The following is a 55,463-nucleotide window of genomic DNA, read 5'->3' as shown; positions in this document are numbered from 1 at the left end:
CTGGTTGCCGCCGCTGAGACGGCCCACCCGGGCTTCCGGGTCGGCGGGGCGGATGTCCAGCGCCTTGATGTACTTGGCGACGAGTTCGTCGCGCTGGGAGGCCGGGATGGGCCGGGTCCAGCCGCGGGCCGCCTGGAGGGCGAGGATGATGTTCTCGCGCACCGTCAGATCGGGGACCAGCCCCTCGGCCTTGCGGTTCTCCGAGCAGAACGCCACCCCGGCGCCGATGGCGTCGTTCGGGGCGCTCATCGAGACCTGCTTGCCGCCGACGGTCACCTTGCCGCTGTCGGGCTGGTCGGCTCCGAACAGCAGCCGGGCGAGCTCGGTGCGGCCCGATCCCAGCAGGCCGGCGAGTCCGAGCACCTCCCCCTTCTTGATCTCCAGGTCGAAGGGGGCGATCCCCCCGGTGCGGCCGAGCCCCTCGGCCTTGACCAGCGTCTCGCCGACGTCGGAGTGCATCTGGTGCTCGTGCAGCTCCTCGAGCTGGTCCAGGGCCTTGCCGATCATCAACTCGATCAGTCCGACCTGGTCGAGGTCTCGGACCAGGTGCTCGCCGACCAGGGTGCCGTTGCGCAGGACGGTCATCCGGTCGCAGACCTCGTAGATCTGGTCGAGGAAGTGCGACACGAACAGGATCGCGACGCCCTCGTCCCTCAACTGCCGCATCAGACGGAAGAGTTCGAGGACCTCGTCGCGGTCGAGGCTGGAGGTCGGCTCGTCGAGGACCAGCACCTTGGTGCCGGATCCCGCGGCGTCACGGTCCCCGGTGCCCACCGACCGTACGATCGCGACCAGTTGCTGCACGGCCAGCGGGTACGAGGACAGCGGCGCGGCGACGTCGATGTCGAGTCCGAGCCGGTCGACCAGCTCCTCCGCCTCCTTGCGCATCCGCTTCCACTGGATGCGGCCGGCGCGGGTGGGTTCGCGTCCGATGAAGATGTTCTCCGCCACCGACAGGTTGGGGCAGAGGTTGACCTCCTGGTAGACCGTGCTGATGCCGGCCTGCTGCGCCTGCAACGGGCTGCCGAACCGTACGGACTCGCCGTCGAGGGTGATCGTGCCGCCGTCCAGGGAGTAGACCCCCGTCAGCACCTTGATCAGCGTGGACTTTCCGGCCCCGTTCTCGCCCATCAGGGCGTGGATCTCGCCCGGGAAGAGGCGGAAGTCGACGCCCGACAGAGCCTTTACCCCCGGGAACTCCTTGACTACGCCCGTCATCTCCAGGACGGGCCGCGGCTCTGCCATGGCAGCGCTCCTCATGAATGGGTCCAGGTCCGCAGGGAGCCTCCCGGCCGGGGAATGCCGGTCGGCCGGAGGCTCCCTGCCGGTGGGGACGGTCGGTCAGTACTTGCGGGTGGGGAGCGCGTCCTTGGCCTGGTCCTGCATGAAGTCGCTCTCCTTGGTCTTGATCCAGCGTTCGACCGTCTCGCCGTCCTTGACCTTCTTCACGACCTCCATCAGCTGAGGGCCGAGCAGCGGGTTGCACTCGACGATGGCGTTGATCTTGCCCTCGGACATGGCGACGAAGCCGTCCTTCACGCCGTCGATGGAGACGATGAGGATGTCCTTGCCGGGCTTCTTGCCGGCCGCCTCGATGGACTGGATGGCGCCGATGGCCATGTCGTCGTTGTGCGCGAAGAGCACGTTGATGTCCGGGTTGGACTGGAGGAAGGCCGCCATGACCTGCTTGCCTCCGGCACGGGTGAAGTCACCGGTCTGGCTGACGACGACCTTCCAGTCGTCCGCGTGGTCCGCGTCCATGACCTCCTTGAAGCCCTTGGCGCGCTCGATCGCGGGGGCGGCGCCGGTGGTGCCCTCCAGCTGGGCGATCTTCACGGCCCCCTTGTGACCGGCCTTCTCCAGGACCTTCTCCAGGATCTTTGCGGCGCGCCGGCCCTCGTCCGTGAAGTCGGAGCCCACCAGGGTCGCGTACAGGGAGTCGTCGGAGGTCTCGACGGAGCGGTCGGTGAGGACCACCGGGATCTTCGCGGCCTTGGCCTCCTTGAGCACCGCGTCCCAACCGGTGACGACCACCGGCGAGAAGGCGATGACGTCGACCTTCTGCGCGATGTAGTTGCGGATCGCGGAGATCTGGTTCTCCTGCTTCTGCTGGGCGTCGGAGAACTTGAGGGTGTAACCCGCCTCCTTCGCGGCCGACTTCACCGAGTCGCTGTTGGCGGTGCGCCAGCCGCTCTCCGAGCCGACCTGGGAGAAGCCGAGGGTGATCGCCTTGCTGCCGCTGCCGGCGGAGGCGGAAGAGCTGCCGTCCTCCTTGGCGCAGGCCGCGAGTCCGGTCGCAGCCGCCACACCGACCGCCGCGGTGAGGAAGTTCCTTCTGCTGAACATGCTTGATCTCCTTCGTTGAGCCGGCCCGGGGATTGGACTCGGGTTGCTGCGACTTCTGACGTTCCGTCGGAAACCGTGGAAGTGATGACGTCCTGAGGACCGACCAACGTTCGAAATATTGAACATGTGTGGCGCGTGCCGTCAGAGGTAGTCAGGGCGGGGTGAGGCCGGGAACGGCCGGATGCAGGGGGTGGGGAGCCGGCGATGTGCGCGGCGCCGGAGGAGCGGGATCAGGGAGGGGCGGCGAAGTGGTCGTGACGCCGGCGTCGCCCGGCCGACGCGGGCGATGAGTCCGGGCTCGGTGACGACCGGAGGTGTTCCGGCCGGGCCGCGCCCTCGTTCCACTCCTCGACGAACGCGGCGGCGTCGCAGGGAGTACGGGCGCTCACCTCGCCCGGCTTTCGAAACAAGAAGTGCCTGACTAACCGTTGGCCGCAACCTGCCAGGGAGGTGCTGCTGTGTGCCGGATGTGCCACGGGCGTACCTCCCTCAAGTGGTCAGTGATGCGGAGGTCATATGAGCGCCCACCGTCCCACCTGGTCAAGAGGTTGCGCGAGAAGCAGGCCATCACGTTTGGATAACGCGGGGCAGCGGGCGAGGCTGACGGCCTGCCGGTCGCCCGGCGCGAAAGCGCCTTCTTCGGCAGAGGTTGACGCTTGGCAGGCATGGCCATACCTTTCGATCGATGAACGAAGTATCGAACTCCGTGCGCCATCCCGGACGGCCGGTCCGCTAACGATCCTTCCTTGCACGCTGGTCCGGGTCGGAGCCGCGAAATGAGGGCACCGTTATGACGCCGACAGGTCCGGCAGCACCGCGGTCCGTGCGGCCCGTCCCTCCCTGCTGCCGCCCACGGGGGATCCCGAACGCCGGGCGCCTCACGCCCGGACCACGGCACGGCATGGCTCGGCACGGGGCGGCGCCCCTCATCGCACGGTGCGCACCCCAAAGGAGCTGGGCATCGTGCGCAGGCTGGGCCGCACACCCGGATTCAGCTCCGGACGCTGTCTCGCCAGCCGGGACCAGCGCATTCCTGGTGATCCGCCGCGCGAGCGGGCGCGGACGGACACGTCGACAGTCTCTGACGCCGGCTGCCCTCGCGAAACGGATTCAGCACACATGAGGCCGGGAAGCCCCATGAACACGTGGGAACCACGGAGCTGTGCTTCACCGGCATCGACGGGCTGCGGCTGACTTGCTTCGCCACCAACACGAAGCGTGGCCAGCTCGCCGATCTCGAACTGCGTCACCGCAGGCGGGCCCGCTGCGGTGACCGCAGCCGCGGCGCCCGCGGAAAGTGGAACCCGGCGCCCACCCGACGCGACAACCGGGCCGTCAACCTGCCCCAACCCCGAAAAGAACCTCGCAGACACAGAGTCCCCGTCAGCACAGCAACGAGGACTCATGAACGTTCTGCGTTTGACGATGGCCCCCCACGGGGCTGCACTGGATTCATGGATGCTGCGGCGACTCCGTCCTAAGGAGAGCAGCGATGACAACCATGGAAACGTTCAGCCTTCTGCAGCCGTACAAGATCGCCGAGGAGACGTTCGTCGTCCCGTGGGCCCTTGAGGCCCCGCCGGTCGGTCACTTTCCGATGAACTCGATGGTGATCCGGGGAGCCGAACCGGTCCTCGTGGATACCGGGGCGCCCGCAGTGCGCTCCCAGTGGCTGGAGGCAGCCTGGTCCGTCGTAGATCCCCTGGACGTACGGTGGATATTCCTCACCCACGACGACCGCGACCACGCCGGCAACCTCCTGGCGGTCCTCGCCGAATGCCCGAACGCGACCCTGCTGACGACATGGTTCTCCATCGGCCGTATGGCCGAGGAGTGGGAGACCCCCATCAACCGGTGCCGCTTCATGACCGACGGCGACACGATCGACGCGGGCGACCGCACCCTGGTCGCCAAACGACCGCCCCTGTACGACAACCCCACAACCCGCGCCCTCTTCGACCCGAAGACCAACGTCCTGTGGGCCGTCGACACCTTCGCCACGAACGTACCCACCCCGATGCCGGACGTAGCGGCGTTGTCCGCGGACGAGTTCCGCGACGGCCAATTCTTCGGTGGACGGCTGGTCTCTCCCTGGGTCGCGTTGCTGGACACCCAGAAGTTCCGGACGGTCGTGGACGACTTCCAACGCCTGAACGCCGAGGTCATCGCCGGCTGCCATTCCCCGGTCCTCCGCGGCCCCAAGATCTCCGAGGCCTACGACCTCCTCCGCCAGCTCCCCGAGATCCCCCCGTGGGCAGAGTTCACCCAGGCCGACCTGGACCAGTGGATGGCGGTCGCCGAGAGCTCGGTACCACCGGAACAACCGCGACCGTCGGGGACGTGACTGTGCCCGTGGTCCCAGGCCGTTTCCTTACACCGCCGCAAGTGAAAGGCGGAGGCTGGACACCGCCAGCGCATTGAGTCTGATGTCGAACTCCGTCAGTCCGTGCCGAGGCCGTCGAGTAGGCGGTTGAGGAAGCGGCTGAACGTCGCTTCGGGGGTCAGGGGGCGTGCGGGGGCGACGAGGGCCTCGGCGAGTTCTGGGTGGTGGCCGGCCGCGGCGACGTCCTGACCTTCACCGGCCCGCCGCTGGCCGAACCCGTGGACATCCTCGGTCCGGTCTCCGCGCGGCTGAGCGTCTCCACGGACACCGGGTACGCCGACGTCTTCAGCCGCCTGTGCGACGTGGACGCGCAGGGCCGTTCCACCAACGTCTGTGACGGGCTGGCTCGGCTGGAGACGGTGGGGCAGGCGCCCTCGGAGGTCACCGTGCGGATGAGCTCCACCGCCTACCGCTTCCCGGCCGGGCACCGGATGCGCTGGCAGATCAGTGCCGGTGCCCATCCGCGCTACGCCCGCAATCCAGGTACCGGCAAGTCCCCGGCGGACGCCGTCGACTTCACTCCGATACGCATCACGCTGCACACCGGCTCCGTGCTGATGCTTCCCCACGGGAACGTCTAACGGCGGCGGGTCCGCTGCGCGATCCATCCCGCCATCGCCCGCACCCCGATGCCGATGGACCGCTCGTCCGGGGCGAAGTCGGGGAAGTGGGGGTAGCTGGTGGTGACGGGGGCGCCGGGGGCGCGGACGCCGAGGAAGGTGTAGGTGCCGGGGATGCGGTCCAGGTAGAGGGCGTAGTCCTCGCCGCTGAAAGGCGGGAACGCGGAGTGGAGCGTGGCGACCGAGTCACGGCCCAGTCTGCGGCGCAGGTGGTGGGCGAGCGCGCGGGCGTCGGGTTCCGGGCAGACCAGGGCGGGGAACGGCTCGGCGGGGAAGCTCACCGCGGCTCCCCTGTATGACCTGGCCAGTCGGCGGATCTCCTCGCGTATCTCCGTGTACCGCTCCTGCGGCCAACAGCGGTAGGACACGCCCACCTTGGTCTCCTGGGCCGAGGCCCGGAGGGCGACGAAGCGGGCGAACGGACCGTCGGGCGTCTGGGCGTCGCTGACCATCCGCTCGATGTCCGCGGGCGTCTGCGGGGGCGTCACCGTGGCGAGCGCGCCGATCTCGGCGGCCAGTCGCCGTGCGGCGTCGGGTGCGGCGTCCGGGCCCTGGAGCGTCACCTCCGCCTTGTCCTGGCCCGGCATCCCGTACCCCCCGGTCACAGCGAACCGGCCGACGGGGAAAGGCCCGCAGTGCAGCGCGTGGATCTCCTCGACGCGGGCGCGCTCCAGCACGCCCGCCTCGATCATCGCGCGGGCTCCGGAGAGGCTTTCCTCGGCAGGCTGGAAGAGGAACACGACCGTGCCGCTCAGGTGCTGCCGCGGCCGCGCCAGGACCTTGGCGACGCCGAGGGCCACCGTCGTGTGGATGTCGTGCCCGCAGAAGTGGGCCGCGGCCTGGCCGCCTCCGACGATGTCCTTGGGCGGCACCGCGTCCATGTCCGCCCGGTACGCGACCGTCCGGCCCGGCCGCCCGCCGTGCAGGACGCCGACCACGCCGTGACCGCCGACCCCGGTGGTGACGGTCAGCCCGGCCGCTCGCAGCTCTCGGGCCACCACGCCCGCGGTACGGCGCTCCTCCCCGGCAGCTCGGGGTGCCGGTGGATGTCCCGCCTCAGCTCGACCAACCCGCCATCCAGGCGGGCCACTTCGGCGTCCACCGCCCCGATCCCCACGGGTCCCCCCCCTCGCGCATGCCGCCGCCTGCGGGTGGGGGCACCCCTCGCCTCCTCGTGCGGCTCCGGGTTCCTTATGATCCGGAAACCGTCCGAAAGATTCGAGTAGCGGAATCCTCAACTCCGGCCCAGACATCACCACTCCCCTCCCGACCTTCGGTCCACCCCAGCTCCAACACGCCGCCAACCCGCAGAAATACATCCCCACTCAGACATCCGGGCCAACGAATCTTTCGCAACAACTACCGAAACCATTGACAGTTGACAGGGCCAGGCCAACACTCCCGGGGACAGCACACCTCCGTCACGACCCCACACGGACAAGGAGGCAGCACCCCCATGACCCACTCATCAAGCCGCCTGCGGCTGCTCATCAGCGCCGCCTGCACGATGCTCCTGGTCGCGGTCGCCGGCATGGCCCTGCCGGGGACCGCCCACGCCGACACGGTCGTCAACAGGAACCAGACCGGGACGCACGACGGCTACTACTACTCGTTCTGGACCGACGCACCGGGCACGGTCTCCATGACCCTGTCCGCGGGCGGCAGTTACAGCACCTCATGGCGGAACACCGGCAACTTCGTCGCCGGCAAGGGCTGGAGCACCGGCGCCCGCCGCACCGTGAACTACTCCGGCACGTTCAACCCGTCCGGCAACGCCTACCTGACCCTCTACGGCTGGACGGCGAACCCGCTCGTCGAGTACTACATCGTCGACAACTGGGGCACGTACCGGCCCACGGGCACGTACAAGGGGACCGTCACCAGCGACGGCGGCACGTACGACATCTACAAGACGACGCGCTACAACGCCCCGTCCGTCGAGGGCATACGGACCTTCGACCAGTACTGGAGCGTCCGGCAGTCCAAGAGGACGGGCGGCACCATCACGGCCGGCAACCACTTCGACGCCTGGGCTCGGGCCGGCATGCCCATGGGCAGCTTCAAGTACTACATGATCATGGCGACCGAGGGCTACCAGAGCAGCGGCAGCTCCAGGATCACGGTGCGCTGACGATGGCAACCACACCACGGCCCTCGCTGCGCACCCTGCTCACGAGGGCCTTGGTGACGGCCTCAGCCGCCACCCTCACAGCCACCACCACGACAGCCGCCACCGCCACCCCGGCCCAGGCCGCCGCCTGCAACGGATACGTCGGACTCACCTTCGACGACGGCCCGTCCGGCAACACGACGGCACTGCTCAACACCCTCCGCCAGAACGGGCTACGGGCCACGATGTTCAACCAGGGCCAGCACGCCGCCGCCAACCCGTCACTGGTCCGGGCCCAGGTGACGGCCGGGATGTGGGTCGGGAACCACAGCTACACCCACCCGCACCTGACCCGGCTGAGCCAGGCACAGATCGACTCCGAGATCTCCCGGACCCAGCAGGCCATCGCCAACGCGTCAGGCGGCACACCGAAACTGTTCCGCCCGCCGTACGGCGAGACCAACGCGACGGTCAAGTCGGTCGCGGCCCGGCACGGCCTCACCGAGATCATCTGGCACGTCGACTCACAGGACTGGAACGGCGCGAGCACCGAAGCGATCGTCCAGGCCGCCGGCCGCCTCACCAACAGCCAGGTCATCCTCATGCACGACTGGTCGGCCAACGCCCGGGCAGCGATCCCCCGCATCGCCCAGGGGCTGTCGGCCCGGGGCCTGTGCGCGGGGATGATCTCCCCGCAGACGGGGCGTGCGGTGGCTCCCGGCTGACCGAACGGCGCGATGGCCGTCAGCGCCATCGCGCCCTGGGCACGGGTACTTGAGTACACGTGCTCATGACGGCCCCGTCCCACCCTCGCGACCATGGCCCTATGAAGAATCGGGGAATGCTTTCGGCCGGGGCCGCGCTCGTGCTCGGGGTGCCCGTCGCCGCTTGGGGGCTGATGGGGCAGCAGAACTACGACGGGCTGCCGGCGAGTGAGCTCGACTACGCCTATCGGCCGTGGGACATCGGGGACGGTGTGGCCGCCGGTGTCGGTGGGCTCGCGCTGGTGGTGGCGGGGGTCGGTGCCGCGGTGCTCGTGCGGGGTGCGCGGCGTGGCGGGATGGACCGGCGCTGGTGGGGGGTGCTCGGGCCACTGGTGGTCGTCGGGCTCATGGCCGGTGTGGGGTGGCGGATCCTGACCGCGGGGGTCGTCGGGGCCAACATCGGTGCCGGGCTGCTGATCATCTTCGGTACGCCGGTCGCGGCCGGGCTGGTTCTGTGGGCCCTGGGGCGGGGCGTGTGGCTGGCGACGCGGCGGCACGGGAGCGGCGGCGGGAGCGACGGCCGGCGCCTGGGCGGTTTCGCCTCCGGCGGGGTGTGACGGGCGGCGGCTGGCTTCAGCGTGGCCGAAACCCCACGGTGGCCCGGTGACGGGGTGGGGCGACATCCGTATCCGAGCAGGGAGTTCACCTAGGTTGGTGGACCGGTCCCCCTTCCCCGCCCTCAGGAGGCCCTGCCGTGCTCGACGACAGCCTGCGTGCCCGTATCGACACGTCCAAGCCGCACTCGGCCCGCTTCTGGAACTACTTCGTCGGCGGCAAGGACAACTACGAGGTCGACCGCGAGATCGGCGACCAGATCAAGTCGATCTTCCCGGGCCTGGTCGACGTGGCGGTCACGAGCCGTCGGTTCCTGGGACGGGCCGTGCGGTATCTGGCCGTCGAGCAGGGTGTGCGGCAGTTCCTGGACATCGGCACCGGGCTGCCGACCGCCGACAACACGCACGAGGTCGCCCAGCGCGTGGCACCGGACTCCCGGATCGTGTACGTCGACAACGACCCCATCGTGCTGGCCCATGCGAGCGCCCTGCTCACCAGCACGCCCGGGGGCAGGACCGCCTATCTGGACGCCGACCTGTACGACCCGGAGGCGGTCCTGGAGGCCGCCGCGGGCACGCTCGACCTGTCCCGGCCGGTCGGCCTGATGATCCTCAACACGCTGGGGCACGTCGCCGACTACGAGCAGGCGCGTGAGCTGGTGCGGCGCCTGATGGCGGGGTTGCCGGCCGGCAGCCACCTGGTGATCAGCGACAGCACCGCGACGAGTGAGGGCATGATCGCCGCGTCGGAGGCATACAACGCGAGTGGGGCCGTGCCGTATCACGTCCGTGAGGTTGCCGAGATCGCCGGGTTCTTCGACGGGCTGGAGTTGGTGGAGCCGGGAGTCGTGCGGGTGCCCGAGTGGCGGCCGGAGCCTTCCGAGGGGCCGGCCGGTGAGGATGCCGCTGGTGTGGACGCGTACTGCGGCGTGGGCCGCAAGCCGAGGGAAGTCCCCGCGCGATAATCAGGACATGTCCGCACCGCCCCCCGTCCCCGAGCCGGTCCGGCGGCTCATCGGTGATCTGCTCGCGGTGGGTGAGCCCTACTCCCTCGTCCTCGCCGGCGGGTACGCGGTGCTGGCGCACGGGCTGGTGCAGCGGGACGGGCGGGACGTGGACGTCGCCACCGAGCACCCGGCCGGTATGGACGGCATCGCCGACACCGTACGGACGGGGCTGGTGGCGCGCGGCTGGCTCGTGCAGACGCTCGAGAGCGATCCGCTGTCCGCCCAGTTCCTCGTCACCGACGCGGCGACCGGTGCGGAGTACGAGACCGGCATCCGCAAGGAGGTGCTGTGGCGCCCGCCCGTGGCGACCGGGCTCGGGCCGGCCCTCTCCCTCGACGACCTCGTCGGCACCCGCGTGCGGGACCTGGCCGACCGGGGACTGGCCCGCGACCTGGTCGACGTACACGCCGCCTCGGCCCGCTGGAGCCACCCCGAACTGGAGGAACTCGGCCGCCGTCACGCCCCCGAACCCTTCGATCTCACCGACCTCCAGGCCCGGCTGACCGGCACGGACTGGCTCGACGACAGCGCGTTCACCGCCCACGGCCTCGACGCCGTCGCTGTCGCCGGACTCCGCCGCTGGGCCCAGGAGTGGGCCGACGACATCGCGGAACGGCTCATCGAGGGCGAGGCCCCGGACGAGAGTGTCCCGGACGAGGAGTGACCCGCACGGGGACTGACCGGTCGGTACCTGACCGGAGGGGAAAGGGGAGACCTTCCCTCGGAAGCTCACCGTCCCGGCACCGGTGCCGTCGCCCGCCGCTCCCGCCTCCCCGCCGCCATCAGCGCCAGCGTCACCCCGGCCGACACCGTCGCCATCGCCGTCATCGCCCCGGCCGGGGAGGTCAGTTGGGCCACCGAACCCGCGAGCGCCGCCGCCACCCCCTGCATCGTGAGCATCCCCGCCGAGTGCAGTCCCAGGGCGTGCCCCGTGAGGGCGTCGGGCGTCAGGGCCACCAGGCGCTCCTGCTGGACTAGGCTCGCGCCGAAGCCGACCGAGGCCAGCGTGACCGCGGCCGCCGCGAGCGGCAGCGGCGGGTGGAGCAGGAAGGGCACGTACGGGGCGGCCAGGAGCAGCAGGAGCGGGAAGCCCAGGCGGGGGCGCAGCCGCGGTGGGACCAGGCGGCCCACCAGCACGTCCCCGGCCAGCATGCCCAGCGCGGCGCAGGCGAACAGGGTGCCGGCCCGGTCGGGGGCGTAGGAGACGTAGAGGGACTCGCAGCCCACGACCAGGCCGTTGGGGATCCAGAGGGCCAGATAGACCTGGCGGCGGGGTGCGGACGACCAGAGCAGGGCGTTGGCGCGCCACGTCGCCGACACCGAGGGGCGGCCGGTCGTACGGGGTGGACGGCCGGTCAGGCCGAGGCGGACGACCGCGGCCGACAGCAGGTAGAGGGCGGCGGCCACCAGCAGGCAGACCCGTGGGGACAGCAGGGCCACGAGGGCGCCGCCGGTCGCGTATCCGGCGACCTGCATGAGGCCGCTCATCATGTTGAAGACCGAGCGGCCCAGCAGATAGCCGTCCCTGGAGAGGATCTCGTTCAGCAGGCCCCAGCGCACTCCCCCGCCCACCGACTCCACCAGCCCCTTGGCCAGGACGATCACGAAGAGCGCCCAGATCGGCAGGCCGGGCAGGGCCAGGGCCGCCGTGGCCGCCGCGAAGAGCAGGGGCAGGGCCGTCAGGGCCGCGCGCGGGGGCAGCCGGTCGGCCGCCGAGAGCAGGAACACCGCGCCCACCACCTGCACCAGCGACGAACCGAACATGCTCACCGCGGACAGCAGCGGCGACTCGGTCGCCCGGTACACCAGGGTGCCCAGCGCCAGTTCGCCCATCGTCTGAGCGACCGTCTGCGCCGACGCGGCCAGGAAGAACGGGGTGAACTCGGGCGTGCGGAACAGTTCGCGGTAACTGCGCATGCGGGGAGTCTCCGGCCGGCCCGTAGGGCGTGGTTATTGTTTCGCGCGGACGCGAAACGTCGTGACCGGGGGGCGGTTCATGGGCTGGTGGCAGGTCAACGCCGACACCCTCGCGGGGAGCCGGTTCGTCCTCTCCCCGCTCGCCGAGACCTTCGCGAGTCTGCGGCTGCTGCACACCGGTGTGGCCGCGCACCCCGGCGAACGGCGCTGGCTCGACAGCCACCTTCCCGCCTACCGGCGGCGGCTGGCGGACGATCCGGTCACCGCGCTGCTCGTCCGCTCCGGGCTCGGGCAGGAGTGGATCGCCGACTTCCTCACGCCCACCCCGCGTGCCGGGGAGACCTTCGCGGACGAGGTCGCACGGGTCCGGGAGGCCTCCCCCGAGGCCGCCCGCGCCCATCTCACCCTCTCCCTGCCCGGTCCGCTCCCGCCCCGCCTGGATCGCGACGACCTGCCCGAGCGCGCCGCCGGCCTCCTGACGCACGTCTGGGAGGAGGCCGTACGCCCGTACTGGCCCCGTCGCCGGCGCGTGCTCGAAGCCGATGTCGCCGCCCGGACCGCGCAGGTGGGCCGGGGCGGCTGGGCGGCCGCGCTGGACTCGCTGCGGCCGGGCACGCGGTGGCTGGGCGAGAACCGGTTGCAGGTCAACGCGCACGAGTATCCGCCGCGGGAGATCTCCGGCGCGGAGCTGGTGTTCGTGCCGGTCACCCCGCAGCGCGTCGGCTGGGTGTCGTGGGAGGGCACCGACCGGTACGCGCTCGTCTACCCGTGCGCGGGCGTTCTCGCCGACACCGGCGGCAGGCCGGTACCCGCGAGCCTCGCCGCCCTGCTCGGCACCACCCGGGCCCGTGTCCTCGTCCTGCTGGACAGTCCTCTGAGCACGAGTCAGCTGGTCGCCGTGACCGGCCAGGGCCTCGGCTCGGTCGGGCGGCATCTGCGGGTCCTGCTGGACGCGGGCCTGGTGGAACGGGGGCGGGCGGGCCGGTCGGTGCTGTACGCGCGGACGGCCGCGGGGCAGGTGCTCGTGGAGGCCGGAACCGGCCCGACACCCGCCGGAGCTAGCATCCGCCCATGACGACTAGCAACGCTTCTTCTCCCCTCGACGTCGAGATCGGTGCCCTCCAGGGCGGTTCCGCCGACCTGGCCCAGTACGCGGGCAAGGCGGTCCTCGTGGTGAACGTGGCCTCCAAGTGCGGCCTGACCCCGCAGTACAACGGGCTGGAGAAGCTCCACGAGCGATACGCCGAGCGCGGCTTCACCGTCCTCGGCGTGCCCTGCAACCAGTTCCTCGGGCAGGAGCCCGGCAGCGCCGAGGAGATCGCCGAGTTCTGCTCGGCGACCTACGGCGTGACCTTCCCGATGACCGAGAAGGTCGAGGTCAACGGCGAGCACCGGCACCCGCTGTACGACCGCCTGACCGGCTTCGCCGACGCCGAGGGGCACAGCGGGGACATCCGCTGGAACTTCGAGAAGTTCCTCATCGGCCGGGACGGCCGGGTCGTCGCCCGCTTCTCCCCGCAGACCGAGCCCGAGTCGGCGGAGGTCGTGGCGGCGATCGAGGGTCAGCTGGCTGCTTGACCTTGCCCTTGGGGCAGGGCCGAGCGTCCTCGTCACCGGGCGGAAGAGGCCGCCCGGTGACGGAGGATGACGGCATGGACGACGACCTGCTCACCATCGGGACGTTCGCCGCCCGGGCCCGGCTGTCGGCCAAGGCCCTACGGCTGTACGACCGTCTCGGCCTACTCGCCCCGGCGCACGTCGACGAGTCCAGCGGCTACCGCTACTACCGCGCCGGCCAGGTCGAACGGGCCCGGCTGGTGGCCATGCTGCGGCAGCTGGACATGCCGCTCGCCCGGGTCGCCGAGGTGGTCGCCGCGGACGGGCCGGAGGCCGCCGACCGGCTCGCCGCCTACTGGGCGGACGTCGAGGCACGCGTGGCCGGGCAGCGCACGCTCGTCGAGTACCTCCGTGGACGACTGTCGGGGAGGAGCTCCGAGATGTACGGAAAGTTCGTGGTCGAGACGGTGGAGGTGCCCGAGCAGGTGGTGATCAGCGAGATGCGGCACGTACTGGCGGGCGAGTTGCCCGTGTGGATCGGGGCGTCGCTGGGCCGGCTGGAGTCGGCGGCGCGGGAGTGCGGCGGTATCACGGCGGCGCCGTTCGTCGTCTACCACTCCGAGGTGTCGATGGAGAGCGACGGGCCGGCCGAGTCCTGCGTGCCCGTGGCCGACGCGGCGGCGGCCCGGGCGTGGGTCGACAAGCACGGCCGGACAGAGGGGACGAAGGTACGGGTGGAACCCGTCCGGCGGTTGGCCTACACCCGGATCACCAAGGCCCAGGTGGCCCATCCGCAGATCATGGCGGCCTTCGAGGCGGTGGAGGAGTGGATCGCCCGGGAGGGCCTGGAGCAGGCGGGCCCGTGCCGGGAGGTGTACTTCGCGGACTGGGACGCGGCGGGGGCCGAGGATCCGGTGTGTGACGTGGCGTTCCCGGTGAGCTGATCTCCCCTTCGGGTCCCGCGGGGCACAAGCGGAGCCCTCTCGGCAAGGACGGCGAGGCTGGTCGAGAGGGCTCTGTAGGTGGTGCTTGTGCTGTTGTCGAGCGGTGGCTCAGGCCTTGACCGAGGCCACGAAGGCGCTCCACGCGTCGGCGGGAAACGCCAGCTTGGGGCCCTCGGGGACCTTGGTGTCCCCGAGTTCCAGGGCCTCTTCGAGGGTCGACCTGACCATCACACAGGCGCCGTTGTTGTTGGTGTAGGAGGACGTCGTCCACGTTTCCGTGGCGCCCAGACGAATTGCCATGTTCGCTCCGTAGCCAGTTGCGTTTACGCCAACCCGTGCTGGTGGTTGGCGTGATCGACGCTACTCGCCAACATCCTCGTTCGGAGCAGCCATTCACTCGACTGGATGGCATATTCCAGGGGAGTCTTCAGTCAGGCGTGTCAGGGGTGTAGCATCCCGCGCTTTGCCGGACGGAAGGTCTCACGCCACGGAAGGGCGACGGACGGTCAGCGCGCGTAATCCTTCGCCAGGCGCTCGATGAGCTGCCGCGACTGATCCACGTTCAGCGACTGCGCGCGCAGGTGCTCGTACATCACCGTGTACTTCTGCACGTCGAGCGGCTTCTCCAGGTACAGGTCGCTGGTCACGCCCTCGATGTACACCACGCTGGAGTCGGCCGCGTCGGCGAACTCCAGGATCGAGTACTGGCCGTTGATGCCGGCGTGCGCGCCCACCTCGAACGGCAGCACCTGCACGGTGATGTGGGGCAGCTGCGACATCTCGATCAGATGCTCCAGCTGCTCGCGCATCACTTCCTTGCTCCCCACGACCCGGTGCAGGGACGCCTCGTCCAGGACCACCCACAGCCGCAGCGGGTCCGTCTCGGCGGCGATACGGCCCTGCCGGCGCAGCCGGACCTCGACGCGCTTGTCGTTGTCCGCCTCCGAGGCCTCGGGCGAGCCGCCCCGGATGATGGCCTCGGCGTACGCACGCGTCTGCAACAGGCCGGTGATGATCTGGGGTTCGTAGACCCTGAGCGACTCGGCGTCCGTCTCCAGGCCGATGTAGACGCTGTACGGGATGTCCCCGAAGGCGTGCCACCAGCCCTGCTGCCGGGAGTCCTTGGCCATCTGCATGAGCGAGTCGACGATCCGCTGGTCCTCGACCTCGTAGACCCCGCACAGGTCGCGTACGTCGCGCTGGCTGATGCTGCGCCGGCCGTTCTCCAGCCGGCTGATCTTCGACTGGGACACCAGCAGCCGCTCGGCGACCTCTTCGGCCGTCATGCCCTTGAGCTCACGGAGCCGGCGCAGCTCCTGGCCCAGCCGGCGCCGCCTGACGGTGGGATTGACATTGGACGCCACGGGACGTGCACCTCCGGCTGCGTGCCTCTACTTTGCGTATCTGCTGTTGAGCAGACTGCCACCAAGGTGCTTCCTACCGCTGGGAAACGGTGGATATGCGACGGGTACACGCCCGTTCGGACAGGCACGCCGAGCGGGGCGGGGAGAGTGTGTGCTCTCCCCGCCCCGCTCGGGCAGCGGCTCCCGTGACCGGGTTCGTGGGCGCGGCGTCGTGCTCGTGCCGCCGCGCGACTCAGTGGGCCACGGCGCGCGCCATGGTTCCGTGGCGCGGTTGCATCGGAACACCGCGGGCGGGTTCCGGTGCGGGCCTGGCTCCGCCCGCGGCCTGACGGCCGGACGGGGCCGGGCTGCGGCGCGGCTGGGCCGCCACGCCGTTCTGGACGTCCATCACGGCGTGCGCGACGAGACCGCCCATGGGGTCGTGCCTGATCAGGTCCCGCAGCCGGGAGCGAGAGGAACGCCCCTCGTTGCCCGGATACAGGTGCTTGCCGAGGCCGACCGCGTGTGCCAGGGCGGCGAGCGCGGCGGTCCGCGGGTCCGGCGGTACGCCGGTGCGGATCGCCGAGTCCAGCCGGGCCCTGATCTCCCGGCTGATGTCGTTGTCCGTCGCCTGGTAGCGAGTCGTCGGCAGCACTCCGCACATCTGGCCCGCCACGGCATGCACCATGCCGCACCGCTCCAGATGGCTGAGGTAGGTCTGGCGGAGCCCCAATCGTGGCCCGCCGATCCAGTGAACCGCCCGTACGGGAGCGCCGCGCCTTCGCAGCAACTCCAACGCGCAGTCCAGAGTCGGATCTCCAGTCGGCCGTGGTACAACCACGGCGATACGATCCCCGTCTGGGGCTATCCGTCCGGCCAGTGCCAGCTCCACTAGCTGTGCACCGGCCAGACCGAGGTCGAGCGACTGCGGCTGTGCAGTGGTACCCGTGGTCGGGTCCAGTGCCAGCAGCAGAAGCTCCTCCGGAAGTGTTCTGCGGCTCCTGCCCATCCATGCCTCCCCGCGTGGATGAATGACAGGGTGACCCCTCTCACATTGGTCTGTCGAGGGTGCGTGACCGGTTCGTAGTGGAACCAGTAGGTATGTCGTTCTCGTCTACCGGATGGGTTTAGTCCGCACACAGGACACTGGTACATGGTTCGGACAGCGCCGGGGAGCGGTGTCACGGGCGGCGGTTCACGGTTCGGTACGCGCACGCGGGGAGTGCGGCGCGAGGAGGAGGCATCGGTGGCGGGCGAGTCCCCCGACAGGTCGAAGCAGCGCGAGTCGTCGGCAGAACCGACGTCGGGGAGCGCGAGTCCGGTTCCCGAGGCCAGGAGCGAGGCCTCACCCAAGCGTGACCCGCGCCTCGCGGTGGCTCGGGACACGGAGAAGTCCGCGAAGCGGGGCGGCGCCGACACGGCAACCCGTGTGTTGCCCGCCCGGACGACGGAGAAGCCGGGCGAGGCGGCTGACGCCGAGCGGGGCGACAGCGCCGCGGGTACGGCTGACGCCGAGCCGGGTGCCGACGACTCGGACGAGGCGGGCACGGCGACTGACGCCGAGCAGGACGACAGCGCCGCGGGCGCCACGGGTACGGCTGACGCCCAGCGAGACGCGGGCGAGGCCGACTCGGCGGCTGACGCCGAGCCGGGTGCCGACGACTCGGACGAGGCGGGCACGGCGACTGACGCCGAGCAGGACGACAGCGCCGCGGGCGCCACGGGTACGGCTGACGCCCAGCGAGACGCGGGCGAGGCCGACTCGGCGACTGACGCCGAGCCGGGTGCCGACGACTCGGACGAGGCGGGCACGGCGACTGACGCCGAGCAGGACGACAGCGCCGCGGGCGCCACGGGTACGGCTGACGCCCAGCGAGACGCGGGCGAGGCCGACTCGGCGACTGACGCCGAGCCGGGTGCCGACGACTCGGACGAGGCGGGCACGGCGACTGACGCCGAGCAGGACGACAGCGGTGCGGGCGCCGCGGGTACGGCGGCCGGCGCCGAGCCGGGTGGCGGTGCCGCGAGGGCGGTTACCGACGCCGAGCAGGACGAGAGTGACGCCGACGACGCCCAGCGGCCTGCGGAGGAGTCCGTGAAGGGCTCCGGCGGGTCTTCGAAGTCGACCGGGGTTTCGGAAGCCGCTGAGTCCTCCGATCCCGGCGAGTCCACCGGCCCCGACAAGGCTTCCGGCCCCGACAAGGCTTCCGGCTCCGGCAGGGCTTCCGGCTCCGGTGAGCGCGGGGACGGCGCCGCCGGCAGTGACGGGCGGCTGCGGGACGCCGTGGCCGCGTGGGTCGCTTCAGCCGACCAGGACGAGGAGCCTGCGGCAGTCGAGGGCCAGCGTGAGCGGGCAGAAGGCGCCGACAAGGGCTCCAGGGACGGCCAGGAGGCCGCTAAGAGCGCGGAAGAGGCCACGGAGGCCGACACGGACGGCCAGAAGGCCGAGAAGGCTGCTGAGGCCGACGTGGACGCCCGGGACGGCCGAGAGGCCGAGGGCACGGACGAGGCCGCGGACGCTGATACGAACGTCCAGGACCGCCCGAAGGCCGACGGCGAGGACGACGCTGCCGACGCCGCCACCGGCGGCCGGGACCGGTCAGAGGCCGACGGCACGGACGAGGCCGCGGAGGCCGGTGCCGACGCCCAGGGCGGGCAGGAGGAGGCCGACGAGGCTGAGGCGGACCGTTCCGCCACCGGCGACGGCGCGGGCGATTCCACTGCCGCCTCCGAGGCCGCCGCGGCGGACACCACCGCCGCCGGCGACACCGACGACACCCCGGCGCCCGAGACGGCCAAGGCCGACTCCCCCAAGCCCGACGCCGAAGACACGTCCGCCGAGCCCGAAGCCGAAGACACCCCCGACAGCGGTAAGGCGTCCGGCACCGACGGCGTGGACAAGGCCCCCAAGTCGGACGACACCGACACCACCGGCACGGACACCGACACCGACACCGACACCGACAAGGGCGACGACGACGGCGACGCCGAGCCCCCCGTCGACCAGCCCACCGCCGTCTTCAAAGCCGTGCGGCCCCCGGTCGATCAGCCGACCACCATGCTGAAGCTCGGCGGTGCCGCCAAGGACGCCAAGGACGACGCGCCCGAGAAGGACGCCGAGCGGACCAGCAAGTTCGTCGCGCTCAAGCCGCTCGACGACCCGGCGACCCGTAAGCCGGCGCCCGCCCCAGCCCCCGCCGACGCCACCGCCCCCGTGCCCACCGTCGGCCCCGAGCGGACCACTCAGCAGCCCCTGCCGCCGCGGCCGCCGCTGGATCTGCTGGCCGAGCTGACGAACACCCCGCCGCCGCCGGACACTCCGCTGCGGACGGCCGTGCGGCGGGTGAAGATCTGGACGCCGCTGGTGCTGCTGCTGGTGATCGTCTTCGGCGTCGTACAGAGCGTGCGCCCGCTGCCGACGCCCATCCTGGAGCTCACCGCCGAGGACAGCTACACCTTCGAGGGCGGCAAGGTCGACATCCCCTGGCCGGCCAAGGGCCAGGCCGCGCTGGACGTGCAGGGCATCGGTACGTTCGGGTCGTCCGGCGAGCAGAAGCCCGTGCCGATCGCGAGTGTCGCCAAGGTCATGACCGCCTATGTGATCCTCCGCGATCACCCGATCAAAAGCGGTGAGGACGGGCCGAAGATCGAGATCGACCAGGCCGCCGAGGACCAGTCCGACGCCGGCCAGGAGTCCACCGTCGACGTCACCAAGGGCGACAAGATCAGCCAGAGGGAGGCTCTGGAGAGCATCCTGATCGCTTCCGCGAACAACGTGGCGCGGCTGCTCGCCCGCTGGGACGCGGGTTCCGAGAAGGCGTTCGTGCAGAAGATGAACGACGCCGCCAAGGACCTCGGCATGAAGAACACGACGTACACCGACCCGTCGGGCCTGAACAACACCACCGTGTCCACGGCCGTGGACCAGGTGAAGCTCGGCAAGGCGGCCATGGAGCAGCCCGCGTTCCGCGAGGTCGCGGCGATGATGTCGTACGTCGACTACAAGGGCGTCAAGCACGACAACTGGAACCGCCTGGTCGGCTACAACGACGTCACCGGCATCAAGACCGGCACCACCACCTCGGCGCTCGGCAACCTCGTCTTCTCGGCGAGGAAGGACGTCAATGGCGAGACCCGCCGGATCGTCGGCGCCGTCGTGCGCCAGCCCGCCGGCGGCCCGGACAACACCATCCTGGGCGCCGCGCTCCACGAGGGCGACAAGCTGATCAAGGCCGCGCAGGGGGCGCTGGAGTCGGCGACGATCCTGAAGAAGGGCACCGTCGTCGGGTACGCCGACGACGGGATCGGCGGCCGTACGCCGGTGGCCGTCACGGAGGACGTCACGGCCGTCGGCTGGGCGGGCCTGTCCGTCAAGCTGACGTTCGCCGCGGACGAGCTGCCCCACCAGGCGAAGGCCGGCGCGAAGGTGGGCACGCTCACTGTCGGTGACGGCAGCACCAACGCGGTCAAGGTCCCGGTCGCCCTCCAGGAGGACCTCGTGGAGCCGGGCTTCGCGGACAAGCTCACGCGCCTCGGCTGAGCCGGCCCCGCCGGCCGCACGACCGCACACGACCGCACCCCGCCGGTAACGGCCCGTCCGGGCGCCGCCCGGCGGGGTGCGTGCTAGCGTCGCGAACCGGGCAGGGTCGCCGTCCGCGGCGGCGCGGCCGTGAATCGCTGACCAACGGGGCACGGCCGGGAAGAGAAGACGAGAACAGAAGACGGGACACGGGGAGTGCCTTCGAGTGGCCACTGCGGAGCCGACACGCACCGACGACGCCGATCCGGGCCCGGTATCGGGTCCGCGAATACGCCTGCCCGCAGCCGGGGAAGGCAGCGGCCGGGACGGTCGTGACGGCGATTCCCCCGCGCCCCCCGACTCCCCTGACTCCCGGCTGCGGACCGCCGTACTGACGCTGCGTGAGCGCATGCTGCGCCACCCGGTGCTGTCCGTCACGGGCCTGGCCGGAGTGCTCCACGTCGTCTGGTTCTTCACGTTCGCGAACAGCGGCGGCGATCTGGCCGCGCAGGACGCCTGGGCCGAGTTCGTCGGCCGGCACCCGGACTCGGCGTACAACCTCGCCTGGTACGGCGGGATGCACCCGGTGTCGTACAGCGTGGTGTCGCCGTATCTGATGTCGGTGCTCGGCGTGCGGACGACGATGATGATCGCGGGGACGGTCTCGGCGGGGCTGCTGACCCTGCTCCTCCTGCGCAGCCGGTCGGTCCGCAACCCCCTGTGGGCGTCACTGGCGGGCGTGTTCGGGCTGTTCTGCAACGCGGTGTCCGGGCGGGTGACGTTCGGTCTGGGCATGATGTTCGCGCTCGGCGCGGTCGCCGTCGTGTTCTGCTGGCCGTACCGGTGGCGTTACAAGCGCTGGGCGAAGGCCCTGTCCGCGGCGCCGCTGGCCGCGCTGGCCACCATGTCGTCGCCGGTCGCGGGTCTGTTCGTGGGCCTGGTCGCGGTGGCGCTGTTCCTGCAGAAGCGGCGGCCGGGCGCGTGGGCGCTGGGGCTGGCGCCGACCGCGGTGGTGGCGGTGTCGGCGTGGCTGTTCCCGTTCTCGGGGACGCAGCCGATGACGTACGCCTCGGTGATCCTGCCGCTCACGTACTCGGTTCTCGCCTTCGTCCTCGTGCCGAAGGACTGGAAGACGGTCCGGCTGACGGCCGCGGTGTACGGGCTGAGCGTCGTGCTGGTGTGGCTGATCAGCTCCCAGATCGGTTCGAACATCACGCGGCTGGCGATGCTGTTCGCCGGGGTGGTGCTGGTCGTCGCGCTGCCGTTCGCGGTGCCGCGCAGCCGCGAGTGGTACGCGATCGTCGTCGCGCTCGCCGGTTTCGCCGGGTGGATCGGCTTCAAGACGGTCGACGACATCGTGCACACGGCCCCGGCGGCGTCCTGGTCGCGCGAGCTGGCGCCGCTGGTGAACGAGTTGCAGGAGGTCGGCGCCGAGAAGGGCCGCGTGGAGGTCGTCCCCGCCCGCTCCCACCGCGAGGCCTCCGCCCTCGCCCCGTACGTCAACCTGGCCCGCGGCTGGAACCGGCAGGCCGACATGGAGCGCAACCCCCTCTTCTACGACGACACGCTCAACTCGGCGAACTACCACGAGTGGCTGAAGCGCTGGGCGGTGCACTACGTGGTGCTGCCGAAGGACGAGCCGGACGGCGACGGGGGGCAGCGGGAGCGGGCGCTGGTGCAGCGCGGGCTGCCGTATCTGACCCAGGTCTGGGGCGACGCCAACTGGCAGCTGTTCAAGGTGACCGACCCCACCCCGCTGGCCGAGCCGAACGCGGTCGTCGACCGGGCCGAGCAGGGCGAGATGATCCTCCAGGTGAAGAAGGCGGGCCGGGTCCTGGTCCGGATCCCGTACTCGCCGTGGCTGAGCATCGTCGACGCCGAGGGCAAGAGCCTGAAGCCGCCGCGGGAGACGGAGGCGTCCAAGGACCGTCCCGAGGGCGAGCCGAGGACGTACGTCAACGTCAACGGCTGCCTGGCTCAGACGGAGGAGGACGAGCACGGCGACAGGTGGACGGTGCTGGTCGCGCCGAAGCCGGGCACCTACCACCTTGCGGCGCCCTACCAGTTGCCCCGGGGCACGCCGTGCCCGGAGGAGCTGCGCTGACCTGCCGGCTCTCAGCCCTCAGCGGAGGCGGTCGACGTACCGGTCCGTTCCCGGCACCGTCGGGACGAAGGGCGCGACCAGCTCCACCCGCCCGAGTCCGGATTCGCCGACCGCCGTGTCCAGGCCGGTGAAGAAGGCCTCCCAGCACTCGCGCGGGTCCGCCTGGAGGAACCACAACAGGGTCAGCCGGGTGTCGACGCCCTCGACCTGCTTGACGTAGGTCATGCGGTCGCCGGGGAGCGGGGTCGGGCGGAAGACGGTCACCAGCGCCGCCGGGGAGCCCGCGAGCCGCTTGGGCAGATGGCGGGAGCGCAGCCACTCCAGCAGCTGTGGGCGCTGCTCGGGGGTGCCGGCCTCGACGACCTGGAGGACCAGGCCGGCGTAGGGGTGGTCGAGGGCGTGCATGTCGCGCGGTCCCGCCGCCCCGTCCCGGTAGACCGTCGCCTCGTGGTCCTGGAACGCCGTGAGGACGTGGGTGCGGTCGTGGTAGACGCGGCCGTCGCGGTTGAGGCGCTTGTTGATGGCGACCGTCCAGCGCATGTGGTCGTCGTAGCGGCCGGCGGTGATCCAGTACGTGGAGAGGTAGCAGCCCGTGGTGACGGGCTGGGCGACCGCCGACTTCTCGGGGTAGCGCAGGAGTTGCAGGTCCCGGGTGGCCACCCAGCGGCGGCCGGCGTACATCCAGGGCATGGCCATCGCGCCGGCGTAGTAGTGGTCGTCCTCGTACCAGCGGTTGTAGGCGTACTCGTGGCCCGGGTGCGGTTCGACCATGGTGATCAGGGCGTGGCCGGGGTGGGTGCCGTAGGGGCCGACGGCGGCCAGTTCGGCGTACAGCTCGCTGCGGGTGTCGTCGCTCATGCCCTTCCCCTTCCTAGGCGGCAGGCCCATACTCTGACGCTCCGTCAGATAAAGCGCCAGGGTCCGGCGTACGGTTCCGGCTTCCGGGAGGTCCTGCCATGTCACTGCTCGCGGGGAAGACGGTCGTCGTGTCGGGGGTCGGGGCGGGGCTGGGGCGGCAGGTGGCGGCGGCCGTCGTACGGGACGGGGGCCGGGCCGTGCTCGGGGCCCGTACGGAGGCGAACCTGGCGAAGACGGCCGCCGAGCTCGATCCGGACGCCTCGCGCACGGCGTACCGGGCGACCGACATCGCCGACGAGGGACAGTGCGAGGCGCTGGCGGGGCTGGCGCGGGAGCGGTTCGGGCGGATCGACGCGGTGGTGCACGTGGCCGCGCTGGACGGCTACTTCGGCGGCCTGGAGGACGCGGACTTCGAGGCCTGGCGTGCGGTGCTGGACGTGAACCTGCTGGGCACGCTGCGGATGACCCGGGCGTGCCTGCCTGCCCTGAAGGAGGGCGGCGGTTCGGTGGTGTTCGTCGGGACGCAGTCGGCGGTGGCGGCTCCGTCGCGGGTGCGGCAGGCGGCGTACGCGGCGTCGAAGGGGGCGCTGATGAGCGCGATGTACTCGCTGGCGCGGGAACTGGGGCCGTACCGGATACGGGTCAACGCCGTGCTGCCGGGCTGGATGTGGGGCCCGCCGGTGCAGGCGTACGTACGGTTCACCGCCTCCAAGGAGGGCGTGTCGGAGGCGGAGGTGCTGGGCAGGCTGACGGGTCGTACGGCACTGCCGGAGCTGGCGACGGATGCGGACGTGGCGGACGCGGCGGTGTTCCTGGCGTCGGACCGGGCTCGGGCGATCACGGGCCAGTCGCTGCTGGTGAACGCGGGTGAGCTGATGCGCTGAGGGCACCTTTCGGCCACGTCCGCTTGTTCATGTACATAAACTGAGGTCACCTCAGCGAACTTTTTTACGGTCTCTTGACCTTCCTCTTCCTTGCCGTGCGCACGTCACCGAAACCAGAGTTCACATGCCTGACCCTGGCGGCGCTCCCGTGGAAGGGGACTCATGAACGGTCTCGACTGGGCCGTGCTCATCGGCTACTTCGCCGTGATGGTCGCGATCGGCGTCTGGTCGCACAAACGCGTGGACAACGTCAGCGACTTCTTCACCGCCGGCGGCAAGATGCCGTGGTGGCTCTCCGGCATCTCCCACCACATGTCGGGCTACAGCGCGGTGATGTTCACCGGGTACGCGGGCATCGCCTACACCTACGGCGTCACGTCCTTCGTCACCTGGTCCTTCCCGATCGCCCTCGGCATCGCCATCGGGTCGAAGCTGTTCGCGCCGCGCATCAACCGGCTGCGCTCGCGCCTGCACGTGGCCTCCCCGCTGGAGTACCTGAAGAGCCGTTACGACCTGAAGACCCAGCAGGCACTGGCCTGGTCCGGCATGCTGCTGAAGATCGTGGACGTGGGCGCGAAGTGGGCGGCGATCGCGACGCTGCTGTCCGTCTTCACGGGGATCTCCCTCAACCAGGGCATCCTCATCACCGGCGGCATCACGGCGATCTACTGCACCATCGGCGGCCTGTGGGCGGACGCGCTGACCGAACTCGGCCAGTTCATCATCCAGTTGCTGGCCGGCATCGCCATGTTCGTGGCGGTGTTCGTACGGCTCGACGACCACGGCGGCTTCTTCGGCGTCTGGGACTCCCCCGAGCTCCAGGGCCATGAGAAACCGCTGGTCGGCCCGTACGGCACGGTCTTCCTGCTGGCGTTCCTCTTCATCAAGCTCTTCGAGTACAACGGCGGCATGCTCAACCAGGCCCAGCGCTACATGGCGACACCCAACGCCAAGGAGGCCGAGCGGTCGGCCCGGCTGTCGGCGATTCTCTGGCTGGTCTGGCCGCTGGTGCTGTTCTTCCCCATGTGGATGTCCCCGCTGCTGGTCGAGTCGCAGAAGGCCGACGGCTCCGACTCCTACGCCCTGATGACCGAACAGCTCCTGCCGCACGGCCTGTTGGGCCTGGTCATCGTCGGCTTCTTCTCGCACACCATGGCCATGTGCTCCTCGGACGCCAACGCCATCGCGGCCGTGTTCACCCGGGACTGCGCGCCGGTCATCTGGGCACGGGCACGGGCCTGGAACCAGAGCCAGGGCCTGCGGGTCGCCCGGATCGCGACGGTCGTCTTCCTCGGCCTGTCCATGGCGGCGGCGACGCAGGTCAACTCCCCCACGTTCAAGGACATCATCACGGTCGTCATCAAGTGGGTGGCCGGACTGATGGGCCCGATGGCCATCCCGATGATGCTGGGCCTGCTGCGGGCGTTCCGCCGCTCCGGCCCGACGGCGGCCCTCGCCAGCTGGTCGATGGGCCTGCTCGCCTTCTGGCTGGTGAACTACCCCATCAACTGGAACGTCGAGGGCGGCGTGCCGCTCCAGTACCAGGTGTCGATCCCGCTGGCGGTGTCGCTGGTCCTGTACATCCTCATCGGCTACATCAAGCCGGAGGACACCCCGGAGCGGCTGGCGCTCATCGAGAAGATCAACACGGACGGGGACGGGGCGGCGGCGGCCGCGGTTCCGGCACCGGCCGGACCGGCGGACGACGTGGTGCGGACGACGGTCAAGGACTGAGGCGCGAGGACTGGGGGCTCAGGCCCTCGGATAGCGGGCGAGCCAACCCGGCGACGCCCCCCCGGGCCCGTGCAGGGCGGGCCCCTGGGTCATCTCCATGGCGAAGTCGTCGGCCAGTTCCAGCATCGTGGGACGGCCCTCCAGCTCGGCCAGCCAGGCCGGGGGGAGGGCCGTCTCGCCGTGCAGGGCGCCGAGCAGGCCGCCGGTCAGCGCGCCGGTGGCGGCGGAAGGGCCGTCGTGGTTGACGGCGAGCGTCAGTCCGTGCCGGACGTCGGCGGCGACGAGGGCGCAGTAGACGGCGGCACCGACGAGGCTCTGTGCCGTACCGGCCCCGCACAGCTCCGCCACCCGCTCCGGCCCGGGCAGCCCCTGGCGTACGGCACCCAGCGCGTGCTGGAGCGCGTCCGACACGGGCTGGTGCCCGGGCCGGGCGGCCAGCAACGCGAAGGCCCGCTGCACGGCACCGTCGAGGCTCTCCCCGAGGGCGAGGGCGTGCACGATCACGGCGTACGCACCCGCCGCGAGAGACGCCGTGGGATGACCGTGGGTCTGCGCCGCGCACTCCACCGCGAGCTGGACGACGAGCTGCGGCTCCCACCCCACGAGCAGCCCGAACGGGGCGGACCGGGCGGCGGCCTCGGGCCCGAGCTCACCGGGGTTCTTGGGCGCCTCGGGCGTCCCCATGGTCTCGTCACCGAGCCCGAGGAGCAGCGCGCGACTCGGATCCCTGCGCGCGTACAGCCACTCCTCCCGCGCGAGCCACCCGTCGTCCTTGCGCCGTTCGTCGGGCCCCCAGTCCCGCTGGGTGGCGGCCCAGCGCAGATAGGCCCGGTGCAGGTCGGTGGGTGGATGCCACGCCCCGGTGTCCCGCCGCACCTGGGCCCGTATCAGCCCGTCCACGGAGAACAGGGTGAGCTGGGTGAGATGGGTGACGGCACCGCGTCTGCCGTAGGCGGAAGCCAGATCGACCAGCCCCTCCGCCCCGTACGCCTCCCTGATCCCGTCGATCCCCACTCCGTCCACGGGCGCACCCAGCGCGTCCCCGACGGCCAAGCCGAGCAGCGTCCCCCGCACCCGGCTACGAAAGTCCTGCTGCTCCGTACGGCCCCAGACGGCGCCGGCAGTCGCACCCACCTTGACCTCCCAGGGACCGTCCACACGTACGACGCTCAGCACTGTAATCGAACGGGGACGGCGGGTTCAGAGGTCATGACGGGCCGCGTCCCGGCTCTGCGGGGCCGGGAGGTGGTCCTGTGCGTTCACTTTCAATCGATTGCAACGAACACACTCCCGATCGTTGCATTGATTTCAAGACCGTTGCAACGATTACTCGGCTTTGAGCTGCAGCTTTAGACATTTTCTGCAGTCGGTCTGTTGCCGATTCCTTGAACGCAACGTAGCTTTTCCATTGTTCGAAACAACGAGCCAAAGGAGAGCACGATGCAGCAGTTCGACACCCCCGCCCCGATCTCCGCCGTCCTCGACATCCCCGCCGGACGGATCCAGTTCATCGCTGCGGACCGCGCCGACACCACCGTCGAGGTCCTGCCCGCCGACCCCTCCAAGAGCCGCGACACCAAGGCCGCCGAGAAGACCACCGTGGCCTACGCCGACGGCGTCCTGCGGATCACGGCCTCGGCCTCCGGCAACCAGCTCTTCGGCCCCTCCGGCTCCCTGGAGGTCACCGTCCGGCTGCCCGCGGGCTCCCGCGTCGAGGTCAAGGCCGACAGTGCCGAGCTCCGCGGCGTCGGACGGCTCGGCGACGTCAACTTCGAAGGCGCGTACCGGCGCATCAAGATCGACGAAGCCGCGAGCCTCCGCCTCACCGCGATCGACGGCGACGTCGAGGTCGGCCGGCTGGGCGGCGCCGCGGAGATCAGCACCGCGAGGGGCGACATCCGGATCGCCGAGGCCATGCGCGGCAAGGTCGTGCTCCGCACCCAGTCCGGCGACATCTCGGTCGTCGCCGCCGCGGGCGTCTCGGCCGCCCTGGACGCCGGCACCGACCACGGCCGCGTCAGCAACTCCCTCAAGAACGACGGCACCGCCGAACTCGACATCCGCGCCACCACCTCCCACGGCGACATCACCGCCCGCAGCCTCTGAACGAACAGCGCCAGAACTATCCGGCCAGGCCCACCACCAGGGGGAACACATGACGAAGAACAGCACTTCATCGACCAGTTCGACGTGGACCGGCATGGTGCCGGTCGACGACACGGCCCTGGCCGTCACCGACACCGGCGGTCCCGGGATCCCGGTGGTCTACCTCAACGGCCAGTTCGCCACCCAGGGGTACTGGCGGCGGGTCGTCGCCGAACTGGGGACGGGGTGGCGGCACATCACCTACGACGAGCGGGCCCGCGGCAAGTCCAAGCGTTCGGCGGACTACTCCTTCGAGGCCGCCGTACGGGATGTCGACGCCGTGCTCGCGGCCAGGGGCGTGGACCGGGCGCTGGTGGTCGGCTGGTCCTACGGGGCGGCAGTCGGGGCGCACTGGGCCCACCGGAATCCGGAGCGTGCCGTGGGCGCGGTCCTGGTCGACGGAGCGTTCCCGTACGACTGGCTGGACGAGGCCATGGAGCAGCGGATCCGGAAGCAGTTCCGGCGGCTGGGCTGGTTCACGCCGCTGCTGCGCCCGACGGGGCTGATGCCGCGGATGACAGCCGAACAGCAGGCCGAGAGCAACATCGAGCTCGGCAGGCTCTCCCGGGAGCGCGAGCTGGGTCCCGTGCTGGACGGCATCACCGTCCCGGTGCGCTACGTGCTCGCTTCCGGGGCGTCCTTTGGCAGCCGCCATGACGAGCAGGAACGGATGCGCACCGGCCTCGACGCGGTGACCGCCAGCAACCCGAACATCCGGATCAGCGCGAAGGTCCCCAGCAACCACGGCGCGCTCCTCAAGAAGGACTTCCGGGCCATCGCCGATGCCGTACGCGAGGTCGCCGCCCTCGACCGCGGGGAGCACTGATCGTCATCGCCGTCCGGCTCGACCGCGTCCGTCCCGCACAGGGTCCGCAGTCCCTCGTGCGGGACGTTTCACGCGCCGGCGTCCTCGCTCGGATCCGCAAAGTCCCGCAGCAGGGCGTCGGCGTCCTGGGAAGAGCGCAGCCGCACTCCCCGGTCCCCCGTCACGCCCAGATCGCGGCGCATGGCTTCCCTCATGGCAGCGATCAGAGTCCAGACGCCATGCTGTGCCTCGGCGGCCGACCGCAGGGTTTCACCAGGGCGCGGGTTCCCCTGCTCCAGGCGTTTGACCTGCCCGTAGACCCTGGTCAGAGCGCCGTTCACCTCGCCGGCCGGGGTAACCACCGCGTCAGGCGCGATCATCAGCGCCTCGGACCAGCGATCTCGGTGGGCGTTCTTGGCGGCTTCCAGCGCCTGTACGTCCTCGTCGCCGGGCGTACGGTCCCGCAGCACGTACAGATGGCGGCTCAGCGCCGTGCAGAACTGTCGTGCGTCGCGGTGCAGTTCCGAATAGCAGCGGCGCCGCAGCTCGCGGTTCTCGCGGGCCTCCTGGATGGCCTGGGTCATCTCCAGCTCGCGCCGCTTGGCCCTCTCGGCACCCTGCTGGGTGAGCAACGCGCCCCCGAGCGTGCCCGCCACACCGGCCACGGCTATCAAGACCGCCCCAACGTCCATTGGATCACCCTAGACGGGAGGCATCGCGCAAGTCCCCGTGTGTCATGGGCAGTTCGGCCCACACCGTCTTGCCGTGGGCCGGTGCCTCCGCCACGCCCCAGCGGTTCGCGTACGCCTCGACGATGCGCAAGCCGCACCCTCCCTCCGCGTCCTGCTCCACCGGGGCCGGGACGCGCGGGACCCGGTCACCCCGGGGATCGGTGACCTCGATACGGAGAGTGCGATCGGCTCGCAGTGTCAGTCGCAGCCGGAAGTCCCTGCCCCGGACCCGTCCATGCAGCACGGCGTTGGACGCCAGCTCCGCTACCACCTGCGCGGCGGCCTCGTATGGCTCGCCCCACTCGTCGAGTTGGCGTTCGGTGAGCAGCCGCGCCAGTCGAGCACCCCTTCGAGTAGCGGACAGCTGCACCGCGAAGTGGCGGGTGGGGGCGGTGATTTGGGCGAGGGATTTCTGGCTCATGTCACCCAGCGTGGCCGCACCTCCCTACTCTGAACAGCAACGACCCCGGTACGGAGAGTGACTGTCCGGACGCGTGGCGGGGTCGTACGGCTCGTACGTCAGGAGGGGAAGGCGTGGAGGACGAGGAAGCGGCGGCCGTGCTCAGGACGGTCGGGCGGCAGATCAAGATGTGGCGCGAGGCCGCGGGGCTGAAGCAGACGGAACTGGGCTCGGCTATCGGGTACGGCGAGGAGATGGTTTCGTCCGTGGAGCGGGCGAGGCGAATCCCCAAGCCGGACTTCCTGGACAAGACCGACGAGGCGCTCGGGGCCGGGGGCAAGATCTCGGCGATGAAGAAGGATGTGGAGGAGGCTCGATATCCGAAGACAGTGCGGGACCTGACGAAGCTGGAGGACCAGGCGGTCGAGCTCGGGGCCTACGACAACCATCAGATCAACGGGCTTCTCCAGACGCCGGAGTACGCCCAGGCGTTGTACGCCATGCGACGGCCCGCCTTCACGGAGGACGAGATCGAGCGGCACGTCGCCGCGCGCATGGCACGGAAGGCCGTCTTCGATCGCGTGCCTCGACCGCTCATCACCTTTGTCCAGGAAGAGTCGACGCTACGGCGGCCGGTCGGGGGCAGAATGGTGCTCGGCCAACAGCTCGAACACCTGTTGGAGGCCGCCAAGTTGAGGCACGTTTCGATCCAGGTCATGCCGACGGATCGGGAGGACCGCGCGGGCATGGCAGGTCCGTTCCGGCTGCTGAAGCTCCAGGACGGCAAGGCACTGGGGCACTTCGAGGCCCAGCTGCACAATCGCGTGATCAGCGATCCCCGGGACGTCCAGATCCTGGACATGCGCTATGGAATGATCCGGGCGCAGGCCCTCTCCCCCCGAGAGTCCCTGGCCTTCATTGAGAAAGTTCTGGGAGAAGAGACGTGACCACTGAGCTCGATTGGTTCAAGAGCAGCTACAGCAGCAATGACGGCCCCGATTGCGTCGAGGTCGCCATATCCCCCACCCGCCACCCCACCATCCACATCCGCGACTCCAAGAACAAGGACGCCGCCCGCCTGGCATTTACCGACGGCGCCTGGTCCGAATTCCTGGAGTTCGCGGTGGGACGCTGAGTCTCAGTCCTGGGCGGGGGCCGTTTCAGGGTCAGGAGTCGTGTCGTTCTCCTCGGCCTCCGCTCGCTCCTTCTTCAGAGCGAGTTCCCGGGCCAGGGCCTCCGAGTACAGCCTCATTTCCGCTTCTTTGCGCTCGTCGAACACCGATGCCTCCTTTGAATGCAGGGGTGTTGAGGGTGAAAAAAGGGGGACCGGTCAGGCGGAAGCGCGCTGGAACCGGGAACGGCAGTGGTCCGGGAGTGAGTGTGCCGACTCGTAGCGGGGTTCGTCGGGAATCAGCCGCCGCACCATCGTCATCGCACACCTCCCAAAAACAACTCGACCAGACCACAAGCCTCTTGGCTCAAAGATTACCCCGCCACCACCCGGCAAGTCACGGTCGGATTACATCCGCACACAGCTAATTCGCACGCTGTTCACCCGGCGAGCGCCGACCCAAGTACCGCACGGTCGGTATCCGAAAAGCGTTCCAGTGCCCCGGAGTCCAGTTCGCGGATCCTTTCCACGTCGGCCCGTGCCTCCGTGAGCCGATCCATCGCCGCGAACAGGACGGCCCGGCGGCACAACGCCCACACGTACCCCGGCCGGAGTTCCACCGCCCGGTTCAGGTCGGCGAGTGCCTCCGCGTGGCGGCCGAGGTTGGCGAGGGATGCGCCCCGGCTCGCGTACGCCGAGGTGTAGACGGGGTCCAGGGACAGCGCACGGTCGAGGTCGGCGACAGCCTCCTCGTCGCGGCCCGCGGCGCGCAGGGCGTCGCCGCGTTCGCAGCGGGCCCAGGGCCAGTCGGGGTTCAGGGCGAGGGCGTGGTCGAGGTCGGCCAGTTGGCGTCGGGGGTCGCCCAGCGCGCGCCAGGCCCGGGCGCGGCGGGCGAGCGCCCAGGCGTAGTCCGGCTTGAGGTCCAGTGCCCGGCCCAGGTCGGAGAGGGCAGCGTCCAGGTCTCCGCGGCGTTCGTGCGTGGCTCCCCGGGAGGCCCAGGCGAACTCGTTGGCCGCATCGAGGCGGATCGCCTCGCTCAGGTCCCGGACGGCTTCGGCGTGGTGCCGGGCGAGCCGGTGGTGTTCGCCGCGCAGGGCGACGTACCAGGAGTTGTCCGGCTCCAGCGCGACGGCCCGGTCCAGGTCGGCGATCGCGGCGTCGTCGTCGCCCAGCTCCCTCCGGATTCCGGCCCGGTGACGGTAGGCGACGGCCAGCTCCGGGTCCAGGGCGACGGCCCGGTCGTACTCGGCGAGGGCCTGCGCGTACGCCGCCTGTCCGCGCAGTTCGTCAGCCCGTATGACCCGGGCCCGGGCCTGGGTCGGTGCGTCGAGCACCGTGCGGCCCAGGAGCAGCCCGAGTGCGCTGATGACGCCCTCCGCGTCGAGAGCCGCTGTCAGTTCGGTGCCCCACCCGGCCACCGCCGCCGCGTCCGCGTCCTGGCCCGCGTCCACCAGCACACGCGCCCACTGCGCGGCCACGACCGCACCGGTGTCGCAGGCGTGGACGAAGTCCCGCAGCGCCTGCGGCAGCGCGTCCCGCTCACCGGCGCAGAGCAGGTGATACACCTCGGCCAGGCGCAGGCTCCGCCACGTCTCGTCGGCCCACGGCTCGGCCCCGCCGGCCTCGGTCTCCTCCCGCCAGCCGCCGAACGTCCGCGCCAGGCGCCGCTGCCGCTCGGCCCACCCGCGGGGTGACCTGTTCCGTTCCGCGCGCAGCATCGGCGCCCGTACGACGTCGTGGTAGCGCAGTCGGCCCCCGCCGAGCTCGCCGACGAACGGCATACTCCGCAACCAGGCGTAGAGGGGATCCAGTTGCTCCTCCGGGCAGTCGGTGACCGCCCGGAACACGTCCGCGTCCAGCCATCTCGGCAGCGCGCAGACCAGTGCGGCCGCTCGGCGTGCCGGGTCCCGCTCCCACTTCAGGAAGCGTTCCACCGCCGTGGCGCTCGGGTCGCCCACGTCGTCCGGGTCGGTGGGGCGGGACTCGGCGAGGGTGGAGACCAGGACGGGGAGTCCGCCGGTAAGGCGCAGGACCTCCTCGACGACCGGTTCGGCGGTCACGCCCTTCCCGGCGAGCAGGCCGCGTGCCTCCGCCTCGGTGAAGGGGGACAGTGGGACGTCCGTGATGAAGTCCCTCAGGCCGCCCCAGCGGGCCGTGTCCAGGGGGCGTTGTCCCGCCGTGACCACGACGGTCGTGGCCGGCATGGCGCCGTAGCGGTCGGTGGTCATCGTCTCGTGCAGCCAGTGGTCCAGATACGGGGCCGTCCGCTCGTACGTGTCGAGGAAGAGGGCGATCCAGGGGGCCGAGGGGGCGGCCTCCGAGAGTTCGCGCAGGAGCACTGGTGTGAGCACCTGCTCCGGGGCGAGGACCAGCTGCACGTCCTCGTGGTCGCGCAAGCGGGCCAGCACGCTCTCCCGGACCCGGTCCACTCCGCCCGCGAGTTCGGCGGAGTCGAGCATGCCCACGAGCGGGCCGACCACCGGGACCATCCCCAGCGCGACCATCCCGGCCCGGGCCACCACCCTCCCGCCCGCCGACGGGCCCGCGTCCTCCGCCTGCGCGTCCAGTGCGGCGAGCGCGGCCAGCTCCGCCTCGTGCCGGCGCGCGTCGTGGGCGGCGAGCAGGCGGTTCAGGTCCTTCAACCGACGGCCCTGCGCGGCGAACTGGCGGCTGATCTCCCCCATCACCTCCGGCACGCTGCCGGCGCCGTCGTCCATGTACGCGGTCAGCGCGCCCTGTTCGCGGGCGATCTGTTCCAACTCCCGCAGGAGGAAGGTCTTCCCGACGCCCGCGTTGCCGTGTACGTGGAAGCGAAAGCGGTGGCGTTCGTCGTGCGGAGGAGTTTCGAAGTTGGCCCGGAACAGGGCCCGTTCAGCGGACCGGCCGACGAAACCGGCCCGGGTCCGCTGCCGTATCAGATCCTGCATCGACGGCCTCGCCTGCGCCATCCGTACGCCCCCTCGCCTTGACCGGCCGCTTCCGTCGTCATTCTGTCGCGTCGGCGACCGCCGTTCGGGAAGAATCATCGGCATGGCCACCTCCTCCACATCACGCCGCGGCGCGCTGCCTCTCGCCGCCACCCTGCTCACCGCCACCGTCGCCCTCTACATGGCGCTGGTCGCGTTCGGGAACATCACCGACTTCGGCACCAACCAGCAGTTCGTCCGGCATGTTCTGGCCATGGACACCACGTTCAAGGACGAGGACCTGATGTGGCGGGCCATCACGAGTACGGGGCTCCAGGACGCCGCCTACGTCGCGATCATCGCCTGGGAGACCGTCGCCGCGCTCGTCCTCATATACGGGACCTGGCTGTGGGCCAGACGAGACGACCTGCGCGCCCGGCGGATGTCGACCTACGGGCTGCTGATGGTGATGCTGCTGTTCGGGGCCGGGTTCATCGCGATCGGTGGTGAGTGGTTCTCGATGTGGCAGTCGAAGAGCTGGAACGGGCTGGACGCCGCGACGCGGGCGTTCCTGTTCAGCGGCGCCGTGCTGATCGTCAACCACCTGCCGTCCCCGCGGACGGAGACGACAACCACCTGACCCCGGCCGCTACTTGAGCACGGTCACCGTCGTGCCGACCGTGCCGAACGCCCACAGTGCCGTGCCGTCCGCCTTCCGCATCCTGACTCCGCCCGTCTTGGCGCCTGAGTCGGCGGGAGGCGGCGAGGCGCCGTCGACCGCGTTGGAGAAGGCGACGGAGACGCCGGACTTCGCGGCGAAGTACAGGATGTGCTCGATCTGGACGCCGTCGGAGCCGGTCGTGGCCTCGTTGCGGGACGACACCGTGTACGTGCCGGGGTCGGGGCTGACCGTGCCCGGCCACACGGCGAACGTACGGCGGGTCGCCTCGCTCGCGTCGACCAGCCACACCCGCTTCTCGCCGAGGGAGTAGACGATGCGCCGGCCGGTGCCGGAGCCGTCGGGCACCCGGGCCGGGACGGACGCGGTGGGGGTGGGCTGCGCGCCCGCCGACGCCGAGGTGCTCGGCTTGGCCGAGCCGGCGGTGGGGTGCGGGCCCCGGTCCGCCTGCACGGCCAGGACCGTCACCGCGGCTATCGCTCCCACGGTCAGCCCGGTCACCCAGGCCCACGAAGGAAGTCGGGCAGGCACGGGCACGCATCTCCTCAGTCACGGGACCCCGCGGAACGGGGGTTCCGATCATCGTACTGCGAGAGCGTTGTTCCCCAGGCGGCTCAGGGGCCGTCGACGGCCTTCCGGACCGGTACGGGGCCGGTGCCGGCTCCGTGGACGGTGTAGCGCGGAGTGCGGACGGGGGCCGGGTAGGAGAGGTGCACGAGCCGGGTCTGCTCCTGCCGCATGTGGGTGAGCGACTCGAGGATGTAGCCCACGAGCAGGACGAGCGCGGCGATGGTCATGATCGCGGCGGCGAGGATCGCCGTGGGGACGCGGGACACCGTGCCCGTGCGGACGAACTCGGCGATGACGGGGCTGCCGAGGACGACCGAGATCAGGGCCAGGACGCCGGCGATCACGGTGTGGACGAGAGAGGGGCGCTCGCGGCGCGCCAGGTCGAGGATGACGCGCAGGATGCGCCAGCCGTCCCGGTAGGTGCGCAGTTTGCTCTCGCCGCCGGCGGGCCGGACCCGGTAGTCCACGACCACCTCCGCCGTGGGGAGACGGAGGTGGAGGGCGTGGATCGTCATCTCGGTCTCGGTCTCGAACTCCCGGGCCAGCGCCGGGAAGGACTTCACGAAGCGGCGCGAGAAGACCCGGTAGCCGCTGAGCATGTCGGTCACGTCGTTGCCGAACAGGGACCGCACCGCCCCGGTGAGCAGTTTGTTGCCGACCGCGTGTCCGGCCCGGTAGGCGCCGTCGTCCGTCACCCGGCGGGCGCCGACGACCTGGTCGTACGGCCCCTCGAAGAGCAGGTCCACCAGTTCCCGGGCGCGGCCGGCGTCGTAGGTGTCGTCGCCGTCGATGATGAGCAGGGCGTCGGCGTCGATGTCGGCGAAGGCGCGGCGGATGACGTTGCCCTTGCCCTTGCGGGGCTCCTGCCGGACGATCGCGCCCGCCGCACGGGCGACCTCCACGGTGCGGTCGGTGGAGGCGTTGTCGTAGACGTAGACGACGGCCTCGGGGAGGGCCGCGCGCAGGTCGCGGACCACTTTGCCGACGGCCGCCTCCTCGTTGTGGCACGGCACGACACACGCGATCGTCGGTTCCACGACCACTCCCCACTCCTCGACTGAGCCGGTGTCGAATAGTCACATATGGGTAAATCATGCGGTATGCGCGCGTCCATGAGGCGGGGGCGCGCCGGGTGGCTACTCTCGCTCTGTGCCGGTTCTCGCCTCTGTGACACGTTCCGTCCGTGATGCCGTACGGGGTATCTGGCGCGAGGCCGCCAAGTTCTCAGTCGTCGGGGCCCTGGCCTTCGTCGTGGACAACGGCGGCTACAACCTGCTGGTCTTCGGGCTGCCCGGCGGCGCGCAGGGCGGGCCGATGGGGGCCGCTCCCGTCCAGGCGTCCGTCGTCGCGACGGGTGCCGCCGCGCTGTTCAGCTGGGCCGGGAACCGCTACTGGACCTACCGGCACCAGCACCGCGAGAAGATGGCCCACGAACTGGGCCTGTTCCTCGTCGCGAACGGTTTCGGTCTCGCCATCACGGCGGGCACGGTCTTCGTGTCCCGGCAGTTGCTCGGGCTCGACTCGGCCCTCAGCGACAACACCGCCCGCATCTTCGGCTGGGTGCTCGCGACCCTGTTCCGCTTCTACGCCTACCGGCGTTACGTCTTCGTCGCACCCTGAGCCGTTAGCATCCGGCATATGGGACAAATGCCATGGGTGCCGCGTGCGCAGCGCTGGGTCTGGGGGCTGGCCGCCGTCGCCGCGGTCTGCTGCCTGGCCACGACCCTCGTCTTCACCCCCGGCTACCTGAGTCCCGACAGTCTCGACCAGCTCCGGCAGGCCAGGGGGCAGACGCCGCTGACCGACTGGCATCCGCCCTTGCTGAGCCTGGTGTGGCGTGCGCTCATCGCGGTGACCGGCTCGATCGCGTCCATGGTCGTGCTCCAGGCCGTTCTCTTCTGGGGAGCGCTCTGGGTACTGGCCTGGTGCGTCTGGGAGCTGACCGCGAGCCGCGGCGGTTCGCTCGCCGTACTCGGCCTCGGTCTGGCTCCCTTCGTGCTGACGTTCGTCGGGGTGGTGTGGAAGGACGTCCACGTGGCGGTCGCACTGCTCGCCGCGTGCGCGGTCGCGCTCACCGGGCTGCGGCTGCGGGACCACCGGCCTCCTCGTCCCGCCGTGCGGTGGGGGCTGCTCGGGCTGGGCGTGCTGTTCCTCGCGTACGCCATGCTGGTGCGCAAGAACGCCTTCTTCGCCGCGCTCCCCGTCTTCGTCATGCTGGTCCTCGCCCTGTGGCGCGCTCCCGGACGCCGTACGTGGGTGACGTGCACGGCGGCGCTCGTGGCCGCCCTCGTCGTACCGACCGTCGCCATCTCCCTGTTCGCGCGGCCTCTCGGGACGAAACAGGCCGCACAGATCATGCTCGACGACCTGGTCCACGTACTGAAGGTGGACGCGCTCCGGACGGCGGACGTGCCACCAGGTCTCAGGGACCGGCTCGTGGCCGCCGCGCAGGAGTGCGAGCGCGTCGGGGCCCTGTCGGACGCCTACTGGGCCTGCTACGAACGGCCGGCGGACGGGCTGCGCGGGGACTCGGGGGAGATCACGTCCCTGTGGCTGCGCGAGATGAGCGGGCATGTGCCGCACTATCTCCAGTACCGGCTGCGGCTCTTCACGACTCTGCTGTTCGAGACCGACGATCCGTACAAAGCGGGGGTCAGCCGCAACGACCTGGGCATCGAGGTGGCGCATCCCCGGCTGGAGGACATGCTCGGCACGTACGTCAACGGCATGGTGACGGACGTGCGGTGGCTGTTCCGCGGGTGGTTCTGGCTCGCCGTCGCGCTGGTGCTGGCCATCCGCCCGGGCAAGGGCCGGTTTTCGATGCCGGTCCGGGCGCTGGGCATCAGCTCGGCGGCCTACATCCTCGGCTATCTGCCGATCATGCCCGCGACGGACTTCCGCTACGTCTACTGGCCGGCGATCGCCTGCACGCTCGGCCTGCTCCTGCTCTGGCTGGGCCGGGGCACGGCTCTCCCACCGCCGAAGAGCCCCGGCGCCGCGCCCGACCGTGCCGTGACGGCACAGCAGCCGGCGGACACCGGGGGCCGGTAGACCCCTCGGTCAAGAACCGGCAGCAGCGCCGGCAGATGCCCGTCCGACGCCTTAGCCGCCCTGCGGGACCCCACCCACGGGGTGTTCCGACGGCTTCGCCCGACGGGACCGCGCCATCGGCTGAACCGGGACACGGCGTCCCGCCGTCATCGGCCCCCGGGACCAGAGCCGGTCGCACGGTGACGGCGCAGCAGCCGTCGGGCGCCGGGGCGAGTAGACGGCCTCGCCCCGCCGCTCAGTCCAGCACCGGCAACAGCTCCGGCAGATGCCCGTCCGACGCCTGCGCCGCCCGCTGCCGCTCCTGCGGGACCTCCCCGTACAGGGTGTTCCGGGGTTTCGCCGGGCGGCCCGCGGCGTCGGCCACCGCGATGAGGTCCTTGACCGACTTGTAGGAGCCGTACGAGGAGCCCGCCATGCGGGAGATCGTCTCCTCCATGAGCGTCCCGCCGAGGTCGTTGGCACCCGAGCGGAGCATCTCGGCCGCGCCCTCGGTGCCCAGCTTCACCCAGCTGGTCTGGATGTTGGGGATGTACGGGTGCAGCAGGAGCCGGGCCATGGCCGTGACCGCGCGGTTGTCCCGCATGGTCGGGCCGGGGCGGGCGATGCCCGCGAGGTACACGGGCGCGTTGGTGTGCACGAACGGCAGCGTCACGAACTCGGTGAAGCCGCCGGTGCGCTGCTGGATGCCGGCGAGGGTGCGCAGGTGGCCCAGCCAGTGGCGGGGCTGGTCGACATGCCCGTACATCATCGTCGAGGACGACCGGATGCCCAGCTCGTGGGCCGTCGTCACGACCTCGATCCAGTCCGCGGCGGGCAGCTTGCCCTTGGTGAGGATCCAGCGGACCTCGTCGTCGAGGATCTCGGCGGCGGTGCCCGGGATGGTGTCCAGGCCCGCCTCCTTGGCCGCCGTCAGCCACTCGCGGATCGACATGCCGGTACGGGTCGCGCCGTTGACGACCTCCATCGGCGAGAAGGCGTGCACGTGCATGCCGGGGACGCGTTCCTTCACCGCCCGCGCGATGTCGAAGTACGCCGTGCCGGGCAGGTCCGGGTGGATGCCGCCCTGCATGCAGACCTCCACCGCGCCGACGTCCCAGGCCTGCTGGGCCCGGTCGGCGACCTGGTCCAGGGACAGGGTGTAGGCGTCAGCGTCCGTGCGGCGCTGGGCGAAGGCGCAGAAACGGCAGCCCGTGTAGCAGACGTTGGTGAAGTTGATGTTGCGGGTGACGATGTAGGTGACGTCGTCGCCGACGGCCGACCGGCGTACGTCGTCGGCGATCCGCGCGAGGGCGTCCAGGGCCGGGCCGTCCGCGTGCAGCAGGGCCAGTGCCTCGTCGTCGGTGAGCTTCGTGGGGTCGTCGGCCGCGGTGCGCAGGGCCTGCCGTACGTCGGTGTCGATGCGCTCCGGTGCCATGCCGGGGGCGGCCGCCTCGCGCAGGGCGCCCCAGTCGCCGTACACCTCGTCGAAGTCGTCGCGGCGGTCCGAGCTGCGGCCCTCGCTGTCGATCGAGGTGTGCAGGTCCGTGCGGCCGGAGGCGACGAAGACCTCCTCCGGCTCCTGCCACGGCAGGCCCTGCGGCAGGGCCTCGGGGCGGGCCAGGCCGGTCTCCGGGTCGGCCAGCGCCGCCACGTGCGGACGCAGCCGCGGGTCCAGCCAGGGCTCGCCGCGCCGCACGAACTCCGGGTACACGCAAAGACGTTCCCGCAGTACGAAACCGGCCGCGCGGGACTTCTCGGCGAGCTGGTCGATCTGCGGCCAGGGGCGCTCGGGGTTGACGTGGTCGATGGTCAGCGGGGACACCCCGCCCCAGTCGTCGATGCCGGCGCCGATCAGCCGCTCGTACTCGTCGTCGACGAGGTTGGGCGGGGCCTGGATGCAGCCCGAGGGACCCATGAGGAGCCGGGCGACGGCCACCGTGGCGACCAGTTCGTCCAGTTCCGCGTCGGGCATGCCGCGCATCGCGGTGTCCGGCTTGGCGCGGAAGTTCTGGATGATCAGCTCCTGGACGCCGTGGTAGGCCCGGGAGACCTTGCGCAGCGCGAACAGGGACTCGGCGCGCTCCTCGTAGGTCTCGCCGATGCCTATGAGGATCCCCGAGGTGAAGGGCACGGAGGAACGCCCGGCGTCCTCCAGCACCCGCAGCCGCACGGCGGGCTCCTTGTCGGGAGAACCGTGATGCGGACCGCCCGGCTCGGACCAGAGGCGGGTCGCGGTCGTCTCCAGCATCATGCCCATGCTGGGCGCGACGGGCTTCAGCCGCTGGAAGTCGGTCCAGGACATGACGCCCGGGTTCAGATGGGGAAGAAGGCCCGTCTCCTCCAGAATGCGGACGGAGATGGCGCGGACGTAGGCGAGGGTGTCGTCGTAGCCGTGCGCGTCGAGCCACTCGCGCGCCTGCGGCCAGCGGTCCTCGGGCTTGTCACCGAGGGTGATGAGGGCTTCCTTGCAGCCCAGGGCGGCGCCCTTGCGGGCGATGTCCAGCACCTCGTCGGGGGACATGAACATCCCGTGGCCCTCCCGGCGCAGCTTGCCGGGGACGGTGACGAACGTGCAGTAGTGGCACTTGTCCCGGCACAGCCGGGTCAGCGGGATGAAGACGCTCTTGGAGTACGTGATGACGCCGGGCCGGCCGGCCGCCTCCAGACCCGCGTCCCGCACCCGGGCGGCCGAGGCCGCCAGGTCCTCCAGGTGCGCGCCCCGGGCCTGGAGCAGGACGGCCGCCTCGGCGACGTCGAGGGAGACGCCGTCCCTGGCCCGTTTCAGGGCGCGACGCATGGAGTTCTCGGTGGGTCCGGTTCCGGAGGTCGCGGAAGTCGTCATCCTTCGAGCATACGATCGCGCTGATCAACTCAGCCGAGGCCCGTCAGTGGAAGGCCAGCCACCCGATGCCCAGGGCGGACACGAGGCCGCTGAGGGCGACGGCGAGGGGCCTGTGGCGGTGCAGGGTGAACCAGACCAGCGCGGCGGTCAACAGTACGGCGAGCGTGCCGATCGCTCCGCGCAACAGGCCTTGGCTGTAGCCGTATTCGGCGAAATGCCGCCCGAGCCACGCTAACCAGGCAATCCTCATGACGCTGTGCTGCTCCCCCCGTGCGCTCCGCCGAGTTGTCAGGTACCTGGAAGATAGCGCGTCAGCCCGTCCAGTGCCTTCAGCACCTCCGCCTCCCCCGCCGGCGGCAGTTGTGCCACGACCTCCTCGATGCCCAGGTCCGCGTAGTGGGCGAGCTTGCCCGGGGTCGGGTGGACGGCGTACGGGACGACGTGCAGGCCCTCGGGGTCGCGGCCCGCCTCGGTCCAGGCGGTGCGCAGCTGCGGCAGGGACTCGGAGAGGCCGCGGCCGCCGATGGGGAGCCAGCCGTCGGCGTATTCGCAGATGTGGGCGAACAGTTTCGGCCCTGCGGCGCCGCCGACGAGCGTGCGCGGGCCGACGACCGGGCCGCGCGGCTTCTGGACGGGCTTGGGGTGCGCGTGGCTGGCCCGGACGCCGCCGAACTCCCCCTCGTACGCGACCGGTTCCTGCGACCACAGCGCCCGCATCAGCGCCATCCGGTCCCGGACCAGCTCGCGCCGGGTGCGCCACCGTACGCCGTGGTCGGCGGCCTCCTCGACGTTCCAGCCGAAGCCGAGCCCGAGCGTGAACCGGCCGCCGGACAGGTGGTCCAGGGTCGCGACCTGCTTGGCCAGGTCGATCGGGTCGTGCTGGGCGACGAGCGTGATGCCCGTGCCGAGGCCGAGCCGCTCGGTGACGGCGGCGGCCTGGCCGAGCGCCACGAACGGGTCGAGGGTGCGGCCGTACTCGCGCGGCAGCTCGCCGCCCGCCGGGTACGGGGTGGTCCGCTCGACGGGGATGTGCGTGTGCTCGGGCAGATACAGCCCGGCGAAACCGCGGTCCTCCAGGTCGCGGGCGAGCCGGGTCGGGCTGATCGTCTCGTCGGTGAGGAAGATCGTTACGGCGATGCGCATGAGCTATCTCTACCCGAGGGTCACTCGACTGTCCATACCGACCGGTCGGCATACTCTGTCTGCATTCTCAGGTGACAGTCGCGAGCGCCGCATAGCCGGCGCCGGCCTCAGCGGTGGCCCACAGCAGGGCGGCGACCGCGCTGTAGGGCGCGATGCGGTGGTAGGGCAGGCGGGTGGCGCCCGCCAGGTGCGGGGTGAGCGTGCGGAGCACCGGAACGAAGCGGGCCAGGAACACGGCTTGGCCGCCGCGGCGGTCCATCCGGGTCTCGGCGTTCCGCCAGGCGGTGGCCGGGACCCGGCTGCCGAGGCGTCCCGTGCGCAGGCGGTCGCCGAGCAGGGCTCCGGTGCGGTGGCCGAGCAGGTCACCGACCACCGCGGCGCCCGCCGTGACCCCGACGACGAGCGGCAGGCTCAGATGCCCGGTGCGGGCCAGCGCCCCGGCCGCCAGCAGCAGGCCGAGGGTGGGGACGAAGGCGCCGACCAGCAGGACGGACTCGGCCAGGACCGCCGCCACCAGGACCGCGTAGGCGGTGGTGGCGGGGACGTGGCCGAGGAGGTCCGAGGGGACGGTCACCGGCGGGCTCCGGTGACGTCATGCAGCGCGTCCGGCGCGCCGCGGTGCGGGCGCCGCAGCTGCCACACCCTGGCCGGGGGCAGGTTCGCCCACACCGACCAGCGGCCGGTGGCGTACCGGCGTCGGTAGGCGGCCATCACCTCCTCGACGGCGTGGTGCCGGCGGGCCTCCGTGCGGGAGGACAGCAGGGTGCGGGCCTGCCGGGTGCCCCGGTAGGCGAAGTAGGTGAGGGTGCCGCCGGGGTGCAGGAGCTCCAGGTACCGGGCCATGATCGTTTCGGCCTGGCCGGGGGTGAAGTTGGCCAGGGGCAGGCCGGAGACGATCACGTCGTAGCGCTGTTCGCCGGGCAGGTCCTCGACGTAGGAGCGGTGGACCCGGACCCGCTCGGGCTCCCCGGCCAGGAGGGGGTGCGTGTCGACGAGGCGGCGCAGCCGGGCGGCGAAGCGGGGGTTGGCCTCGACGACGTCCAGGCGGCTGCCGGGCGGCAGCTGCGGGACGAGGGCGCGGGTGACCGCTCCAGTTCCGCCTCCCGCCTCCAGGACGGTCAGCGACCGTGGTGCGAGGGCGCGCAGCGGCTCGGTCAGCGCACGGGCCAGGGCCTTGCCGCTGGGGGTGACGGCGCCGGTGGTGCGCGGATCACGGGCCGCTTCGGTGAGGAACGTCCAGTCCATGGTTCGGGAATCCATGGTTGCGATGTTAGGAAGCAGCCTGAGCCCGGAAGTCCTTCGTTGTGGGGCGGCTGTCCCCTACGAAAGTAGGCGGTGGAGGGCGACCGAGGTCGGAGGCCGGACATGCCCGGCCCGCCTAGGATCCGGGGGGTGATGCGGAGAGTGAGCCTGCCGTGGGGCACCTACGGGCGCTGGTGCCTGGTCGCGGTGCTGACCGCCCTCGCCGTGCTGAACGGCGCCTCCACCGCCGGCGGCCGGTACGTCACGCCGGCCACGGTCACGGCGGTCCTGTGCGGACTGGCCCTGCTGGTGCGCCGGTTGCCCTGGTACGCCGCCGCCCTGCCGGCCACCGCGGCGACCGGGCTGTGGGGATGGCCGCTGCTGCCGCTGCTCCTCCTCGCACTGTTCGACCTGGCGGCGCACCGGCGTGCCCGGATCGCGGTGGGCTGCGCCGCGGCGGCGCTGGGCACCAACCTGCTCATCCCCCCGGCGATCTCGCTGTGGACCCCGCAGCAGTACGGCTCCACCCTGTTCGTGCTGCTGGCCCTGGTCGGCGGGCTGTGGGTGGGCAACCGCCGCCGGCTGCTGACGGCGCTGGGCGACCAGGTCGAGCATCTGCGGATCGAGCGGGAGTTGCGCGAGGAGGCCGCCCGCGCCGCCGAGCGGTCCCGGATCGCCGCGGAGATGCACGACGTACTGGCCCACCGCCTGAGCCTGATCGCCCTGCACACGGGCGTCCTCGCGACCCGCGACGAGCAGTTGCCGGCACCGGTCGTGGAACGCCTGGCCCTGCTGCGCACCGCCTCCACCGAGGCCCTGGCCGACCTCCGCGACGTCCTCGGAGCCCTGCGCGACCCCGGCTGTGAGCCCGCCGAGGCCGCTCCCGTCCCCGTCCTGCGCGACGTGGACGCACTGGTCGAGCAGGCACGGGCGGCGGGGCAGCAGGCCGCGCTGCGGGTGGAGGGCCGGCCCGAGCAGGCTCCCGCCGCCCACCGGCTGGCCGTCTACCGGCTCGTCCAGGAAGCGCTGACGAACGCCCGTAAGCACGCCGGGGGCGCCCCGGTGCGCATCCAGCTCTGCTACCGGCCGCCCGCCACCACCGTGGAGGTCACCAACGCCCCCGGCAGCCCGGCCGCACACGCCGTCGCCTCCGGTTTCGGGCTGGTCGGCCTGCGTGAGCGCGTCACCGCCCTCGGCGGCCACCTGCACGCCGGACCCGGTGGGGCCGGCAGCTGGCGGCTGGCCGCCCGCATCCCGCACCCCGCCGCCCTCGGACAGAACGGCACCCCCACATGATCCGCGCCCTGATCGCCGACGACGACGCCCTGGTCCGCCTGGGCCTCACCGACCTCCTCGACGGCGACCCGGGGATCGAGGTCGTCGCCCAGGCGTCCGACGGCCTGCACGCCGTCGAACAGGCCACCGCGCACCGCGTCGACGTCGCCCTCGTGGACGTCCGGATGCCCCGCATGGACGGCATCACGGCCACGGCCCGGCTGCGCGCCCTGCCCCACCCTCCGAGGGTGATCACGCTGACCACCTTCGATCTCGACGAGTACGTCTACGACGCCCTCGCGGCCGGGGCCGACGGCTTCCTGCTGAAGGACACGGACCCGGCCGAGATCCTGCGCGCCGTCCACCTCGTCGCCGCCGGCTCGGCGATGCTCCACCCCAGCGCCGCCCGCCGCCTCATCGACCGCCACCACCGCTCGGGCGGCCCGCAGGCGACCGCCGCCCGCGCCCGGCTCGACCGGCTCACGCCCCGGGAACGCGACGTGCTGACCCTGCTCGCCCAGGGCGAGACCAACGCCGACATCGCCGACCGCCTCGGCATGCGCGAGAGCACCGTCAAGGCCCACGTCAGCCGCATCCTCGCCGCGCTGGAGGTCACCAACCGGGTGCAGGCGGCCCTGCTGGCCCGCGACGCCGGGCTCACCGCCTGAACTCCCCGTCCGACCCGGCCTGTTCGGCTGCTTCCCGCCCCCGGATTCCCTTCCCTTACACGCCGGTTCACGGCTGAATACAAGGGTTGCACGCACCACCCCTGCACCACCCATGCCTTGTCACCGACGACACCTGGGGAGCAGCAGCATGTGCGAGGACAACCACGGCGGGCTCGGCCGGCGCGCTCTGTTCGTGACGGGAGCGGCCGCCGCGCTTACGTTGGGAAGCGTGAGCTTCGCTTCAGCGGCCGACGGGAACCAGGACGACGGGGACCAGGAGAGCAGAACGGTGCGCGGCACCCTGCCGCCCGGCTCCCCGGACTTCGTGTACGTGCCCGTCGAGGTCCCGGCCGGGGTCCGGGAGATCAAGGTCGCCTACACCTACGACCGCCCGTCCGTCCCGGCCGGCACGACCGGCAACGCCCTCGACATCGGCATCTTCGACGACCGCGGCACCGAGCTCGGCGGCCGGGGCTTCAGGGGCTGGTCGGGCGGGGCACGCACGGAGTTCTTCATCCGCGCGGACCAGGCCACGCCCGGCTACATCCCGGGCCCGGTGCGCGAGGGCACCTGGCACATCGCGCTCGGCCCGTACACGGTCGCCCCGCAGGGCCTGTCGTACGAGATCACGATCACGCTGACGTACGGCGAGCCGGGCGAGGCCGTAGCGCCCGTGTACCCGCCGGACCGGGCCAGGGGCCGGGGCCGTGCCTGGTACCGGGGCGACTGCCATCTGCACTCCTGGTATTCGGATGGCCGTCGCACCCCCGCCGAGATCGGGGCGCTGGCGCGGGCGGCGGGGCTGGACTTCATCAACTCCTCCGAGCACAACACGCACGCGTCGCACGCCCACTGGTCGGACGTGGCCGGGGACGACCTGCTGGTCATGCTGGGCGAGGAGGTCACCACGCGCAACGGCCACGTCGTCGCGCTCGGCACCGACCCCGGCACCTTCGTCGACTGGCGCTACCGGGCCCGCGACAACCGCTTCGGCCGTTTCGCCCGCCAGATCCGCCGCGCCGGAGGCCTGGTCGTCCCGGCCCACCCGCACGCCACCTGCGTCGGCTGCAACTGGAAGTTCGGCTTCGGCGAGGCGGACGCGGTCGAGGTGTGGAACGGCCCCTACACGCCCGACGACGAGGTGGCCCTCGCCGACTGGGACAGCATGCTGGTGGCGTCCGTGCGGGACGGGCGCGACTGGATCCCGGCGATGGGCAGCAGCGACGCCCACCGCGACCCGGACGCCGTCGGGCGCCCCCAGACGGTCGTCCTGGCCGACGACCTGACCCGCCGGGCGATCCAGGAGGGCATCCGGGCGGGACGGTCGTACATCGCCGAGTCCGCCAAGGTCGAGCTGTCGTTCCGGGCGTCCGGCGCACGCGGCGAACACGCGGGCATCGGTGAGCGGTTGCGGGTGGACCGCGACACCCCGGTCACCGTCCGCCTGGAGGTCACGGGCGCCCCGCGCTGCACGGTCCGCTTCGTCACCGACCAGGGCGTGCTGCACACCAGCGCCCCGCTGCCGGTGTCCGGCTCGGGTGTCGTCGAGTGGCGGACGACGCCGTCCTACGCGGCGTACGTACGGGCGGAGCTGCGGCACGAGGCGGCGGCGGGGCCGGTGCCGGGGGTGCTGGCGGCGTTCACGAACCCGATCTTCCTGGGGCGCGCCGCCGGGTGACTCCGGCGATAGCGATGTCAGGTCCCGTCCGGGTCCGCCCGGCCCGCCAGGTCGGCCACCACCGCCGCGTGATCCGACGGCCACACCCCGTCCACCGGGCCGTCGCACGCCCGCCGGACGTCCCGTACGCGGCCGAGTCCGCCGGGGCCGGGCGGGCCCACGTGGATGTAGTCGATGCGCACGCTCGGCTCGTGGGTCTGCGCCACGTACGGGTTGGCCGCGTCCCAGGTGGCCGAGGGCGCGGCCGGGTCGGCGTACTCCCAGGCGTCGAGCAGGACCTGGCCGGGCGCGGCCGGGGCGGTCTTGTAGCCGCCGATGAGACGGATCTCGTCGGAGTCGGGCCAGGCGTTGAGGTCGCCGGTGACCACGGGCGGGAACGGGGTGTCGCCGCGGTGCCGGGCGACGAACCCGGCGAGCGCGGCGACCTGGCCGCAGCGGACCGCGGAGGCGTCCGGGGCGGAGGCGAAGTGGGTGGTGAAGAAGGGGATTTCGTGGGTGGGGCCGGCCAGGCGGGCGTAGAGGGCCAGCCGGCCGTCGTTCACGTCGGCCGGGGCGGGCAGCGGCAGCACGTCCCGGTCCACGACCGGCCATCTGCTGAGCACGGCGTTGCCTATGTCCACCGTGGGGTCCCCGATCCGCCGCCGCCAGCGCTCCGGGGCGGGCGAGGGGGCCCAGGCGCAGTGCAGGCCCAGCTCACCGGCCAGCCACTCGGCGAGGTTCTCGCCGTCGGCGGCCCACACCTCCTGGAGGCCGACGACGTCGGGGCGCAGCTCCCTCAGGGCCGTCAGAATCGCCTTCTGCCGTGCCTGCCAGGGCCCGAAGCGCCACCAGAGGTTCCAGGTCACGATCCGCATCCGCAGCCACCCGCTCTCGTCCCGCCGCGTCAGGGATCATTGAAGCAGGAACCATTGAAGAAACCGTGAGAGCTTGGTGCGAAGGAGACCCCCGACGATGTCACGCCTCACCGACCTGAGGTTCCGCGCCGCAACGTCCTTCCAGCGCCGCATCAACCCGCTCATGCGCCGCCTCCCCCTCCAGACGGTCCTGGAGACGAAGGGCCGCGTCTCGGGCCTGCCCCGCCGCACACCGGTGGGCGGCCGTCGCGTCGGCGACTCCTTCTGGCTGGTGTCGGAGTTCGGCGAACGGTCGCAGTACGTGCGCAACATCAAGGCCGATCCTCGGGTGCGGGTGCGGATCCGGGGGCGGTGGCACACGGGGTCCGCGCACCTGCTGCCGGACGACGACCCGGTGGCGCGGCTGCGCCGGCTGCCCAGGTTCAACGGCCTGGGGGTGCGGGCGTTCGGGACGGATCTCCTGACCGTGCGGGTGGATCTCCGGAAGACAAAGGGCTCGTGACGCTCGCTGCCCGTGTGATCCCCGGTAGGTCAGCCGCCCGTGGTGGCGAGCTTTGCCGCGAACCCGAGGAAGAGGGCGCCGGCTCCGCTGGTCAGCCCCGCCGAAAGGCGTCGCCGGCGGCGGAACTGGGTCGAGAGGTAGGTGCCGCCGAGGATCAGCAGGGTCACGTAGCTGACGCTGATCACCTGGTAGATCAGCGCGAGCAGCCCGAAGGACAGCGCCGGGTGCGGATAGGACGGGTCGACGAACTGCACGAAGAAGGAGATGAAGAAGAGGATCGCCTTCGGGTTGAGCAGAGTGATCAGCAGCGACCGGCGGAACGGCCGCTCGCCGTCCTGGGCGCCCTCCGGCCCTTCGGCCGGTGCCGCCGCCTTGCGGGTGCGCCACATCTCCCATGCTCCGCGGATCATCCCGAAGGCGATCCAGGCCAGATAACCGGCCCCCGCGTACTTGATGACGGAGAAGACGAGTTCGTTGGCGCGCAGCAGCGAGGAGAGCCCCGCGGCGGTGAGCAGCATCAGCAGGGTCTCGCCGATGAACACGCCCGCCGCGGCCCTGTAGCCGGTGCGCACGCCGCGCCGTGCCGCCACGGACAGCGTGTAGAGCGAACTGGGCCCCGGAAGCAGAATGATGAGAAGTGTCCCCAGGGCGTAGGTGGAGAGGTTGGAGACTCCCAGCATCTGCTGCTCCCTTCGAGGCGGCTCACGGCTCGTGGCGGCTCACCGCTCCTGGCGGCTCACGGCTTCCCGGCGTTGAGCGTAGTCCCCGGTGGGAGAGGCGAGTGAAGTTTTTTCCCCGGCGACCTCCTACCCCGGCCAGACGATCGCCTGCACCTCGCTGTAGGCGTGCAGGGCGTACGAGCCGACGTCCCGGCCGACCCCGCTCTTCTTGAAGCCGCCGAAGGGGGCCTCCATGTTGCGGCCCACGGTGTTGATGCCGACGCCGCCGGCGCGCAGGCGGCGGGCCACCCGGAAGGCCCTGGCCACGTCGGACGACCAGACGTAGTCGATGAGGCCGTAGTCGGTGTCGTTGGCCAGGGCCACGCCCTCCTCCTCGTCGTCGAAGGGGATGACGACCACGACCGGGCCGAAGATCTCCTCGCGGGCCACGCGCATGTCGTTGGTGCAGTCGGCGAGGAGGGTGGGGGTGACGTAGAAGCCGGTCGGCAGACCGGGGCGTGCGCCGCCCGTGACGGCCACCGCGCCTTCCTTTCGGCCCAGTTCGACGTACGACTCGACCCGGTCCCGGTGTGCCGCCGAGATCACCGGCCCGACCACCGTGTCCGGCTCCCGGGGATCTCCCACCTTCAACCGGCGTGCGTACTCGGCCAGTTGCCCGACCAGGCGGTCGTGGATCCCGCGCTGCGCCAGCACCCGGGTCGGTGCCGTGCAGATCTGGCCGCTGTAGAAGGAGAAGGTGGTGCCGATCCCGGCGACCGCAGAGCCGATGTCGGCGTCGTCGAGGACGATCGCCGCGCCCTTCCCGCCCAGCTCCATCAACTGCCGCTTCATGTCGCGGCCGCACACCTCGGCGATGCGCTGCCCGACCGCCGTGGAGCCGGTGAAGCTGACCATGTCGACGTCCGGTGACGCCACGGCCGCCTCACCGACCTCGGTCCGTGCGCCGCTGACCACGTTCACCACACCCGGCGGCACACCGGCGGCCTCCAGCGCCTGGGCCATCCGGTAGACCGACAGCGGATCCTGGGGTGCCGGCTTCACCACGACCGTGTTGCCCATGGCCAGGGCGGGGGCGATCTTGCCGGCCGGGTTGGCCCAGGGGTTGTTGTACGAGGTGACGCAGGTGACGACCCCGACGGGCTGGCGGACGGCGAGTGCGCCCATGACGGCCGCCCCGCCCATCGGACCCGCCTCGTTGATCTGCGGCGGGATCGCCCACTCGGCGGGCTCCACGCGCGCGTAGCGCCAAAAGCGCGCGGCGGCGACCCCGACCTGCATGCCGCGTGCGGTAGCAGTGGTCGCGCCGGTCTCCGCCCGGGCCAGCTCGGCGTACGGCACGAGACGGTCCCGGATGATGTCCGCGGCGCGGGCGAGGACCGCGGCCCGCTCCTGCGCAGGCGTGGCCGACCACGGCCCGAAGGCCTCGCGGGCCGCGGCGCAGGCCGCGCGCACCTGATCCCGCGAGGCCTCCGGCGCCCACCCGACGGTCTGCTCGGTCGCCGGGTCGATCACCTCGTAGTGCCCGCCGTCCGGCTCCACCCAGGAGCCGCCGACGAACAACGCCTGCCGTGCCGTCACCTCGTGCTCACCGTCTCCGTATCCCGGCCGGAGCGCAGCACACGCCCCGGCACGGCACCCGTCACCACGTCGTCGCGGATCGCCTCGACCCCGTTGACCCACACGGCCCGTACACCGAGCGCCCGGGAGTCCAGCCGCGGGCTGTCACCCGGCAGGTCGTGCACCAGGGTGGCCGGGCCCGCGTCGATCCGCTCCGGGTCGAACAGTACGAGGTCCGCGTGCCAGCCCTCCCGGACCTGCCCCCGCTCCCGCAGGCCGAAGAGCCGGGCCGGGTCGTCGGTCAGCATCTTCACGGCCTGCTCCAGAGCGACCAGCTTCCGGCCGCGCAGACAGTCCCCGAGGAACCGGGTCGTGTACGGCGCCCCGCACATCCGGTCCAGATGCGCACCCGCGTCGGACCCGCCGAGCAGCACGTCCTCGTGCTGCCAGGTCTGCGCCCGCAGCGCCCAGGACGCCGGGTCGTTGTCGGGCGGCATCGGCCACAGCACCGTGCGCAGCTCGTCGTTGGCGCATATCTCCACCAGGCACGCGAAGGGCTCCTGGCCGCGCTCCTCGGCGATGTCCTTCACGACCCGGCCGGTCATCCCGGCGTTCGCCTCGCTGTAGGTGTCGCCGATGACGTACCGCCCGAAGTTCGCCAGCCGCCGGAAGACGCCCGCCTCCTTGGACCGGGCCCGCCGCAGCATCTCGGCCCGTACGTCCGGGTCGCGCAGCTTCTTGATCCGCTCGGGCACGGGCAGCCCGAGAATCGGCCCCCACCCGGGGATGAGGTTCAGCGCACAGAAAGTCCCCAGCGACATGTTCATGGGCGTGAGGATCGGCATGGTCAGGGCCACGACCCGGCCGCCCGCCTTCCGTGCCTGCTCACTCGCCAGGAGCTGCCGGGGCACCCGCTCGGGCACGGCCGCGTCGATGGTCAGGACGTTCCAGTTCAGCGGCCGCCCCGCCGCAGCGCTCATCTCCACGAACAGGTCGATCTCCGCGTCGCTGAACTGATCGAGACAGCCCGCGACGATCGCCTCGATCTGCGTGCCCTCGTGCTCCCCGACGGCCCGCGACAGCGCCAGCAGCTCGGCCGGTTCGGCATGCCGGGAGGCGACCGGCTTCCCGTCGCCGTCGGAGTGACTGGTCGACTGGGTGGTGGACAACCCCCAGGCCCCGGCGCCCATGGCCTCCCGCAACAGCCCGACCATCGCCGCCAGTTGCTCCCCGGTCGGCTGCCCCCCGATGGCCTGCGGCCCCATCACGTACCGCCGCAGCGCACAGTGCCCCACCATGAACCCGGCGTTGACGGCGATCCGCCCCTCCAGGGCGTCCAAGTACTCCCCGAAGGAATGCCAGTTCCATGGCGCTCCCTCCTCCAGCGCCACCAAGGCCATGCCCTCGACCTTCGACATCATCCGCCGCGTGTAGTCGGCGTCCTCCGGGCGGTCCGGGTGCAGCGGCGCGAGCGTGAAACCGCAGTTCCCGCCGGCGACGGTGGTGACCCCGTGGTTGAGGGAGGGCGTGGCGTACGGGTCCCAGAAGAGCTGGGCGTCGTAGTGGGTGTGGGGATCGACGAAGCCGGGGGTGAGGACGAGGCCGTGCGCGCCCTCGACCGACAGGGCTTGCTCGGTGATCGCCCCTACGACGGCTATACGCCCGTCCCGTATGCCGACGTCGGCGGTGTAGGCAGGCGCACCGGTCCCGTCCACGACGGTCGCGCCCTGGATTACGTGATCGAGCATTGGGCTCACCTCCTGATGTGCGGTGGGACGAGTTACCTAGGGCCTGTCGTTTGGATCACGCCGCAGACGCGGGGTCTGGCACGCACCGAGCAGAACAGTCGCTTCCCTGCGACCTGATCCAAACGACAGACCCTAGGGGCGCGGGGAACTGCGCGACCTGCCACACGCCACCCGCACTCGCCACACGGCCCGCACCCCTACGGCGATTACGCGCTCTGTCGGAAACGGGACGTCCGATGCACAGGATCCGTATCGATTTTCGGAATCACGTGCTCCCCGACCAGCCGAATCGTCTGCAGGGTCTCGTCCCTCGGCACCCCCACCGGCAGCCCGAAACTCAACTGGTCCGCCCCCGCCTGCTCCCACCGCTTGCACTGCGTGAGCACTTCGTCCGGATCCCCGCAGATCAGCAGCTCCTCCTCGATGAGGACCTCCACGAACTCCTCGGTGTACTCCGGCAGCGTTTCCGGCCACACCGGAAATCCCTCGGGCCGCGGGAACGTGTCGTGGTACCGGAACACCAGCGACGGCAGATAGTGCAGCTGCCCGTTCGCCGCGATCCGCACCGCCTCCTCGTGCGTCGGCGCACAGATCGCCGTGGTCGTCACCATCACGTTGTCGTTGACGAAGTCACCGACCGGCTCGGCATCCACGATCGCCGTCTTGTACTGCTCCAGCACCCACTCCATGTCGGAGACCTTCTGCACGCTGAAGCCGAGCACGCCGAGCCCCTTCTTCGCGGCCATGGCGTACGACGGCGGCGACCCGGCCGCGTACCACATCGCCGGGTGCGAGCCGCCGTACGGCTTCGGCAGGACCTTCCTCGGCGGCAGCGACCAGTGTTTGCCCTGGAAGCCGACGTACTCGTCCTGGAGCCACATCTTGGGGAACTCGGCGATGGTCTCTTCCCAGATCTCCTTGGTGTGGTTCATGTCGGTCACACCCGGCATGAAGCCCAGGATCTCGTGCGACCCGGCACCCCGCCCGCTGCCGAACTCGAACCGCCCCTCGCTGAGATGGTCGAGCATGGCGACCTTCTCGGCGACCTTCACGGGGTGGTTGACGGGGGCGAGCGGGTTGAAGATGCCCGAGCCCAGGTGGATCCGCTCCGTGGCGTGTGCCAGGTACCCGAGGAAGACGTCGTTGGCGGAGAGGTGCGAGTACTCATCCAGGAAGTGGTGCTCGGAGGCCCAGGCGTACTTGAAGCCCGACTTGTCCGCCTGGATGACGTACTCGGTCTCCTCCATCAGCGCCTTGTGCTCGGCGAGCGGGTCGGTCTCGGCCCGTTTGCCCACGTATCCCTGTACGAAGACCCCGAATTCCAAGGAGATTCACCGCCCCACGGTCAGTTCTGACGATCCGTCAGATACATGGCTCCGACTGTTCCACCGCTCCCCGGGAGCGTCAATAGCTGATGGCCCGTCAGTCCGGGCCGGGGCTCAGACGAGGCTCACGCCCGCCAGCCACCCGCCGTCGATCACGAACGGCTGCCCGGTGATGTAGGAGGAGTCCTCGCACGACAGGAACAGGGCGAGCCGCGCCACCTCCTCCGGCCGCCCGACCCGCCCCAGCGGCACCAGCTTGCGGTACAGCCGGTCGAGCCCCCTGGCCGTCTCCTCCGGGTCGGCGTCCGGGTCGAGCCGGGCCGGGTTGGACATCGCGGTGTCGATGGCGCCCGGGCAGACGGCGTTGACGCGTATCCCCCGCCCGGCCAGCTCCAGCGCGGCGACCCGGGTCAGGCCGACCACGGCGTGCTTGCTGGCCGCGTAGGCGCCCACCGCCGCCATCCCGGTCAGGCCGGTGTACGAGGCGGTGTTGACGATCGTGCCTCCGTCGGCCATCTCGGGGGCGACGGCCCTGATGCCGAGGAAGCAGCCCACCTGGTTGACCTGGACGACCCGCATGAACTCGTCGAGGGGCGTGTCGAGGAGGGAGTTGAAACGCAGGATGCCGGCGTTGTTGACGAGCCCGTCGACCTGGCCGTACGCGTCCTTGGCGGCGGCGACGGCCGTCTGCCAGTCGCCCTCCCGGCCGACGTCGAGATGGACGTACCGGGCGCCGATCTCCTTCGCGAGGGCCTCGCCCTGCTCGTCGAGGACGTCCGCCACGACCACCCGGGCGCCCTCGGCCGCGAACAACCGGGCCTCCTGCTCGCCCTGGCCGCGCGCGGCGCCGGTGATGATGACGACCCGTCCGTCGAGCTTGCCCATGGCAGCCCCCTTCGCGCGGTGGACACGGTGGATTCCGCATCGTACCGAGATACCTGACGGTTCGTCAGATGCAAGTCCTGGACGTTGCTGAGGCGATTCTCACGTAACCCGCGAGTAGGGATGTTTGACCCTGTCGGGGGCGGTCGGGAACTTCCAGGATCTGGCCCATGGCCAAGAGAAGACTGAAGAACAGAAAGATCAGGATCGTCGCGATCGGATCGGCCCTCGTGACCGGCGGTGCCGTGGCCACGGTGCTGCTGCCGTCGGCGAACGCCGCCGACGAGAAGACACCCGAGCAGATCATGACGATGTGCCAAAGGGCCAAGGTGCTCAACGGAAAGCAGCAGTCGATCTCCGATTTCGGCGGCCACCCCATCGCCGGCCCGAGTTTCGCGTCCGACAACTGCGATTTCGTCGAGACGAAGTTCGAGACCTTCGACGGACCGGCCGAAAAGGCCTCCATCGACTTCCCGAACTGCGAACCGAACGCCACCGAACCGGCGAAGGTGTCGGTCACCTGGCAGGCGACCGCCGCACAGGGGCAGGGCAAGTCCACCGTCACCCAGCAGGGCGGCGGCGGAGGGCTCTTCGGAGCGCTGAGCGGATCCTGGCTCAAGCACAAGGGCACCCTCGACATGACCGTCAAGTCGGCGACCGCCGGTGACACGGAACAGCGGGAAGTCCCGGTCGGCAAGGTGCTCCACATGGAGTTCACGCCGAAGATGCAGCGCATGACGGGCGAATGGCGGGTGCGGATCGACGCCCGTGAGGCGACGACCGTCACCAACGCCACCGAGGAGCAGAACTTCGTGGCATCGGAGGTCGTCGAGGGCCCGGTCGTGCTGCCGGGCGCGGCCGGTGCTCCGGGTGTCGTGGACGGCACCTCCAAGGCCGTACTGACCGACTGCTGACATCACGGCCCTCCGACCGCCCACTTCCTATCCCCCACAGGAGTCTCAATGACCAAGTCAAGCCGCTTGCGTGACCGGCGGGGCGGAGGTGAGTGCCCGGTTGTCACGCAGGAGTGCCCACAGGACGCTGGC

Annotated in this window: 51 protein-coding genes and 3 pseudogenes (1 of these 54 running past the window's edge); 27 read left to right on the top strand and 27 right to left on the bottom strand. The window is 71.1% G+C overall.

Annotated features, from left to right (window positions below; genetic code table 11):
• On the bottom strand, positions 1-1,245 hold the 5' portion of the coding sequence (locus tag ACIBNA_RS31980; RefSeq protein ID WP_399168666.1) for a sugar ABC transporter ATP-binding protein. The gene continues 294 nt to the left of window position 1, outside the view; the window shows 1,245 of its 1,539 coding nt (coding positions 1-1,245); its start codon is at positions 1,243-1,245; the stop codon falls past the left edge of the window.
• Positions 1,246-1,341: 96 nt separating this feature from the next.
• Positions 1,342-2,346: an ABC transporter substrate-binding protein gene (locus tag ACIBNA_RS31975; RefSeq protein WP_399168665.1), complete on the bottom strand. Its 1,005-nt coding sequence runs from the start codon at positions 2,344-2,346 to the stop codon at positions 1,342-1,344.
• A gap of 1,130 nt (positions 2,347-3,476) precedes the next feature.
• Between ACIBNA_RS31975 and ACIBNA_RS31970 the strand changes: the two are divergent.
• Positions 3,477-3,638 (top strand): annotated as a pseudogene (locus tag ACIBNA_RS31970) (IS1380 family transposase); the annotation flags it as partial.
• A 200-nt stretch (positions 3,639-3,838) separates the two neighbouring features.
• A complete protein-coding gene (locus ACIBNA_RS31965; RefSeq protein ID WP_399168664.1) occupies positions 3,839-4,690 on the top strand; it encodes an MBL fold metallo-hydrolase in 852 nt (283 codons plus the stop codon).
• Between the two features lie 95 nt (positions 4,691-4,785).
• Here the strand turns inward: ACIBNA_RS31965 and ACIBNA_RS31960 are convergent.
• Positions 4,786-4,911, bottom strand: a pseudogene (locus ACIBNA_RS31960) (TetR/AcrR family transcriptional regulator); the annotation flags it as partial.
• Here ACIBNA_RS31960 and ACIBNA_RS31955 point away from each other — a divergent pair.
• Positions 4,903-5,310 (top strand): annotated as a pseudogene (locus tag ACIBNA_RS31955) (CocE/NonD family hydrolase); the annotation flags it as partial. The pseudogenes ACIBNA_RS31960 and ACIBNA_RS31955 sit on opposite strands and share 9 nt — an antisense overlap.
• Here ACIBNA_RS31955 and ACIBNA_RS31950 read toward each other — a convergent pair.
• Positions 5,307-6,347: a M20 family metallopeptidase gene (locus ACIBNA_RS31950; RefSeq protein WP_399168663.1), complete on the bottom strand. Its 1,041-nt coding sequence runs from the start codon at positions 6,345-6,347 to the stop codon at positions 5,307-5,309. The pseudogene ACIBNA_RS31955 and the gene ACIBNA_RS31950 overlap by 4 nt on opposite strands.
• Positions 6,348-6,805: 458 nt before the next feature.
• Here ACIBNA_RS31950 and ACIBNA_RS31945 point away from each other — a divergent pair, with 458 nt between their 5' ends.
• The 5 genes from ACIBNA_RS31945 (at position 6,806) to ACIBNA_RS31925 (ending at position 10,448) form a co-directional block, all read left to right on the top strand.
• Positions 6,806-7,480 carry a glycoside hydrolase family 11 protein gene (locus tag ACIBNA_RS31945; protein WP_399168662.1) on the top strand — a complete coding sequence of 225 codons (675 nt, stop codon included), beginning with the start codon at positions 6,806-6,808 and terminating at the stop codon, positions 7,478-7,480.
• A 2-nt stretch (positions 7,481-7,482) separates the two neighbouring features.
• On the top strand, positions 7,483-8,184 hold the full coding sequence (locus ACIBNA_RS31940; protein WP_399168661.1) for a polysaccharide deacetylase family protein: 702 nt from the start codon (positions 7,483-7,485) through the stop codon (positions 8,182-8,184).
• Between the two features lie 101 nt (positions 8,185-8,285).
• On the top strand, positions 8,286-8,780 hold the full coding sequence (locus ACIBNA_RS31935) for a hypothetical protein (protein WP_399168660.1): 495 nt from the start codon (positions 8,286-8,288) through the stop codon (positions 8,778-8,780).
• Between the two features lie 137 nt (positions 8,781-8,917).
• A complete protein-coding gene (locus ACIBNA_RS31930; RefSeq protein ID WP_399168659.1) occupies positions 8,918-9,742 on the top strand; it encodes an SAM-dependent methyltransferase in 825 nt (274 codons plus the stop codon).
• 7 nt (positions 9,743-9,749) lie between these two features.
• A complete protein-coding gene (locus ACIBNA_RS31925; RefSeq protein ID WP_399168658.1) occupies positions 9,750-10,448 on the top strand; it encodes a hypothetical protein in 699 nt (232 codons plus the stop codon).
• Between the two features lie 65 nt (positions 10,449-10,513).
• Here ACIBNA_RS31925 and ACIBNA_RS31920 read toward each other — a convergent pair whose 3' ends face one another.
• Positions 10,514-11,701 carry an MFS transporter gene (locus tag ACIBNA_RS31920; protein ID WP_399168657.1) on the bottom strand — a complete coding sequence of 396 codons (1,188 nt, stop codon included), beginning with the start codon at positions 11,699-11,701 and terminating at the stop codon, positions 10,514-10,516.
• 79 nt (positions 11,702-11,780) lie between these two features.
• On the opposite strand from ACIBNA_RS31920, the gene ACIBNA_RS31915 reads away from it, so the two are divergent.
• The 3 genes from ACIBNA_RS31915 to ACIBNA_RS31905 all read left to right on the top strand — a co-directional run bounded on the left by ACIBNA_RS31915 (position 11,781) and on the right by ACIBNA_RS31905 (position 14,202).
• Positions 11,781-12,776, top strand: a complete 996-nt coding sequence (locus ACIBNA_RS31915; protein WP_399168716.1) for an ArsR family transcriptional regulator — start codon at positions 11,781-11,783, stop codon at positions 12,774-12,776.
• On the top strand, positions 12,773-13,279 hold the full coding sequence (locus ACIBNA_RS31910; protein WP_399168656.1) for a glutathione peroxidase: 507 nt from the start codon (positions 12,773-12,775) through the stop codon (positions 13,277-13,279). The genes ACIBNA_RS31915 and ACIBNA_RS31910 overlap by 4 nt, the downstream gene beginning before the upstream one ends.
• A gap of 74 nt (positions 13,280-13,353) precedes the next feature.
• On the top strand, positions 13,354-14,202 hold the full coding sequence (locus tag ACIBNA_RS31905) for a MerR family transcriptional regulator (RefSeq protein WP_399168715.1): 849 nt from the start codon (positions 13,354-13,356) through the stop codon (positions 14,200-14,202).
• A 108-nt stretch (positions 14,203-14,310) separates the two neighbouring features.
• Here ACIBNA_RS31905 and ACIBNA_RS31900 read toward each other — a convergent pair whose 3' ends face one another.
• The 3 genes from ACIBNA_RS31900 to ACIBNA_RS31890 all read right to left on the bottom strand — a co-directional run bounded on the left by ACIBNA_RS31900 (position 14,311) and on the right by ACIBNA_RS31890 (position 16,554).
• A complete protein-coding gene (locus ACIBNA_RS31900) occupies positions 14,311-14,502 on the bottom strand; it encodes a DUF397 domain-containing protein (protein WP_399168655.1) in 192 nt (63 codons plus the stop codon).
• A gap of 206 nt (positions 14,503-14,708) precedes the next feature.
• Complete coding sequence (locus ACIBNA_RS31895) at positions 14,709-15,566, bottom strand: helix-turn-helix domain-containing protein (RefSeq protein WP_399168654.1); 858 nt, start codon at positions 15,564-15,566, stop codon at positions 14,709-14,711.
• Between the two features lie 232 nt (positions 15,567-15,798).
• Positions 15,799-16,554, bottom strand: coding sequence for a GPP34 family phosphoprotein (locus tag ACIBNA_RS31890; RefSeq protein ID WP_184984847.1), 756 nt, complete (start codon positions 16,552-16,554; stop codon positions 15,799-15,801).
• 1,086 nt (positions 16,555-17,640) lie between these two features.
• On the opposite strand from ACIBNA_RS31890, the gene ACIBNA_RS31885 reads away from it, so the two are divergent.
• Both ACIBNA_RS31885 and ACIBNA_RS31880 read left to right on the top strand, forming a co-directional pair.
• The gene (locus tag ACIBNA_RS31885) at positions 17,641-20,085 is read left to right on the top strand and encodes a D-alanyl-D-alanine carboxypeptidase (protein ID WP_399168714.1); all 2,445 of its coding nucleotides are present in this window, start codon (positions 17,641-17,643) and stop codon (positions 20,083-20,085) included.
• Between the two features lie 205 nt (positions 20,086-20,290).
• Positions 20,291-22,168: an MFS transporter gene (locus tag ACIBNA_RS31880; protein ID WP_399168653.1), complete on the top strand. Its 1,878-nt coding sequence runs from the start codon at positions 20,291-20,293 to the stop codon at positions 22,166-22,168.
• 18 nt (positions 22,169-22,186) lie between these two features.
• On the opposite strand, the gene ACIBNA_RS31875 is transcribed toward ACIBNA_RS31880, so the two are convergent.
• Complete coding sequence (locus ACIBNA_RS31875; protein WP_399168652.1) at positions 22,187-23,026, bottom strand: hypothetical protein; 840 nt, start codon at positions 23,024-23,026, stop codon at positions 22,187-22,189.
• A 98-nt stretch (positions 23,027-23,124) separates the two neighbouring features.
• Between ACIBNA_RS31875 and ACIBNA_RS31870 the strand changes: the two genes are divergently transcribed.
• Positions 23,125-23,910 (top strand): SDR family oxidoreductase, encoded by a 786-nt coding sequence (locus ACIBNA_RS31870; RefSeq protein WP_399168651.1) that lies wholly within the window; start codon positions 23,125-23,127, stop codon positions 23,908-23,910.
• Positions 23,911-24,072: 162 nt separating this feature from the next.
• Entirely contained in the window at positions 24,073-25,644 is a 1,572-nt protein-coding gene (locus ACIBNA_RS31865; protein ID WP_399168650.1) for a sodium:solute symporter family protein, read from the top strand.
• Positions 25,645-25,662: 18 nt separating this feature from the next.
• Here the strand turns inward: ACIBNA_RS31865 and ACIBNA_RS31860 are convergent, their stop codons facing one another.
• Positions 25,663-26,778, bottom strand: a complete 1,116-nt coding sequence (locus ACIBNA_RS31860) for an ADP-ribosylglycohydrolase family protein (RefSeq protein ID WP_399168713.1) — start codon at positions 26,776-26,778, stop codon at positions 25,663-25,665.
• A gap of 306 nt (positions 26,779-27,084) precedes the next feature.
• Here ACIBNA_RS31860 and ACIBNA_RS31855 point away from each other — a divergent pair, with 306 nt between their 5' ends.
• Both ACIBNA_RS31855 and ACIBNA_RS31850 read left to right on the top strand, forming a co-directional pair.
• Positions 27,085-27,750 carry a DUF4097 family beta strand repeat-containing protein gene (locus ACIBNA_RS31855; protein ID WP_399168649.1) on the top strand — a complete coding sequence of 222 codons (666 nt, stop codon included), beginning with the start codon at positions 27,085-27,087 and terminating at the stop codon, positions 27,748-27,750.
• A gap of 49 nt (positions 27,751-27,799) precedes the next feature.
• Positions 27,800-28,615 (top strand): alpha/beta fold hydrolase, encoded by an 816-nt coding sequence (locus ACIBNA_RS31850; RefSeq protein WP_399168648.1) that lies wholly within the window; start codon positions 27,800-27,802, stop codon positions 28,613-28,615.
• A 68-nt stretch (positions 28,616-28,683) separates the two neighbouring features.
• Here the strand turns inward: ACIBNA_RS31850 and ACIBNA_RS31845 are convergent, their stop codons facing one another.
• Together ACIBNA_RS31845 and ACIBNA_RS31840 are read right to left on the bottom strand one after the other, a co-directional pair.
• Positions 28,684-29,286, bottom strand: coding sequence for a hypothetical protein (locus tag ACIBNA_RS31845; RefSeq protein WP_399168647.1), 603 nt, complete (start codon positions 29,284-29,286; stop codon positions 28,684-28,686).
• Positions 29,287-29,290: 4 nt separating this feature from the next.
• Positions 29,291-29,746, bottom strand: a complete 456-nt coding sequence (locus ACIBNA_RS31840) for an ATP-binding protein (RefSeq protein ID WP_399168646.1) — start codon at positions 29,744-29,746, stop codon at positions 29,291-29,293.
• A gap of 113 nt (positions 29,747-29,859) precedes the next feature.
• On the opposite strand from ACIBNA_RS31840, the gene ACIBNA_RS31835 reads away from it, so the two are divergent.
• Both ACIBNA_RS31835 and ACIBNA_RS31830 read left to right on the top strand, forming a co-directional pair.
• On the top strand, positions 29,860-30,672 hold the full coding sequence (locus ACIBNA_RS31835; RefSeq protein WP_399168645.1) for a helix-turn-helix domain-containing protein: 813 nt from the start codon (positions 29,860-29,862) through the stop codon (positions 30,670-30,672).
• On the top strand, positions 30,669-30,860 hold the full coding sequence (locus ACIBNA_RS31830; RefSeq protein ID WP_399168644.1) for a DUF397 domain-containing protein: 192 nt from the start codon (positions 30,669-30,671) through the stop codon (positions 30,858-30,860). The genes ACIBNA_RS31835 and ACIBNA_RS31830 overlap by 4 nt, the downstream gene beginning before the upstream one ends.
• A 3-nt stretch (positions 30,861-30,863) precedes the next feature.
• Here ACIBNA_RS31830 and ACIBNA_RS31825 read toward each other — a convergent pair whose 3' ends face one another.
• Positions 30,864-31,004 carry a hypothetical protein gene (locus ACIBNA_RS31825; RefSeq protein WP_399168643.1) on the bottom strand — a complete coding sequence of 47 codons (141 nt, stop codon included), beginning with the start codon at positions 31,002-31,004 and terminating at the stop codon, positions 30,864-30,866.
• A gap of 272 nt (positions 31,005-31,276) precedes the next feature.
• Positions 31,277-33,784: a tetratricopeptide repeat protein gene (locus ACIBNA_RS31820; protein ID WP_399168642.1), complete on the bottom strand. Its 2,508-nt coding sequence runs from the start codon at positions 33,782-33,784 to the stop codon at positions 31,277-31,279.
• Positions 33,785-33,866: 82 nt separating this feature from the next.
• Between ACIBNA_RS31820 and ACIBNA_RS31815 the strand changes: the two genes are divergently transcribed.
• The gene (locus ACIBNA_RS31815; protein WP_399168641.1) at positions 33,867-34,382 is read left to right on the top strand and encodes a DUF2165 domain-containing protein; all 516 of its coding nucleotides are present in this window, start codon (positions 33,867-33,869) and stop codon (positions 34,380-34,382) included.
• A 9-nt stretch (positions 34,383-34,391) separates the two neighbouring features.
• Here ACIBNA_RS31815 and ACIBNA_RS31810 read toward each other — a convergent pair whose 3' ends face one another.
• Positions 34,392-34,952, bottom strand: coding sequence for a hypothetical protein (locus ACIBNA_RS31810; RefSeq protein WP_399168640.1), 561 nt, complete (start codon positions 34,950-34,952; stop codon positions 34,392-34,394).
• An 83-nt stretch (positions 34,953-35,035) separates the two neighbouring features.
• Positions 35,036-36,034, bottom strand: coding sequence for a glycosyltransferase family 2 protein (locus tag ACIBNA_RS31805; protein WP_399168639.1), 999 nt, complete (start codon positions 36,032-36,034; stop codon positions 35,036-35,038).
• 124 nt (positions 36,035-36,158) lie between these two features.
• Between ACIBNA_RS31805 and ACIBNA_RS31800 the strand changes: the two genes are divergently transcribed.
• Together ACIBNA_RS31800 and ACIBNA_RS31795 are read left to right on the top strand one after the other, a co-directional pair.
• The gene (locus ACIBNA_RS31800; RefSeq protein ID WP_399168638.1) at positions 36,159-36,611 is read left to right on the top strand and encodes a GtrA family protein; all 453 of its coding nucleotides are present in this window, start codon (positions 36,159-36,161) and stop codon (positions 36,609-36,611) included.
• Positions 36,612-36,629: 18 nt separating this feature from the next.
• Complete coding sequence (locus ACIBNA_RS31795) at positions 36,630-38,042, top strand: hypothetical protein (RefSeq protein ID WP_399168637.1); 1,413 nt, start codon at positions 36,630-36,632, stop codon at positions 38,040-38,042.
• 235 nt (positions 38,043-38,277) lie between these two features.
• Here the strand turns inward: ACIBNA_RS31795 and ACIBNA_RS31790 are convergent, their stop codons facing one another.
• The 5 genes from ACIBNA_RS31790 to ACIBNA_RS31770 form a co-directional block, all read right to left on the bottom strand.
• Positions 38,278-40,863, bottom strand: coding sequence for a bifunctional FO biosynthesis protein CofGH (locus ACIBNA_RS31790; RefSeq protein WP_399168636.1), 2,586 nt, complete (start codon positions 40,861-40,863; stop codon positions 38,278-38,280).
• 43 nt (positions 40,864-40,906) lie between these two features.
• Positions 40,907-41,113, bottom strand: a complete 207-nt coding sequence (locus tag ACIBNA_RS31785; protein WP_399168635.1) for a hypothetical protein — start codon at positions 41,111-41,113, stop codon at positions 40,907-40,909.
• Between the two features lie 38 nt (positions 41,114-41,151).
• Positions 41,152-42,006 carry an LLM class F420-dependent oxidoreductase gene (locus ACIBNA_RS31780; protein ID WP_399168634.1) on the bottom strand — a complete coding sequence of 285 codons (855 nt, stop codon included), beginning with the start codon at positions 42,004-42,006 and terminating at the stop codon, positions 41,152-41,154.
• 67 nt (positions 42,007-42,073) lie between these two features.
• A complete protein-coding gene (locus ACIBNA_RS31775; protein WP_399168633.1) occupies positions 42,074-42,580 on the bottom strand; it encodes a DedA family protein in 507 nt (168 codons plus the stop codon).
• Positions 42,577-43,266 (bottom strand): class I SAM-dependent methyltransferase, encoded by a 690-nt coding sequence (locus ACIBNA_RS31770; protein WP_399168632.1) that lies wholly within the window; start codon positions 43,264-43,266, stop codon positions 42,577-42,579. The genes ACIBNA_RS31775 and ACIBNA_RS31770 overlap by 4 nt, the downstream gene beginning before the upstream one ends.
• Before the next feature lie 135 nt (positions 43,267-43,401).
• Between ACIBNA_RS31770 and ACIBNA_RS31765 the strand changes: the two genes are divergently transcribed.
• From ACIBNA_RS31765 to ACIBNA_RS31755, 3 genes are all read left to right on the top strand, one after another.
• A complete protein-coding gene (locus tag ACIBNA_RS31765) occupies positions 43,402-44,544 on the top strand; it encodes a sensor histidine kinase (protein ID WP_399168631.1) in 1,143 nt (380 codons plus the stop codon).
• Positions 44,541-45,191 (top strand): response regulator, encoded by a 651-nt coding sequence (locus ACIBNA_RS31760; RefSeq protein WP_399168630.1) that lies wholly within the window; start codon positions 44,541-44,543, stop codon positions 45,189-45,191. Before ACIBNA_RS31765 ends, ACIBNA_RS31760 begins: the two co-directional genes overlap by 4 nt.
• A gap of 148 nt (positions 45,192-45,339) precedes the next feature.
• Positions 45,340-46,869: a CehA/McbA family metallohydrolase gene (locus ACIBNA_RS31755; protein WP_399168629.1), complete on the top strand. Its 1,530-nt coding sequence runs from the start codon at positions 45,340-45,342 to the stop codon at positions 46,867-46,869.
• A 17-nt stretch (positions 46,870-46,886) separates the two neighbouring features.
• Here ACIBNA_RS31755 and ACIBNA_RS31750 read toward each other — a convergent pair whose 3' ends face one another.
• Positions 46,887-47,723, bottom strand: coding sequence for an endonuclease/exonuclease/phosphatase family protein (locus ACIBNA_RS31750; protein WP_399168628.1), 837 nt, complete (start codon positions 47,721-47,723; stop codon positions 46,887-46,889).
• A 97-nt stretch (positions 47,724-47,820) separates the two neighbouring features.
• On the opposite strand from ACIBNA_RS31750, the gene ACIBNA_RS31745 reads away from it, so the two are divergent.
• Positions 47,821-48,225, top strand: a complete 405-nt coding sequence (locus ACIBNA_RS31745; RefSeq protein ID WP_399168627.1) for a nitroreductase/quinone reductase family protein — start codon at positions 47,821-47,823, stop codon at positions 48,223-48,225.
• A 29-nt stretch (positions 48,226-48,254) separates the two neighbouring features.
• Here the strand turns inward: ACIBNA_RS31745 and leuE are convergent, their stop codons facing one another.
• The 5 genes from leuE to ACIBNA_RS31720 form a co-directional block, all read right to left on the bottom strand.
• Positions 48,255-48,905: a leucine efflux protein LeuE gene (gene leuE, locus ACIBNA_RS31740; RefSeq protein WP_399168626.1), complete on the bottom strand. Its 651-nt coding sequence runs from the start codon at positions 48,903-48,905 to the stop codon at positions 48,255-48,257.
• A 126-nt stretch (positions 48,906-49,031) separates the two neighbouring features.
• On the bottom strand, positions 49,032-50,483 hold the full coding sequence (locus tag ACIBNA_RS31735; protein ID WP_399168625.1) for an aldehyde dehydrogenase family protein: 1,452 nt from the start codon (positions 50,481-50,483) through the stop codon (positions 49,032-49,034).
• Positions 50,480-52,210: an amidohydrolase family protein gene (locus tag ACIBNA_RS31730; RefSeq protein WP_399168624.1), complete on the bottom strand. Its 1,731-nt coding sequence runs from the start codon at positions 52,208-52,210 to the stop codon at positions 50,480-50,482. The genes ACIBNA_RS31735 and ACIBNA_RS31730 overlap by 4 nt, the downstream gene beginning before the upstream one ends.
• A 206-nt stretch (positions 52,211-52,416) precedes the next feature.
• On the bottom strand, positions 52,417-53,535 hold the full coding sequence (locus ACIBNA_RS31725) for an LLM class flavin-dependent oxidoreductase (RefSeq protein WP_399168623.1): 1,119 nt from the start codon (positions 53,533-53,535) through the stop codon (positions 52,417-52,419).
• Between the two features lie 114 nt (positions 53,536-53,649).
• Positions 53,650-54,420 carry an SDR family NAD(P)-dependent oxidoreductase gene (locus ACIBNA_RS31720; protein WP_399168622.1) on the bottom strand — a complete coding sequence of 257 codons (771 nt, stop codon included), beginning with the start codon at positions 54,418-54,420 and terminating at the stop codon, positions 53,650-53,652.
• A 167-nt stretch (positions 54,421-54,587) separates the two neighbouring features.
• Between ACIBNA_RS31720 and ACIBNA_RS31715 the strand changes: the two genes are divergently transcribed.
• Complete coding sequence (locus ACIBNA_RS31715) at positions 54,588-55,331, top strand: hypothetical protein (RefSeq protein ID WP_399168621.1); 744 nt, start codon at positions 54,588-54,590, stop codon at positions 55,329-55,331.
• The last annotated feature ends 132 nt before the right edge of the window (positions 55,332-55,463 follow it).

This window comes from Streptomyces sp. NPDC050164 (assembly GCF_044459945.1).
In the GTDB taxonomy this organism is placed as follows: Bacteria; Actinomycetota; Actinomycetes; order Streptomycetales; family Streptomycetaceae; genus Streptomyces; species Streptomyces coeruleorubidus_A.
This window is presented reverse-complemented; position numbering and strand designations above follow the sequence as displayed.

Bases quoted from the DNA above. Each gene is read 5' to 3' on its own strand.
- ACIBNA_RS31975 (WP_399168665.1), bottom strand. From the start codon at position 2,346: ATGTTCAGCAGAAGGAACTTCCTCACCGCGGCGGTCGGTGTGGCGGCT.
- ACIBNA_RS31965 (WP_399168664.1), top strand. From the start codon at position 3,839: ATGACAACCATGGAAACGTTCAGCCTTCTGCAGCCGTACAAGATCGCC.
- ACIBNA_RS31945 (WP_399168662.1), top strand. From the start codon at position 6,806: ATGACCCACTCATCAAGCCGCCTGCGGCTGCTCATCAGCGCCGCCTGC.
- ACIBNA_RS31940 (WP_399168661.1), top strand. From the start codon at position 7,483: ATGGCAACCACACCACGGCCCTCGCTGCGCACCCTGCTCACGAGGGCC.
- ACIBNA_RS31935 (WP_399168660.1), top strand. From the start codon at position 8,286: ATGAAGAATCGGGGAATGCTTTCGGCCGGGGCCGCGCTCGTGCTCGGG.
- ACIBNA_RS31925 (WP_399168658.1), top strand. From the start codon at position 9,750: ATGTCCGCACCGCCCCCCGTCCCCGAGCCGGTCCGGCGGCTCATCGGT.
- ACIBNA_RS31920 (WP_399168657.1), bottom strand. From the start codon at position 11,701: ATGCGCAGTTACCGCGAACTGTTCCGCACGCCCGAGTTCACCCCGTTC.
- ACIBNA_RS31915 (WP_399168716.1), top strand. From the start codon at position 11,781: ATGGGCTGGTGGCAGGTCAACGCCGACACCCTCGCGGGGAGCCGGTTC.
- ACIBNA_RS31910 (WP_399168656.1), top strand. From the start codon at position 12,773: ATGACGACTAGCAACGCTTCTTCTCCCCTCGACGTCGAGATCGGTGCC.
- ACIBNA_RS31905 (WP_399168715.1), top strand. From the start codon at position 13,354: ATGGACGACGACCTGCTCACCATCGGGACGTTCGCCGCCCGGGCCCGG.
- ACIBNA_RS31900 (WP_399168655.1), bottom strand. From the start codon at position 14,502: ATGGCAATTCGTCTGGGCGCCACGGAAACGTGGACGACGTCCTCCTAC.
- ACIBNA_RS31890 (WP_184984847.1), bottom strand. From the start codon at position 16,554: ATGGGCAGGAGCCGCAGAACACTTCCGGAGGAGCTTCTGCTGCTGGCA.
- ACIBNA_RS31875 (WP_399168652.1), bottom strand. From the start codon at position 23,026: ATGAGCGACGACACCCGCAGCGAGCTGTACGCCGAACTGGCCGCCGTC.
- ACIBNA_RS31870 (WP_399168651.1), top strand. From the start codon at position 23,125: ATGTCACTGCTCGCGGGGAAGACGGTCGTCGTGTCGGGGGTCGGGGCG.
- ACIBNA_RS31865 (WP_399168650.1), top strand. From the start codon at position 24,073: ATGAACGGTCTCGACTGGGCCGTGCTCATCGGCTACTTCGCCGTGATG.
- ACIBNA_RS31855 (WP_399168649.1), top strand. From the start codon at position 27,085: ATGCAGCAGTTCGACACCCCCGCCCCGATCTCCGCCGTCCTCGACATC.
- ACIBNA_RS31850 (WP_399168648.1), top strand. From the start codon at position 27,800: ATGACGAAGAACAGCACTTCATCGACCAGTTCGACGTGGACCGGCATG.
- ACIBNA_RS31845 (WP_399168647.1), bottom strand. From the start codon at position 29,286: ATGGACGTTGGGGCGGTCTTGATAGCCGTGGCCGGTGTGGCGGGCACG.
- ACIBNA_RS31840 (WP_399168646.1), bottom strand. From the start codon at position 29,746: ATGAGCCAGAAATCCCTCGCCCAAATCACCGCCCCCACCCGCCACTTC.
- ACIBNA_RS31820 (WP_399168642.1), bottom strand. From the start codon at position 33,784: ATGGCGCAGGCGAGGCCGTCGATGCAGGATCTGATACGGCAGCGGACC.
- ACIBNA_RS31815 (WP_399168641.1), top strand. From the start codon at position 33,867: ATGGCCACCTCCTCCACATCACGCCGCGGCGCGCTGCCTCTCGCCGCC.
- ACIBNA_RS31795 (WP_399168637.1), top strand. From the start codon at position 36,630: ATGGGACAAATGCCATGGGTGCCGCGTGCGCAGCGCTGGGTCTGGGGG.
- ACIBNA_RS31790 (WP_399168636.1), bottom strand. From the start codon at position 40,863: ATGACGACTTCCGCGACCTCCGGAACCGGACCCACCGAGAACTCCATG.
- ACIBNA_RS31785 (WP_399168635.1), bottom strand. From the start codon at position 41,113: ATGAGGATTGCCTGGTTAGCGTGGCTCGGGCGGCATTTCGCCGAATAC.
- ACIBNA_RS31780 (WP_399168634.1), bottom strand. From the start codon at position 42,006: ATGCGCATCGCCGTAACGATCTTCCTCACCGACGAGACGATCAGCCCG.
- ACIBNA_RS31770 (WP_399168632.1), bottom strand. From the start codon at position 43,266: ATGGATTCCCGAACCATGGACTGGACGTTCCTCACCGAAGCGGCCCGT.
- ACIBNA_RS31765 (WP_399168631.1), top strand. From the start codon at position 43,402: ATGCGGAGAGTGAGCCTGCCGTGGGGCACCTACGGGCGCTGGTGCCTG.
- ACIBNA_RS31760 (WP_399168630.1), top strand. From the start codon at position 44,541: ATGATCCGCGCCCTGATCGCCGACGACGACGCCCTGGTCCGCCTGGGC.
- ACIBNA_RS31755 (WP_399168629.1), top strand. From the start codon at position 45,340: ATGTGCGAGGACAACCACGGCGGGCTCGGCCGGCGCGCTCTGTTCGTG.
- ACIBNA_RS31750 (WP_399168628.1), bottom strand. From the start codon at position 47,723: ATGCGGATCGTGACCTGGAACCTCTGGTGGCGCTTCGGGCCCTGGCAG.
- ACIBNA_RS31745 (WP_399168627.1), top strand. From the start codon at position 47,821: ATGTCACGCCTCACCGACCTGAGGTTCCGCGCCGCAACGTCCTTCCAG.
- leuE (WP_399168626.1), bottom strand. From the start codon at position 48,905: ATGCTGGGAGTCTCCAACCTCTCCACCTACGCCCTGGGGACACTTCTC.
- ACIBNA_RS31730 (WP_399168624.1), bottom strand. From the start codon at position 52,210: ATGCTCGATCACGTAATCCAGGGCGCGACCGTCGTGGACGGGACCGGT.
- ACIBNA_RS31720 (WP_399168622.1), bottom strand. From the start codon at position 54,420: ATGGGCAAGCTCGACGGACGGGTCGTCATCATCACCGGCGCCGCGCGC.
- ACIBNA_RS31715 (WP_399168621.1), top strand. From the start codon at position 54,588: ATGGCCAAGAGAAGACTGAAGAACAGAAAGATCAGGATCGTCGCGATC.